Here is a 56,108-nt window from a genome sequence, read left to right as displayed (position 1 = left end):
CGATTCACGTCGAGTTGGAACTGCTCGAAAAGGAACGGAGGGACCACCCGACCGCGACCGGCGTCGTTCGATACGAAGCCGAAGTTCTGAACCAGCGCGAGGAAGTCGTGCTGTCGTGCGAACTCCTCTCGCTCGTGCGGTAACGACGCCCGTTCGTCCGGTAGCGAAGCGGGGACCGGCGCGGGCGACGCGACCTACTCCATGTGCTCGTCGTTCAGCCCCTCGAATATCTCGGGGTCGGTGCGGAACTTGAGCACGTTGTGCACCACCGAGTTGCGGATGTTGTCGATGACGTCCCCGTGTTCCTTGTAGAACTCGTGAATCCACTGTGACTCCGCCTGCCGGTTGGGGAACATCATTACCGTCTTCCACTGGTACTCGCCGTCAGAGAGGAAGTAAAACAGCGTGTTGGGGTCGTCGCGGATGTACTCCATCGCGGCGCGCCAACTGTCCGCGAAGTGTTCCGGGTTGAACTTGAACTCGAACAGGCCGAAGATGTAGTACTCCTCGTTGGGGATGATGGCCTCCCGGAACACACCCTCGTTACGCATCTCCCGAATCGACTCGCTCACGGTGACGTGCGACACCTCGATGTCGTACTCCTCCGCGAGAATGGTCGTGAGCTCGCGCGAGGACAGTTGCGGGTCCCGCGTCAACTCCCGCAGAATCGCTATGTCCCGCTCCTTGAACTTCCACTCCGGTGAATCCGTCTCGTCGGTCATAGTACTCCTTCCGGAGAGCGGGTTATCATAGTTCTCCTTCGAACGCCGCGAGAAAATCGAGAGTTGTGTTCGTTTCGGATAGCTGCGAATCGTGGTGGTCGGCGCGCGGAAGCGAGTGCAACGAGCGGCGCGCGAGGGACGAGTGACGTTCCCGTGCGAACGGGAACGAGCGAGGAGGCTGGGGAGGTCCGAGGGCGGAAGCGGTGCGGTTGCGGTCTCATTGACGTCTGTTACTGCTCGCGTTACCGTTGTACCCTCTTGTCGTGTCTCGACGGCTGTGAGGTAGTCATCATCGACGTCTGTTACTGCTCGCGTCAGAGACACAACTACTGTGATGAAGTCCTCGAAAGCCCCCGGACGTTCGCGGTCGCTGTGTGGGATATTTTGACCTCCCCGCGCCGGAAGAGCTCCGCTCTTCCGAGCCGCCTCTCGCTTCGCTCGCGGCGACAACGCCCGGCCCCTTTCAGTCCCAACCCCGCACTCGCACCGCGCCACGATGGATAGGTGAGTTGGCGTTTGTGACAGTTGGTCGGTCGAGCGTCGCCCCATCCTGTGAAATTCCCTCTCGAAGTCCTAGAGCAGGTCGTCGGAGATGATGTTCTTCTGGATTTCGCTGGTTCCCTCGTAGATTTTGGTGATGCGGGCGTCGCGGTAGTAGCGCTCGACGGGGTGGTCGGTGACGTAGCCCGCGCCGCCGTGGACCTGAATCGCCTCGTCTGCGACGTCCACGGCGTGCTCGCTAGCGAAGAGTTTCGCCATGCTGGCGAATCGAGTCGCCAACTGGTCGTCGCCCGAATCGACGTGGGAGGCGGCGCGGTAGGTCAGAGAGCGGGCGGCCTCCACGTCCGTCGCCATGTCCGCGACCTTGTGCCCGATGGCTTGGTACTCCTTGATGCGTCGGCCGCCCTGCTCGCGCTCGTTGGCGTAGTCGATGGATTCGTCCACGGCGGCCTGCGCGACGCCGACGGCCTGCGACGCGACGCTGACGCGACCCGAGGCGAAGAAATCCATCAGCTGATAGAACCCCTCGTTCTCCTCGCCGATGACGTTCTCGGTGGGGACGCGCACGTCGTCGAGGACGATTTCCGCGAGGTCCGAGGCGCGGATACCGAGTTTGTTGTCGATTTTCGTCGGCTCGAAGCCGTCCACGTCGGTGGGGACGAGGATGGCGCTGATACCGCGGTGGGGCGGTTCGGCCTCGGGGTCCGTCTTCGCCATGACGACGGCGACGTCCGCGACGGTGCCGTTGGTAATCCACATCTTGTTGCCGTCGATGACGTACTCGTCGCCATCGCGCCGGGCGACCGTCTCGATACCCGCGACGTTCGAACCGTGCCCCGGTTCGGAGATACAGCTACAGCAGGCGGACTCGCCGCTGGCGATGCGCGGGAGCCACTCCTCTTTCATCCACTCGTCGCCGTACTTCCGGATCATGTTCGAGCCGAACCCGCGGCTGCCGATTGCGCTCCCGATACCCGCGTCGGCCCGCCAGAGTTCCTCGGTGACGATGACCGACGAGAGGGTGTCCATCCCGGCACCGCCGTACTCGACCGGAATGCCCGGTGCCACGAGGTCCAGTTCCGCCGCCTTCCGAACGAGGTCGTCGGGGTACTTCTTCTCCTCGTCGTGTTCGCGGGCGACCGGCGTTATCTCCGCCTCGCCGAACTCCCGCACCGCCTCGCGTATCGCACGCTGTTCGTCTGACAGTCGAAATGCCATACCCCGTCTTCGGATTCCAATGAAAAGAATCTTCGGCATTTCAGTAACCTATGTTAACAGAAGTCGCCACATATCCGTACACACCGGCGTAGATTTATTTGCGAGAGAAACGAGGATGCGGACATGCGCGCTGCAGTGTTACGCGAGTACGGCGAACCCCTTCGAATCGAGGACGTGGAACGCCCGGAACCCGACCCGGACGGCATCGTGATAGAAACGGACGCCTGCGGCATCTGCCGAAGCGACTGGCACGCGTGGCAGGGAGATTGGGACTGGATAGGCGCGAAACCGCCAACGGGACATATTTTGGGCCACGAACCCGCCGGAACGGTCATCGAAGTGGGCGAGGACGTGACGCGCCTCAGCGAGGGCGATAGCGTCGCCGTCCCGTTCACCCTGAGCGACGGCACCTGTCCGGAGTGTCGAAACGGCCACTCGAACGTCTGTGAAAACCTCCTCCCGCTCGGCTTCGCCGACCCCGTTCCCGGCGCGTTCGCCGAGGAGGTTCACGTTCCCGCCGCCGACCAGAACGCGGTGACGCTCCCGGACGGCGTGTCGCCGGTGGCGATGGCCGGACTCGGCTGTCGGTTCGTCACCGCGTTCCACGGGGTGGTCCATCGGGCGGACATGGACGCGGGCGATTGGGTCGCGGTCCACGGGTGCGGAGGCGTCGGCCTCTCGGCGGTCCACATCGCCTCGGCCATCGGTGCGAACGTCGTCGCCGTCGATTTGGACGACGAGAAGTTGGCGAAGGCGGAGGAACTCGGGGCGCTCGAAACCGTGAACGCCGCCGAGACGGACAACGTGCCGAGGGCCATCATGGGCATCACGGACGGCGGCGCGTCGGTGTCGGTGGACGCGCTCGGCATCGCCGAAACCTGCCAGAACTCCGTCTCCAGCCTCCGACGCCGCGGCCAACACGTCCAAATCGGCCTCACGACGAAGGAGGAGCGGGGGAGCGTGGAACTGCCGACGGACGCGATGGTGATGAAGGAAATCGAGTTCGTCGGGTCGTTCGGAATGCAACCGCCGCGCTACGACGAAATCCTCCGCATGGTCGAGTCGGGGACCCTCGACCCGAGCGCCGTCGTCTCCGAAACCGTCACGCTGGACGACGTTCCGGACCGGCTGGCCGCGATGAGCGACTACGAGACGATGGGGATTCCCGTCGTAGACACGTTCTGAGCGGCGAGGGACTCGTCCGACGCACCGCTCGGAAAACGAGACCGTACGGGTGCCTCGACGACGCGCTTCGGACGGCGTTCAGAGCGACGCGAGACGGGCGATGTAGATGAGGCTGAGAACGTGGTCGCTCGTGTCGAGCGAAGCGGGACCAGCGGACCCGAACCGGTCCGTCTCCGAGAACCCGTACATGTACGAGCGAAGGGACTCGTAGGCCGATTCGCTCAGCCAGTCGATGTCCACGTAGTAGGAGAGCGCGTTGCCGGTGTTCTCGAATCCGGCCTTTTCGATGAGGAAATCGAGCCATTCGAAGACCACGACCTCCGCACCGTAGCGGGTCGGCAGTCCCGTCAAGTAGGGTTTTTCCGGAAGCGAACCGGTCGCCAGCAGTTTGGTTTGCAACTTCACCAGTTCCTCGCGCTGACCGATACGGAGGAGTTCCTCGGCCGTCCGCTCGTCGTCGTCCGCGTCGAGGTCGAGGGGTGGTTCGTCCTCGTCAGCCATCCTGCGGAGTTCGCGCAGGTCGTACTCGGCTGGCTTGATACTCATTCTGATACTTAGAAGAAGAGTATTTCAACCCACTTAACTCTTGGTACGAGGCGGTTCGGGAAAACGAAGTTCAGAAAAACGTCACGTCAGACTATTCGTTGTCGTTTCCGCCGCGGCGCTTTCGCGCGACGAGCACGACGCCGAGGAGACTGGCGAGGAGACCGAGTTTTCGGGTGAGTTTCCCGCTTCCGGCGGGTTCGGAACTGAAATCGTCCGCGCTGATTTCGTCGTCCTCGTCGTCCGTCCCGGAGCGGCGCTTGGCCACGAACAGGGCGGCACCGACGACGAAGAGGAGACCGAGGAGCGGTTTCAGCACCGACGACAGCGACGGGCAGGACGATTCCGATTTCGTGCTGGCGGTCGCGGGTGCGGAGTCCCTATCGGGGTACACTCGTTCCTCGACGAGCGCCGGCTTTTCGATGTTGATTTTGAGGAGTGACATCACCGTTCTATTCGTCACGGAACAAGGTTATAGCTTCTGTCTCCCGCCGACTTTCGATAGCAGTTCGAGGCGGAGAAATCAACGCGAAGAAGAATAAAAAACCCGTCAGACTTACGGTGGTCAACGAATACCGAAGGGTATGTCGATGCCGATCCGCGTGTTGCTGGTCGACGACGAACCGGACCTCGCGGAGATGGCGGCCCAATTCGTACGACGGGAAGGAGACGCCTTGGAGACGCACGCGGAGACGAATCCGGTGGACGCACTCGGCCGGTTGGAAGCCGAAGCGTTCGATTGCGTCGTCAGCGACTACGACATGCCGACGATGAACGGCCTCGAACTGCTCGCTGCCGTTCGGGAGTCGTTTCCCGAACTGCCGTTCATCCTGTTTACGGGGAAAGGAAGCGAGGAAATCGCCAGCGAGGCCATCTCCGCGGGCGTCACCGACTACCTCCAGAAAGAGACCGGCGTGGACCAGTACACCGTTCTCGCGCACGTCGTCGAAAACGCGGTGGAGAAACACCGCGCCGAGCGCGCGCTCCGCGAGAGCGAACGGCGGTTCGAAGCCGTGTTCGACGACCCCTTTTCCTTCATCGGCCTGCTCGAAACCGACGGGACGGTCATCACGATCAACCGAACCGCGCTCGACGCGATTCACGAGGACGCGGCGGCGGTCGAGGGAGAGCTATTCTGGGAGACGCCGTGGTGGACGATTTCGGACGAAGAACGGGAGGAGCTACGCCGACGAATCGCCGCCGCGGCGGACGGCGAATTCGTCCGGTTTCGCGCGGAAAACCTGACCGACGAACTGGGACCGGTCGTCCTCGACGTCATCGTCCGCCCCGTCCGCGGCGAAGCCGGAACCGTCGAAACGCTCATCGCCGAGGGGCGAAGCGTCGAAAATCACGACGGATGGTCGGAAGCCCTACGGTGAGGAAAACGACCCGCGGACCGCCTCGGTGAACGTGCGTCGAACGCCGGGACTGACGGCGAAGAGGATGCCGACGTAGACGACGCCTCCGAGCGAGACGAGCGAGAGGAGGTCGGTCCACGACGCTACGGGGACGGACGCGTGGGCGACGGAGACGACGACGAACATGACGAGACTCGCGCCGACTTGCGCTGCCATCGGACGCGAAACCGGTTCGACGCCGACGAGTTCACCCCGGAGGAATCGAAGCGCGCCGAGATACACGGCCGACTCGGCGACGATGGTCGCGGCGACGACCCCGACCGGACCGAACCGGAGCGTCAGGAAGACGCCGAGAAGGAGGTTGATGCCGACGGCGAGCGCCGAGAGCCGCATCGCCACGTCCGGCCTGTCGAACCCGTTGACCGCCTGCAAGAGCGGCCCGCTCTGTGCGCGGACGACGCGATACGCGGCGAGACCGACCAGTAGGACGGCGGCGTTTCTGTACGCCGGTCCGTACACCGTCACGACGAGGGCGTTCGAGAGCGCGAGCGAGCCGAAGAGAATGGGAAACGCGAGGATTCCCGCGTAGGCCAGCGTGTTCGAGATGTCGTGGGCGGCACCGCCGACCCGCTCGTTTCTGGCGCTGACCGTCGTCATCAGCCCCCGTCCGGCCATGTCGGCGACGAACACGGCCGGGAGGGTGAACTTCCACGCGACCTCGTACCACCCGACGGCCGACGTGCCGTCCACGAGCAGGAAGCCGAGCAGGAGCACGTCGAGGCGGTCGTAGGTCGTTCCCAACAGCGTTGACGGGATGCTGTACCGAGCGTAGTCGGCGAGGCTCCGAACGAACGCGCGGGACGGAATCGCGGGGCGGGCCGCGACGAGGACGACCGCGAGGGGGAGCACCAGCGCGGAGGCGAGCGCCAGCCCGTACACCATTCCGGCCGCCCCGACGACGGTCGCCGTGCTGAGGAGGGCGACGAACCCGATTTGGAGCGGGAGGGTGAACACCGACCTGAGCGTATCGACCCACGTCGCGGCGCTGATTCGACCCCTGCCCTGGACGAGGCTGTCTATCGTCTCGTACACCGATTCGGTGGCGAGCAGGCAGACGAGCAACAGCGGGGCCAGCGCGAGGCCCGTGTAGTCACGAAGGACGTCACCCGCGAGGAAGACGACCGTACCCGCGATGACGACCCATCCGGCGTCGAACAGGAGTTGCGCGCCGAACGCGGGGGGACGGAGCGCGTCGGATTCGGCGACGCGTTTTTTCGCCGCGAGCGACCAGCCGTTCATCGGTCGGTCGGCGAACTTCACCAGCGCGAAGAGGAGGTAGACGCCGCCGAACGCGCTCGGGCCGAGCCACCGCGCGAAGACGATGGTCCCGACGAAGCCGATGAGCGCCATCGAGAACTGGGCGACAGTCCCGCCGAGCGTCTCCTTGCTGAGGCTGGTTCCCGCCGCCTCGCTCATGCGTAGCCGAGGTCGCGGAGTTGCTCCTCGACGGCGGGCGAGAGGGCCGCGTCGTTCGACACCACCCGTCGATTCAGTTCGTTCACGAGCGTTTCCACTCGCTCCCGCGGCTTTTCCGTTTCGCCGGACTGGCGGAACCCGTCGGGCGTCTCCCACCCGTAGTAACCCGGCGCGACCAGCGCGTGGAGTTCCGTGTCCAGCGGTTCGACGTCGAACCCGTCGCGGGAGAGCGCGGCGCGGTGACGGTCCGTCAGACCGTGGTACTCGACCAGCCACTCGGGTCGGTCCGCGTCGTCGGGGTCGACGAGCAGGTTCCGCCCCCGCGAGTCCCCGTCGAGGTCGGCGATGTCGAGCACCGTCCGATGCACGTCGAGCAGGCTGACCGGTTCCTCGCGGCGGGCGGTCGCCCCGCCCGTTTCGTCCGCATTCCAGATACAGAGCGGCACCTTCGTCACCTCGGGATACAGGCCACAGAGGTGCTCCCACGCGCCGTACTCGCCGAGGGCTTCGCCGTGGTCCGCGAGCGTGATGACGTACTCGACCTCCTCGCGGAGTTCGGCGAAGATGGCGCGATAGCGGTCGGCGAGGTAGCGAACGCCGTCGTCATAGGCCCGCCGAATCCTGTCGGGGTCCGCGTCGGGCGACGAAAGCGTCGCCCGAAGGCCGTCGAGTTCCGGGGGGTCCACGGTTCGGAACTCCTCGGGCGGGGCGTAGGGCGTGTGGGCCTCCATCAGGTTGACGAACAGGAACTCGTCGTCGCCGAAGTCGGTCTCGCGGACGAACTGGAGCGCCTCCGTCGCGCCGTCGTCGCGGGTCGTCCGACCCATCCCCAAGTCGCGGAGTTTGAGGAACGCGCCGCGCTTGAGCGACGGCACGGTGTCGCAGTCGCCCAGTAGAATGTCGCGCAACGCGACGGCGTAGCGCTCCGGCCCCATCTCGCGCGTCTCGGCGATGAACCCGTCCCAGTCGAAGACGTCCTCCGAGAGGGCGTCGAGTCGCCAACTCCCCTCGAATCGGTCGAATCCGCGGTGGAAGTCGAACGGGCGCGAGATGTTGACGTTGGCGCTGAACGCGCGGGTAGTGTAGCCGTCCCCGTGGAACGACTCGGGAAGCACCGGTTCGGGGCAGTCGAGCAACTGTGCACCGGCGTAGACCCCCAACTCGCTCGGATACTTCCCCGCGAACAGGGAGGCGTGTGCCGGGACCGTCCAGTGTGAGGTCGAATAGGCGTTCTCGAAGCGCGTTCCCGGAAGCCAGTCGAAGTGCGCATCGAAGGCGTCCTTCCGTAGCGTGTCGAGGACGACGAGCGCGACGTTCATCGGTATCCCAGCGCGGACAGGCGCTCTTCGACCGACGCGTCCGCACCGTCGGAGGCGTCCGTTTCGCGCAACGTCTCCGCCGTTTTCATCCAGCGTTCGGGTTCGTAACTCCCCGTGTCGGTACCGCTGGTGACGACCCACGGGACGTCGCGGAGGGCGCTTATCGGCGTGCTGTCGGGGTGTCCGTAGACGTACCACTCGCCGAATCCGTTGCCGTGGTCGGCCGTGATGACGACGCGCTCGGCGCCGAGGTTGTCGAGCAGCACCCGTACCTCCGAGAGGACGTAGTGGAGATTCTCGCGGTAGGAACGCCACACCTGCTCTGTGGAGAGGTCGCCGCGGCGCAAGCGCTCCCAGACGCCGACGCGCTCGCCGAACTCGTCCCGACTCATCGCGTCGCCCGGAAGCGGAGCGGGAATCGACGGGAAGTGCGGTTGCATGTAGTGAACGACGAGTTTCGTCGGGTCGTCCGCCCGCCAGTCGATGTCCCGCCCCGCGAGGATGGCCCGGTCGGTGACGGCGCGGGCGGGAACCGTCCCGAGTTCGTCGTCCCACCCGTCGCGCCACACCTCCTCCAGTCGGCCGAAGTTCCCGGCGTCGAGGTGTTCCGCGGAGTTCGGATTCGCGGTGACGTGGACCGTATCCGAACAGTCCCGCTTCCCGAAGTTCTCGCGCATCCACTCGTCCGAGCGGGTGCCAGCGGATTCGAAGCGCCAGACGCGCTCGACGAAGGGAACCTCGGGCGCGACCTCGCACATGCAGTCAAACCGACAGCCGTCGAGGACGACGAGCGCGTCCCACGGATGGTCGTAGACGGACTCGCCGAACTCCCGACGTTCTCCGACGCGTCGAAGAAACCCCTTGTACAGTTCGTACGCCGACTTGTCCACGCCGCGCCAGCCGTCCTTCCGAACCCGCTCCCGACTCTCCTCGACCCAATCGCCGAACGTCATCGGACCCCTCCCACGTCTCGAACCCTATCGACCGCGTTCCAGAACCCCCGTCGCCACAGCCAGTCGTTGACCCTGCCGAGCCTCGTCTCGGGGACGATTCGCTCCTCGTAGCGAGTCGGGTACTCACGTTTCAGACGGGCCTCGATGTCGGAATCGATATTGGCGCGGGGGCGGTCGGGGTGCGACATCACCATCGCCGGGTCGTACCGACACGACCCGTAGGACTCCATCCGCCACCCGAATTCGGTGTCGTCGCGCCAGCCCGCGTACTCGCTCCGGAATCCGCCCGCGTCGAGCGCGACCTCGCGGTCGAAGGCGAGGTTACACCCCACGTACAGTCCCGTTCCGTCGTAGGTCCGTCCGCCGCTGACGCTCCCTTCGACGCAGACCGTTTCGCCGTCGAGGGCGTTCTCGATTACGGCGACCCAATCGGGTGGAGGGAGACAGTCGTCGTCGGTGAGCGCCACGACGTCCGCGCTCGCCGCCTCGATTCCGGCGTTTCGCGCCTCGCAGATGTCGAGGGACGCGTCCTCGACGACCAGCACCTCGAACTCGGTGGCGGTCTGGTTCCGCAAGGCGGCGACGACTCCCGCGTGGTCGTTCGATGGAACCGTCGGAATGACGACCGACACCCGCGGCTCATCGGATGCGTATGGGTTTCGTATCATCGGCATCGACTGCGGCGCGCTTTTCGGCCGCTTCCGCGTGCGTTCTGTTGACCAGTTCGAGCAACGACTCGGCGAACGTGGACCGGTCGTATCGACGCGCGAATCGCTGGATTTCCTCGGCGTCGAAGTCGTCGGGGTCGAACCGTTCGACTGCTTCGCGGAGCGACCCGACCGTCGGGTCGAAGCGAATCCCCGTCCGGCCTTCCACGACTTGGTGGCGAGTGTACCCCTCGTTCACGCCGATGAGGGGTTTGCCCGCCGTCAGCGCCTCCGCCCCGACCAGTCCGAAATCCTCGTTCTTGGGCGCGTAGACGACGGCGGTGGCGCGCGAGACGATGTTCTCCACGTTCGGGACGTATCCCCGCAGTTCGACGTTTTCGAGGCCGCGCGCCTTCCGTTCGAGCCGCTCCCGTTCCTCCCCGTCGCCGACGACGAGGAGGCGTTCCTCCAACCCGGCGAACGCGTCGACGATGAGGTCGATGCGTTTCTCCGGCGCGAGACGGGACCACGTGACGAAGTAGCCGTCGTCGCCCTCGTTTCTCCAGTCGCCGGTGACGGGCGGGTAGACGACGGCCGCCTCCCGGTCGTAGTACCGCTGGATTCGGTCGCGGACGAGTTCGCTGTTGGCGACGAACCTGTCGACGTACTCGTTGCCCTCCTTGTCGAGCGTCCGCCACGCCTTCGCGTAGCCCTTCAGCGCGAATCCGACGCCGGGATAGTCGAACTCCGAGAGCCGTTCGCGGAAGAGGTCGTACAGCCACCGCGGCGGACTGTGCGGGTAGTGGAGAACCGTCTGTTCGACCGGCGGCACGTAGGACTTCGAAAGCGGTGCGCTTTCGAAGAGCACGTCGTACGTCGCCAGTTCGTCGTGCGCGTCGGTCAAATCGACCGCCACCGACAGCGTTTCCAGCGGGTTCATCCCCTCGTTCTTCCATTCGAGCAGTCGCCCCGAGAGGCCCCGGGTGTACTTTTCCTGCCGTATCGGAACGATGGTTACGTCGTCCGGGACGGCAACATCGCCCGCCACGTACATCGTGTAAATCGGCGCATCGAGTACCCGAGCGGCCTCGATGGCGAACCGTTCGCCGCCCCCCATGGCGGGAAACCTATCGTGTAAAATCGCAACGTCGCGTGATTCCTGTCTCATTGGCCCACCCCTGAGCGTGACGATGCTACAGCGCGTTAGCAGATAAATTGTGTGCCACCTTTGAAAGTGTAGCGCGGAGAGATAATTCGGGACTGGTCAGGCGTCGGCATCCGATTCGAACGCCGGGTGTGCGTCGCGGATTTCCGCTATCAGTTCGCGGACCTCCTCGCTCGCTTCCTCGTCGGGGACGACCGGTTCCATCCCGTCGAACACCTCGTGGACCATCGCAACGCCGTCCGAGAGCGTGTCCAAACCGTAGCCGCCTTCTAGGACGAATCCGAGTGCCGCTCCCGCTTCGTCCGCCAGTTCTCGAACGCGGGCGGTGAGCATGCCGTAGCCCTCCGTCGAGACGCGCATCCGGGAGATGGGGTCGTGGCGGTGGGCGTCGAATCCGGCGCTCACCAATACGAGGTCGGGGTCGAAGTCGAGAAGCGACGGCGCGACGAGGTCGTCGAACGCCGAGCGGTATTCGGGGTCACCCGACCCCGCGGGGAGCGGAACGTTGAGCGTCGTTCCCTCCCCGTCACCCTCGCCCGACTCGTCTATTTCTCCCGTGCCGGGATACAGTCCGTCCTCGTGAATCGAGACGTAGAACACGTCGTCGTCGCCGTAAAAGATGTCCTGCGTCCCGTTGCCGTGGTGAACGTCCCAGTCGAGTATCGCGACCCGTTCCGCCTCGCCCTCGTCGATGACCGACCGGGCCGCGACCGCGGCATTATTGAAGAAGCAAAATCCCATCGCGTCGTCTTCCACCGCGTGGTGTCCCGGCGGGCGGCCCAGCGCGAACGGCGTCGAGCGGCCGTCTTCCCCCGAGAGCGCCGCCTTGGCAGCCCACTCCGCCAGCCCCGCGCTTTCGAGCGCGGCGTCCCACGTCGCCGCCACGGCAACGGTGTCCGGGTCCCAGTTTCCGCCGCCGTCCTCGCAAAACTCGCGGAACTCCGTTACGTATCCCCCGTCGTGGACCGCGGTCACTTCGGCCTCGGTTGCGGGAGGTGACTCGACGTATTCGACGCCGTGCTTTCGCGTGAGGGCCTGTCGAATCGCACGCAACCGGTCCGGGTTTTCCGGATGTCGCTTCCCGGTGTCGTGAGCTAAACAGGCCTCGCTGTAGCCGAAGTTCATTCGAACAGCCTGAAGTAGGTCTCGATGTCCTCGGCCTTAACCGTTCGCCGGTCCGCGTGATGGGCGAGGATCGACGCCGCGGCCGCGACGTTGTTGGCGTAATCTTCGAGGATGTCGGCAAGCGCCACGCGCGCGTCCATCGAAACCCGATAATCGTCGTCGATGTCGAGCCGCGCGATTCGGTCAACAGGCGCGACCGGAAGGACGAGTTCGTCCTTATCGATAACCTGTTGGACGCCGAAATCCTCCGCCATCAGCGTCTTCCGTCCGTCCTTCGTCGCCCGTTTTGCCGCGTCCACGGCCAACTCCGCTCCGTGAATTTGTATCCGGCGGGCGAGTTCTTCGGCGGCGTCCGCACTGACGCGGAGGTCACCTGCTTTCCGTCGGATTATCGTATCGACCGGCGCAAACGGAAGCTCAACGCTCATAATCCAACAGCGGAAGTCAGTCGCCCTTAATCTTTCCCTACCGTCGTTCGCGGCAAATCCGACGGGGAAACTGCCAGCACGAATAAAAAGGAAGACGATGAACTGCCGAACACGATGAGCGACCCACACGAACGCGACCGAACGATGGCAAAGGAAAAAGAAGAATCCGACGAGGCAAACGGGAAAGAGGAGGCCGAACAGGCCCGTGAGGAGGAACTCGAAGACGAAACCGACGTGGAACAGAACCAAGCCCGCGAAGACGCGGCGACCGACGAACAGAACAAGGACAATCACCGCGACGAAGAGCCGTTCCAGAGTTAAGATTCGAGGCGAAACGAAGGCGACGCGGCGTTAGAAAACGTCCTCGGCGTCAATTTTCCCGCCGCGACGTTCGCCGCGCGCGGTCACTTCTTGTCCGAGGTGAACGTCCGCGTCCGTCTCGACGCTCACCGTTTCTTCGCCGTCGTCCAGTACGACGGGATTACCCGCCTGAACGACCGTCCCGGTGAACTCCACGTATTCGCCGTCGGCGGCCGTCGCGGTTGTGGTCGTCGTCTCCGTCGTGGTCCCGGAGTCCGTCGCTCGTTCGGCGTCGTCTCCGCCACTATCGTCGCTTTCGCCGCTTCCGTCACTGCCACCGCTTCCGTCGCTACCGTTCCCGAACGCGTCGAGGCCGGTCTCCGACTGGGCCGTCTCGTCCGCATCGTCCGACCCGACGTCCGTCGGCGAATCGCTGTCGAGGACGGAGATAGTGGACTGCCACCCCGCGGAGGCTTCGATGTCGTCCGCCCAGCCGTCCTTTATCGAAACGTCGGCGAAGGCCGCTTTGTCGCCCGGCGCGAGTTCGCGGTCGGCCTTCTCGCCCCACAGCGCGACGCGGATGTCGCCGGTTTCGTCCTGCACGCGGACGTTTTTCACCTGTCCTTCCGACCCGTCGTCGCGGTCGAAGGTGCGCTTCGGGTCCGTCGAGCGAATCACGCCAACGATGTCGGCCGTGTCGCCGATTTCGAGGTCCGCAATCGACGTGCTCTCGGGAACGTATTCGATGTCGGCGTCGATCTCCTCGACGGCACCGCGGTTGCCGACGTGCAGTTCGAGGTTGCCGTCGCGCTCGCGGACGTACCCATCGACGATTTCGACGGCGATGCCCGGGTCGAGTTCTTCGGCCGCGTCCGCGCGCTCGTCCCAGAGCGTGATTCGGATTCGCCCCGTCTCGTCGCCCACCGTGAGGTTGGCGACCCTGCCTTCCGACCCGTCGTCGCGGTCGAAGGTTCGAACGGTCCCCGTATCGAGGAGTTTGCCCTGCAGGTTCACGTCAGAGAGGCCGAGCGAGAGGTCGGACACCGAATAGGAGTCCTGTACCTGCACATCGACCTCCGTGTCCTCGTCGGGTTCGACTTGATCGACGTTGACCTCGGTCCCGCTGTAGCCGTCCGTCGGACGGCCTTTGATGCGAAGCACCTGGCCAGTTTCGAGCTGCTCGTCGGCGGCCTGTGCCTGTTCGTCCCAGAGCGAGATGCGAATCGAACCCGTTTCGTCCGCGACGTCGACGTTCAGGACGTGGCCGTCCTCCGCGTCGTCCCCGTCGCGTTCGAAGGTCCGAACGTCGCCGATGCTCGTCACCTTGGCAACGAACTTCACTTCCTCGATGCCGGGTTCGATGTCGGCGACCCCGTTTACTTCGCTCTCGTCTAGTTCGTGGGCGATGAGCATTGCGGCGGTTTCCTCGTCCGCAAGGCCGCCCATCTGTTCGACTTTTTCCTCGACGGCGTCCCGGAACTCGTCCAGAGAGATGTCGGCGTCGAGGTCCCCGTGTACCTCGTCTATAACGCCCATAATCGTACTCGGTTGCAGGGTTGGCCGTCGCTTAAGCGTTGTCTTTGTGTCGGCAATCGGACGGAGTACGTCGATTCCGATGCGATTCGACTCATGCAGAACAGTGGTCCCCCCTTCACCCATAAACCTACGCTCCGTCTCTCGATGACGCTTTCGTCGAAATCAGCTTCCCGCGCTTTCGGTGGTGCTCCCGCGGTCAGCGTCCGCGACGACCTTCGATTCTCCCATGCTCTTGTGGGTGACTTTCACCGACTCCGGGAGCGACCCTTCGAACGTGAACGTCGCGCGGTACTTGATTTCGGTGAGACACTCCGAACAGCCGACGCTCCCGTCTTTCTTCTTCGTTCCCATCGTCACCGTGAACGCGCCCGATTTCGAATCGGACGTCGCGCTCTCGATTGTGGGACGCGCACAGGAGTCGCTCCCCGTCATCGACCCCGTGACGACGACTTGCTTTTTCGAGTCCTCGAACGCAACCGCGGCCTCGTTGCCGGGTTGTCCGCACTCCACGCTGATGACCTTCAGCGAGCGATTCTTCGCGGTCTCGTCCGTGCCGCTCGTCGGGGTCGTCCCCGTCTCCGTGGTTTCGGTGCCCGTCGTTGTCCCGTCTGTCGTGGTTTGGGTCGTCGTAGTCGTTGTCTCGGTTCCAGAACCGTCGGATTCCGAGTTGCCCGGACTCCCGCCGCCGTCGCTGAGACAGCCAGCGAGCAGTCCGACGGTCGTCGCTGCACCGGCGCGTTTCAGGATGTCTCGTCGTTGCATACCAATAGCTACTGGACCCATTCTAAAAACACTCCCGTAGACGAAAATAGCGATTTGAGTTACCCCCACGGCATCGCCACCGCACCCGGTTCGTGGGATTGGGTCTCTCCCTCACACCGCCGCCACATCGCAAGCGCTATTAAGCCGACCGCGAAATGAATGAATGAGTCCTGGTAGGGTAGTGGACTATCCTCTTGGCTTGCGGAGCCAGGGACCGGAGTTCAAATCTCCGTCAGGACGTTTCTGCCAACACAACACCGACGAGCGCAGCGAGTCGTACGTGTTGGCAGAAACGACTCGCGGAGATTTGAGCAGACGAGACGCAGCGCGCGAACGTATGTGAGCGTGACCGTCTCGGCGAGTTCAAATCTCCGTCAGGACGCTCATTTCATTCGCGACCTGACTTGCCTCACGCTCGCGTCTGCTCGCGTGAGACTCCGTCAGGACGTTTTCAGAGCGTAACGCGATGAGCGAAGCGAAGAGCCTTCGCTCGGAAAACGACTCGCGGAGATTTGAGCAGGGAAATCGCATGCCCGGGAGCGCAACGAAGTGAGCACCCCGGAACGGTTTCACGAGTTCAAATCTCCGTCAGGACGCTCATTTCATTCGCGACCTGACTTGCCTCACGCTCGCGTCTGCTCGCGTGGAACTCCGTCAGAGCGAAGCTCTGACTTGCCTCACATTCGCTACGCTCATGTGAGACTCCGTCAGGACGTTTCTGCCAACACATTATCGACGAGCGGAGCGAACCTCTCACTTCACCGCCCGAATCAACACCTTCTCGTTGCTGAATTCGGTCACGGTTCCATCCTCGATGGTTACGTCGTACACGGCCTCAGCTTCAGGCGTTCGGACGAGTTCGTCCAGTTCCTCGCGCGCGTCCTCTCCGGGATCGGTTCGTTCGGCCCACGACTTGTAATCGAGGGATTTTCGCATGGTCGTGAGTTCGTCAACCGACAATCCGACCTCGCCGATGCAGTCGCGCCACTGCGCGGCGGAGTAGGCTTCGCCGTGGGTCGAATCGCGGAGCCGTTCGAACCGGTTGTAGAACGCGGCCAACGCGTCGTCCTCGGGAACGATGTTGTCCTCGAAGGCGAGGACACCGCCGGGCGTGAGGACGCGGGCGACTTCGGCCACGAACAACTCAGGATTCGGGAAGTGGTGCGCGGCGATTCGGCAGGTCACGGCGTCGAAGATCTCGTCGGGGAAAGGAAGTCGCTCCGCGTCGGCGACCGCGCCGGAGACGGGAAAGGCGTCGGTGGCCGTTTCGACCATCGCGGGCGTGGCGTCGGCGGCGACCACGGTAGGGACGGTTTCGGCGAGCGCACCCGCCGTGTGTCCGGCACCGCAGGCGATGTCGAGCGCGCACGCGGCGTCGTCACACCACGACGCGAGCAGTTCGAGGTCCGCACCGGTTCGGTGAACGTCGCTGTCGAGATAGGCGTCCGCGACGCTCCCGAACGAATCCGTCGTCGCCCGCTTCCGTTCGATATCGTCCATGCAGAGCGTAGGTCGAACGACACGAAGACCGTTGCCGTTCGCGCAGTTTTCACCGAGCGCTCGTCTGCCATGGTGTGTCAGGCCAAATATACCGCGAACCGTGACACTTTTGAACCCGGCGTGAATATTTACTCGTGTATGAGTAAAATTGAGAACTACCGATTGTTCGTTCGCGACTTGAAGAAGTGGGCCGTGAAGAAAGCCGAGAAGTAACCGCTTTCAGACGGTTCGAAACTACTGACGGTGGCTCAGTCAGGTCGATGCATCATCCATTTTCGAGCCATTTTACGCGCGTGACCGGTGTCGGAGGAGTTTTTCGTCGGCGGCGAGCAAGAAGTCGTATGGACGCATCCCTCCGTGCCGGGGTCGCCATCTACAACGCCGGTGAGTTTCACGCCGCCCACGACGCGTGGGAGGACCACTGGCTAGACCTCGAACGGGATACCGACGACGAACGGTTCCTCCACGGACTGATCCAGTTCACGGCGGTCGTACACCACACCGCCGACGCGAACTGGACGGGAATCCGTGGCCTCGCCGAGAGCGCGGCCGAGTATCTCGCCGGACTCCCGGACGAGTACCGGGGAGTGAACGTCGAAACGGTTCGGTCCTACCTCCGAGGCGTGCGGGACGACCCCGAGCACGTCGAGCGAACCGCACCGCCGCAACTGACCAGCGACGGGACCGTTCTCCGCCCCGAGGACCTCGGATTCGACGCGTCCGCGGTGGCCGCCCTGGTCCTCGCCGAGGAGTTCGGCTACGACGAACCGACGTTCGAGCGAGCGGTCGAATTCGCACGGGCGGATTTGGACGCCGGGGACGAGGGAAGCCGGTTCATCACGTTCCTCATGGATTTCGTCCGGCAACCGGAAAACAGGGCGCTGATAGCACAGCGTCTGGGTCAGCACGTCGAAAAGCGGGAGTTCCGGGAGACGGACGTGAGCGACCTGTTCGAGTGACCTCACGAGCAGGTCCGGCACCCGTGAATCGAATCACCGTGGGATACGTTGTTGACGTTGGGAATGATTTATGTCCGTGACACCCGCTAGAGCCAGATGATGAGCGAGGTTTCCGCGAGCGTCGGGCGCTACCTCAGTACGATTCACCTCGTCAGCAAGAGCACGGGGCGTCCGGCCAAAACCGGGGAGTTGGCGAACGCCTTGGACGTGAGCGCAGCCAGCGTCACCGAGATGCTCACGACGCTCGAAGCGCGCGACCTTGCGACCTACGAGAAGTACAAGGGGGCGACGCTCACGAACGAGGGAGAGGAAACCGCGCGGGAAGTGATGTGGAAGCGATGTCTCGCGGAGAACTTCCTGACCGACGACCTCGAAATCGACGACCCGGACGAGGCGCGCGAGATGGGAAACGCCCTCTCGGACGAGGTTGCGAGTCGCATCCGCGAGCACATCAATCACCCCTGTAACGGCGAGTGCAGCGCGCCCCAGACCGAATACAACGAATGTTGTGACGACGTGCGCGACACCGAAGCGAACTAGGCGAAGCGAACGATTTCTTCGAAGCCGTCGAGCGAGAGCGCGTCCCCGGAGGTAATCCCTCGCGCGGCGGAGCGGCCGAACGCGTCGGTAACGAACTGACGAGCGACCAATCCCTTCCGCCTGTTCCCCGCCGCGAGTTCGCCGTCCGCCTCCGACAGCAACAGCGCGGCGGTGTACACGTCGAAGACGTACTCGGCCAGTTCCTTCGCGTGGAGTTGCGCGTACTCCTCTTCTTCCGTCGCAAGCGTCACGAGAGCCTCCTGTAGCCCGTCGAGTTCGTCGCGGGTGGTCGCCACCAAGTCGGCGAGGTCGTCGTGTTCGATACCGTCCAGTCGGTCACGGGTCAGTGCCAGCGCGGGTTCGTGTGCGTCCTCGCGCGCCAGCGCGCGAAGCACGTCGAGCGAGAGGATGTTCGAGGTCCCCTCCCAGATGGGAAGCACCTGCGCGTCGCGCAGGAGGCGGTTCGTGACGAAATCGTTCACGTAGCCGTTGCCGCCGTGAATCTCCATCGCGTACGACGCGACGTCGACCGCCATCCGCCCCGTTCTCGACTTCGCGATGGGAACGAGCAGGCGCATCAGCGCGAACGCGTCCTCGTCGCCGCGGTGGTAGCGGTCGAACGCCCGCCCGGCGTCGAACGTGAACGCGGTCGCCGCCTCGTGAGCGACGGCCATCTCCACCAAATCGCGGCGCATGAGCGGATATCGGTCGATGGTGCTGCCGAACGCCTCGCGGTTCGCGGCTCGAACTTTGCTCTCCAACAGCGCCCGCCCGATGAGACCGCACGACGCGAAGGCGTTGGCGATGCGTTCGAGGTTGAGCATCTCGGACATGTATCGAAAGCCGGATTCGAGTTCACCGACGAGATGCGCCTCCGCCCCGCGGAACTCGACCTCACCGGTCGGAACGCTTACCGTCCCCAGTTTGTCCTTCAGCCGACGGACGAACGCGCCGTCGCGCTCGCCGTTGGACGTCGTTCCCGGGACCAGAAAGAGCGAAAGCCCCTCGGTTCCGTCGGGCGCGTCCGGCGTCCGCGCGAGCGTGAGGATGGCCCCCGAATCGACGTTCGAGCAGAACCACTTCTCGCCGGTCAGTTCCCAGCCGTCGTCGGTGCGTTCGGCGACGGTTTCGGTCGCACCGACGTCGCTCCCGCCCTGTCGCTCCGTGAGGAACATCGCGCCCTGAAGCAGGTCGTCGTACTCGCGGGCGGTGAGTCGGTCGAAGAACTCCGAGAGGGACCCGTCGGAACCGTGGTCGAACCGCTCCAGCACCAACGCGACGCCCGCGGTCATGGCGACGGGGCACGTCAATCCCACGTCCGCGTACGCGAGGAGGTAATCCATCGTCAGGTGGTGGAGCATGGACGCCGGGTCGTCGCGGTCCGGCGGTGCCCGAAACGAGTCGGCGACGATGCCCGCGCCGTACACGAGTTCCTCGTTTTCCAACTGGGCCGGATGGTACTCGATGTCGTTTACGAGCCGCCCGTGTCGGTCGTACTGGCGGAGTTCCGGGCCGTGTTCGTCGATGGTATCCGAATTCGGGGCGACGGTCGTTCCGACGATGGCACCGAACTCGTCGAACCGCTCCTCGGCCCAGCCTCGGTCTCCGGGATAGGTTCGCTCGACTTCGTGTTGCAAAACGGGGTCGTACTGCCAGTAGTTCATCCCGCGGCCGCGGTCGAACCGCCCGTAGTCGATACTCATACTGACCGACACATCGCGGCCGAACTAATTAAACGATGTCCCGGTACACTCGTCCGAAAGCGATGCGCTGGAGGGTCGCAATCGCCGCGTCCTCCTTTTGCTGGTAGGTCGCCGCGACGACCGCCTCCGCCGACGGCGCGACGTGCCACGCGACGTTATCGACGTTTTCGCTCCCCTCGACGTGCACCTCGAATCCGTCGGGAACGTCGGCCTCGAACTCGTCGCGTGTGCCGGTTTTGATTTCGAGCAGCGAGGCGAACAGGGCGTCCCGCGCCGTCGCAATCACGTCGCCGGTCACGCGTTCGCCGTACTCCTCGCGGTCGAAGTCCATCGCTTTGGCCGTCTCCTTGACGACGGTCTGTGCGACCGGCCCGACGTCTTCGTACTGTTCGTGCGCAGCCCCCTCCGTCTCCGGGGCGAAGATTCCGTGCGTCTCCATGGCGGGTACTTTTCGGGGAAGAAACTATTCGTTTTCGTCCTTCGATTCGTCGTCCGCCTTGGCGTCGTTCCGGTCCGCCTTGGCGTCGTTGCCCTCGCCGAGCATCTGTTCGGTCATCTGCCGCGCCTCGGCCATAACCCGCTGGGCGTCAGCGCCCATGGTCGCGTCCCGACCGTAGCCACCGGCCTGTTGGAGTTCGTCCTCCAATCCGCCGTGGTCGTGATGTCCGTGACCGTGATGGCCGTGGTCGTGAACCGTGTCCTCGAACACCTGCGGGTACTCCTCCTCCTCCGCGTACTCCGTGATTCGCGGCGCGAGTTCGTCGGGTCCCTCCTCGTCCCATCCGGGCGCGTGTTCGTCCAGCCACGACTCGTGGTCCGCGTCGCCGAGAATGGCAGCGAAGGCGAGATGGTTGGCGAGGTGTTCCCCATCGGACTGTGGCGTTTCGCACACCGGACACGCATATCCCATGCACGTGGGTATGGCGTCCGCACTGAAAAACGGTTCAGTCGGCGACGGTCAGTCGAGTTCGACGATCATCACGAGTGCGTCCTCGCCGTCCCCGTAGTACCGCGGTATCGTCCGCAAGTAGCGGAAGCCAAAGTCGCGATACAGCGAAATCGCGGGTTCGTTGCTCGCCCGGACCTCCAGTTTGACACTGTGCGTCCCCCGCGCTCGAAGGCCCGAAAGCGCCTGTTTCAGAAGCTCTCGTCCGATTCCCTCACCGCGACGCGAGGGGTGAACCGCGATGTCCTTGACGTGCCCGAGCGCCCGACCGTGATTCGGAATCATGTCGGCGACGATGTAGCCGACTATCTTCGCACCGTCCGTGGCGACGAGAAACGTGGGTTCGTCGATGTACCGTTCGAACGCCGCGAACGGCCACGGCTGGCTAAACGAGGCCTTCTCGATGCGGAAGATGGCGAGCAAATCGGTATCCTCCGCGGAACGAATCGAAATCGACCCGTTCTCGGTCGCGGTGGTAGTCACGAGCGACCATTCGACGCGGAGGACTAAAGCCTTGACCACCACCTTTTTCTGCGGTCGGGAGCCAGCGGTCGGGGCGAGTCGCCCCGACCGCTGGCAGTCTTCTTCACGGCTTCGCCGTTCGCGTTTCGAGGCGCTTCGCGCCTCGCCTCGTTCGCGGAAGAAAAACTCGTGCGACAGCAGGAGGCCTCAGCCTATCGCTCTCTCCGGTCGCTGGATTCAAGCGAGCGACCGGAGGGAGCGAGGAGTGCTTTTGGTCCAGCTTTTACAGGGAATGCGAGGGAGCGGAGCTCCCTCGTTCCTCCACGGCGAAGCCGTGAAGAAGCCAGCAAGAGCGATGGCTGTCGCCATCGCTCTTGCTTGTGACCGTCGTAAAAGGTGGGTGCTGAAAGGTCGTTAGTCGTCCGCGGAGGCCGCGGTGTCGCCGCCCTCTGCCTGCTTCTTCGTGTGGGACAGCTTGCCACCGTCGGCGAGAATCTGGCGCTCGCGTTCGGAGGCGTCGAGGGTCGCGGTGAGTTCCCAGTCGTCGTTCACGCGGACCGTGAACTCTTCCTGACCGGAGCGGACCGCTTCCGCAACGTCGTCGACGATTTCGATGTCATCGCCCTGTTCGAATTTCTCGTAGTCCTCCTCGCTGATTTCGAGGGGGAGCAGACCGAAGTTGAACAGGTTGGCCTTGTGGATGCGGGCGAAGCTCTGTGCGAGGACGCCTTCCACGCCGAGGTACATCGGGCACAGGGCCGCGTGTTCGCGCGAGCTACCCTGACCGTAGTTCTCGCCGGCGACGAGGAAGCCGCCGTCGGCGTCGAGTGCGCGCTGTGCGAACGAGTCGTCGACGCGCGAGAGCGTGAACTCGGAGAGTTTCGGGATGTTCGACCGGTACATCAGGATGTCCTGCGTGGCGGGGATGATGTGGTCGGTCGTGATGTTGTCCTGCATCTTGAGCAGGGCCGGGCCTTCGAGGTCGGATTCGAGTTCGTCCTTCAGCGGGACGTCGCCGATGTTCGGGCCTTTGATGAGTTCGTCGTCGACCGCTTCGTCGGGGGAGATGAGGTCGGGGTCGTCGGCGGTGGTGCCGTAGTTGTCGCCCATCTCGAACTCGGGCGCTTCGAGGTCGCCGAGTTCGTCGGCGAGGTCGCGCGGGTCGATGATTTCGCCTTTGATGGCCGCCGCCGTGGCGACTTCGGGCGAGCAGAGGTACACCGAGTCGTCCTCGATACCGGAGCGACCCTCGAAGTTGCGGTTGAAGGTACGGAGCGAGACGGAATCGGACGCCGGAACGTGACCGATACCGATACACGCACCACAGGTCGCCTCGGAGAAGTTGACGCCTGCCGCCATCAGTTCCGCGACCCAGCCCTCACGGGCGAGCATCTCGGAGGCCTGCTTGGACGCCGGAGCGACGATGAGGTCCGTCTTCCGGTTGACCGTGCGGCCTTCGAGCATCTTCGCGGCGGGGAGGATGTCCTCGTAGCCACCGTTCGTACAGGAACCGATCATAACCTGGTCGACCGACTGTCCGGCGACTTCGCGGACCGGAACGACCTTGTCGGGCATGGACGGCTGTGCGATGAGCGGTTCGAGGTCGGAGAGGTCGATGACGATTTCGTCGTCGTACTCCGCGTCGTCGTCGGGCTGGAGGTCGACGTACTCGTCCTCGCGGCCGAGGCGCGAGAGCCACTCCTCGGTGTTCTCGTCCGTCGGGAAGATGGACGTCGTTGCGCCGAGTTCCGTTCCCATGTTCGTGATGGTCGTTCGCTCGGGGACCGAGAGCGTCTCGACACCGGGACCGGTGTACTCGAAGATTTTGCCGACGCCGCCCTTCACGGAGAAGCGACGGAGCATCTCGAGGATGACGTCCTTCGCGGTCGCCCACTCGGGGAGTTCGCCTTCGAGGCGGACGTTGACGATTTCGGGCATCTCGATGTAGTACGGGCCGCCACCCATGGCGACCGCGACGTCGAGACCGCCGGAACCGATTGCGAGTTCACCCAGACCGCCGGGGGTCGGGGTGTGGGAGTCGGACCCGAGCATCGTCTTGCCGGGTGCGGCGAAGTTCTCCTTGTGGACGTTGTGACAGATACCGTTGCCGGGACGGGAGTAGTGTGCACCGAACGTGCCCGCCGCCGAGCGGAGGAAGCGGTGGTCGTCCGTGTTCTTGAAGTCGAACTGGTAGGTCTGGTGGTCACAGTACTGCGCGGCGATCTCGGTCTGGACCTCGTCCATGTCGAGCGCCTCGAACTGGAGCCACACGAGGGTCCCAGTCGTGTCCTGTGTGAGAACCTGGTCGATCTCGATTCCGATTTCCTCACCGGTTTCGAGTTCGCCCTCGACGAGGTGGTCGTCGAGAATCTTTTCCGTCAGTGTTTGTCCCATATCGGACGAATATCGACCCTCCGAAGGTATAAATCCCGCGTGTTTACGTTTTCATCGTTCGTGGTAAATTCGGCCCTCGTCCGGCAATCATTGCGAAAATAGGGGCGAGAAAATCACAATGTTTTGCGGGGGGTTGTCAAACCGAACGGCGGCGATTTCGACTTCGGTCACGGTCGGCGTTCCGTCGTCGGCACGACTCCACGAAAGGGGCGGAACGACGTCGTACGCTTCGAACCCGTTTTGCAGTTCGAGCGAGCGAACTCGATGCGGCGGACGGCGCGACCGTCGGGTCGTTCGAACGGCGCGAGTAGGCGAAGAAACGCGCGGGCGAACGAGTCAACGGGTGAGAGAGCGAGTGTGAGAGTCACGCACACCAGTCGGGAACGGTAACGGCTTTACTATCTCGGACACGCCGTCCGTCTATGTTCGAGAGCGGAACGTTCGTCGCGGAGCACGTCTCGGAGGTCAGACGGCAACAGGTACAGCCGAACGGTGTCGATTTGACGCTGGAAACGGTGTACGAACAGCGGGACTCGGGCCGAATCGGGCGCAATGGCAAGGAGATCGGCGACCGCCAGCAGGTCGAGTCCGAGCAGATAACCGAGAAGTCCCCGGAGAACTACTACCTGCCGCAAGGAGGATACATCGTCCAGTACGCGGAGACAATCGAAATCCCGGACGGACACGTCGGCTTCGTCTACCCCCGTTCGTCGCTCATGCGGAACTCCTGTATGCTCAACACCGCGGTCTGGGACGCGGGCTACGAGGGCAAAGGAGAAGGGTTGTTGCAGGTTCACCACGACATCGAACTCGAACGCGGCGCACGTATCGCACAACTCGTCCTCGCCGAGGCGGACCACGACGGCACCTACGACGGCGACTATCAGGGCGAGAATCTGGACTAAACGGAACCGCAAACACTAGACAAACCGATACGACTATTTCTATCGGGTTTCGATTGCGTCGTGAGCGAACGTGGTAGAGAAGGACGTACTAAAGCGATGTGTCGAATGTGGCGAGAAATTGCTCGAAATCTACGTCGAAGACGAGCGGTGTCCGGACTGTCGAGACGAGTAACGATTCGCACTGGCCCGAACTATCGTCGTCGCTGGCGGGAGCGGCGGATAGGTTTCGAAACGAAAGGACTTTGCGGGGAAGTTCACAGGTTGTATCGTGCAAAAAAATCGCGCCCAGTTCTACGCGCTCTATCTCACGCGGTTCGCCAGCGGCTTCGGTTTTATCACGCTGGCAGCGCTGCTGCCGACGTATCTCAACGTTCTCGACCCGCAGTCGGGAATCGTCGTCGGCCTGTTCGTCTCAGGGTTGACCGCCGCGCAGTCGGTGGCCGTCATTCCGCTGGCGTGGAGCGGCGACCGCTACGACAAACGGACCGTTCTCCTCTTCAGTCTCGTCGTGTCTATCGTCGCCTACGCCAGTTTTCCGCTGGTCGAGAGCAGTTGGGGATTCATCGCGGCGCGTGCGTTACAGGGCGTGGCCATCACCGGAACCGGTCTCATCACGCTCGCGCTCGTCGGTGAACTCTCGACGGCCGACACGCGGGCGAACCACATCGGCAAGGCGAACGCGGCCCGCTTCGCGGCGTCCATCCTCGGGACGATTTCCGCCACCGCGCTGTACGAACGATACGGCTTCGACGTCGTGTTCGGCGTCATCGTCGCGCTCCTGATTCCGGCGTTGGTCGGCGTTCTCCTCTTCGTCGAACGCGACGACACGCGAATCGAGGGCTTCCCCTTCGCCGACATGGCGCTCAATCGCAAACTGCTGACGCTCACGAGTTTCCGCGCCCAGTACGCGGTGGCGGTGACGATGGTCCGAACGTGGATCGTGGTCTACGCGGGCGTCGAAGCCGCGAAAGGTGGTCTCGCGTACGCTCCCATCGCGGTCGGCGTCGTCCTCATCGCGGAGAAGTTCACGAACATGCTCTGTCAGCCATTCACCGGGCGACTGTCGGACGACTACGGACGGGCGCTGTTCGTCTTCGTCGGCGGCGGCATCTACGGACTCGTGGCGTTGGTCGTCCCCTCCGCACCCGCAATCGGACAGGCGCTGTCGCTTCCCGCCGCGTTTCCCGTCCTCGGCGCACTCTCACCGGCCTTCCTTCCACTGGTCGGACTCAATGCCCTGCTCGGAATCGCCGACAGTTTCCGTGAACCGGCCAGTATGGCGCTGTTCGCCGACGAAGGCGTCGATGGCGCGGGCGTGGCGAGCAGTTTCGGCGTCCGGGAGTTGGTTTGGCGACCCGGGAGCATCCTCGCGCCGATTCTCGCCGGAATCCTGATGACGGGGCCGGGCATCCAATGGGTGTTCTACGTCGGCGGTATCGCGTCGATTTCGGGCGTACTGACGTTCTTCGGCGTCCTGTCGTACTCGTACGGGTCCGAGGCGCTGACCCAGTGGTGAGACGGACGGCGTCGTGTTTCGATAGCCCGGGCGAAAGGGTAAAATTCAGCACATGTCCGTCCACCACATATATTTGAATCCATAGAGACCATTATTCTATCAATATCACATAGATACGATTAATTTGGAAGAGTCGTTCGAATACGATGAATGCGACGCGCGACAGCACTCGTCCTGCTCGTCTGCATCGTCAGTGCGGGGGCGATTCCCGCGCTCGGTGTGGGCGCTGGCGGGCACCAATCCGATACAGGGTCAGCCGACGTGACCGCGAACAGTTCGACGAACGTAACCATCCTCTCTTACAACGACATTCAGACCGCCGCGGCGAAGGACGGCAACCTGCCGCGGCTCGTCCATCGAATCGACGAGCGGCGGGCCGCCCACGACAACCCGACGTTCGTGATGGGCGGCGGTGACGAGTTGTCGCCGCACGCGCTCTCGCCCGTCTCGAAGTGGCGCGCGCCGGTCGACGTGTTGAACCTCATCGGGCCGGACGCGGACACCATCGGCAACCACGACCTCGATTACGGCGTCGATGCGTTCACGAACGCGTCCCGCGCCTCCGAGTTCCCGTGGGTCGTCTCGAACCTCGTCAACGAGACGACCGGGAAGACGGTCGAGGGAACGAAACGCTACGAAGTGGTCGAGCGCGGCGGCGTCAAAGTCGGCATCGTCGGTGCCGTCTACCCCGGTGTCGATGGCTCGGTCTCCGAGAACCTCTCGGCTCGGAACATCACCGCGAAGCCGGTCGTGCCGTCGATTCGGAAGTACGAACGAGTTCTCCGCGAGAGAGAGGACGTGGACGTAACGGTCGTCCTGCTCCACGAGGGGACGAACGAAGCCGAGACGGTCGCGAACCGAACAGACACCGACGTCGTGCTGACGGGACACGACGAAGTGGTCTACCGTCCGCGCGTCGTGAACGGAACCATCATCAGCGAGACGCAGGCGCGGGCCGAGTACCTGAGCGAAATCAACCTCACCGTCGAGAACGGCGAGGTCGTCGCCGCGAACGGGCACCTCCTCAACGTCACCGACGCGACGCCGAAGAACGAAACCGCCTCGGACATCATCGACGACTACCGCTCGGAGGTGGACCTCGACTCGACTATCGCGTACACCGAGACGCCCCTCGACGCTCGGTTCGCCACCAACTACCACCGCGAGAGCAACTACGGCGACCTCGTGACCGACGCGATGCGCGCGAAGACGGGTGCCGACGTGGCCATCACCAACGCGGGTGGCATCCGTTCGAACAGCGTCTACGGTCCCGGAAACGTCACCGGCGGCGACGTGTTCAACACGCTCCCGTTCGGGAACGAGGTCGTGACGGTCGAACTGACCGGCCGCGAACTGGAGGAGACGCTCGCCAGCCAAGTGACGCCGTTGGAGAGCGAGGCCGGACAGCAGTACGGCGCGGAGATGGCCATGCAAGTCAGCGGCGTCCGGTTCGAGTGGGTCGGCCACGAGGGTCGTGACCAAATCCGAGACGTGTACGTGAACGGCGAGCGACTCGACCCGAACGCGACCTACGAAGTCGCCGTCAACGACTTCATGGCGGGCGGCGGAAGCGGCTATCCGCTCGCCGACGAACCGGTCGTAAACCGGACGAACGAACTCCTTTCGACCACCGTGGTCGACTATCTGAAGGAGAAGAAACGAATCGCGCCGACGACGGACGGCCGGATTCGACGGGTTGACACCACCCTCGACGACGCCTCGGTCAGCCTCGACGAACGCGGCAAGGTCGTCATGCACTTCGACGCGCCAGCGGACTACGACGGAACCGTCGCGGGCACGTTCGTCGTCTCGACACCCGGTAACCGCACCGTCGAAGCGGAGAAGGTCACGTACGACGCCGAGGAGGGACGCCTCGCGGTTCGCTTCGACGACGCCGAACTCGCGGCGCTCCTCGGATGCGAGCGGACGGCGGACCTCGACCTGTACGGAAGTTACAACTCCTCGAAGTACGACCAAGTGTACTTCGACCACTCGCGGGTGAACGCCGACGTGACCGCGACGCTCGCGGCAAACGGTGGGCACGCGAAAGAGACCAACGAGACGGACGACACCGACGAGACGAGCGAGCGCACCGCATCGCCGACACCGACGGCGGCGACCGCGTAAGCGGCCTCGCAATCGCGGTTCGAAAAGCGATTTTTCTCAGTTGCCGAGGTCGAACAGCTCGGCGGCCTGTTCCATGTCCTTGTCGCCCCGACCGCTCAGGTTGACCAGAATCACGTCGTCCTCGTCTCGCTCCTCGGCGAGTTGCTTCGCCAGCGCGACGGCGTGGCTGGATTCGAGCGCGGGGATGATGCCTTCCAACTCGCTCAGTTCTCGGAACGCGGCGAGCGCCTCGTCGTCGGTGACGCCGGTGTACTCACAGCGGCCGGTTTCGCGGAACTGGGCGTGTTCCGGGCCGACGCCGGGGTAGTCGAGTCCCGCCGAGACTGAGTGGACCTCCACGTCGTCGTTCAGGATGCGGGTCCGCATCCCGTGGAGGATGTCGGTCTTCCCGCTCGCGAGGGGTGCCGCGTGGCGGGTCGAATCCGACCCCTCGCCGCCGCCCTCCGCGCCGTAGAGTTCCACGGGGTCGTCGCGGAACGCGTGGAAGAGACCGATGGCGTTCGACCCGCCGCCGACGCACGCCACCGCGGCGTCCGGTAGGCTTCCGGTCTCCTCCTGAATCTGACGTCGCGCTTCCACGCCGATGACGGACTGGAAATCGCGGACCATCCGCGGGAACGGGTCGGGACCGACGACGCTCCCGACGAGGTAGTGAGTGTCGTCCACATTGCGGGCGAAATCCTCCAGCGCGGCATCGACGGCATCCGCCAGTCCGGCGTCACCGCGCGTGACCTCGTTCACCTCAGCGCCCATCAGGCGCATGCGGAAGACGTTCATCTTCTGGCGCTCCACGTCCTTTTTCCCCATGTAAATCTCGGTCGGAATGTCGAGCAGCGCGCCGACCATCGCGGTTGCGGTACCGTGTTGACCCGCGCCGGTTTCGGCGATGAGTCGGTCCTTCCCCGCCTGCTTCGCCAGCAACGCCTGCCCGAGGCAGTTGTTGATCTTGTGTGCGCCGCCGTGGAGCAGGTCCTCGCGCTTCAGGTAAATCTGTGCGCCGTACGCCTCGGAGAGTCGTTCCGCGTGATAGAGCGGCGTCGGTCGCCCGGCGAACTTTTCGAGGTACTGCTGGAACTCGCGCTGAAACGCCTCCGTCTCGGAAATCTCGTCGTAGGTTTGCGCCAACCGTTCGAGCGGTTCTTCGAGCGGTTCGGGAACGTGGCGGCCGCCGAACGTCCCGAACTCGGTTGCGGTCTCTTGAGACATGGACGGAAGGTTGCATCCCGACGTATATAAAATTACTCTACAGTACAAATGTGGTGTGGAGTGTACAAAATTGTTGATAGCGCCACCGACGGCATCTCACGTGAGAGCCACCGACAGCCGACACATACGTTTATGGACTGTATAAGGTAGATATGAAACCCGAGGAGAGACGAAACGGGGAGTGAAGAACGGGGAACGACCGGTGAAGAAAGCGAACGACAGGTCGGAGAACCGTCGAGACGACGGAGAGAGTCGCGGAGCAAAACCGACGAGGTGAGGAGTCGAAGTCGGCCTACTGCATGTAGCCGAGGTCGGCCAACCGCTCTTCGACGTCCGCGTCGTCCATCGAAACCGAGTCGTCCTCGTCGTAGGCGGGATACGACTGCGCTCCGGCGTCCTCGACGATTGGAATGACGCCGCCGTCCATCCGGTCGCTGTACGGGATTCCGAGCGCGGACATGACAGTGGGCGCGATGTCGAAGAGGTGGGCTTTGGTCGGCATCGCATCCGCGTCGATTCCCTCCCCTTTCGCGGCGACGACGCCTTCGATTTTGTGGTTCCACGGTTCGGTCGGCGGCGCGAAGTAGTCGCCGAGGAGTTGCGCCGAGAGGAACTGCCCCATCTCGTTCGGGATGGTCACGATGTCCGGCGCGTTGTCCGCGTTCTTTCCGTGGAAGTACGTCTCGCGCGGCGCGACTTCGCCGAAGACGGGTTCGCCATCGGGGGTTTCGACCGCACTGAGTTTCTCTATCAGGTCGTCACGAACCTCGTCGTACTGCTCCGGCGGGACGATGCCGTTCGGTTCGCGTCCCTGCAAGTTGATTCGAACGCCCAGTTCGGTTCGAGCGCGCATGTACGCGGCGGATTTCGGGAAATCGACCTGCTCGTTCGCCGTCCGCGCGACGTTCTTCGGCGCGTACTGCTTTACGATTTCGGCGAGTCCCACCTTCTCCAACCCGGTTCGAATCCGATGAGCGGTGAAACCGAACTGGGCCATCTTCGCGGCCATGCGTTCGATGGTGTTCGGCTCCCACGTCTTCGTGTCCTTTCCCTCCCGAAGCTCGTCCTGAATCGGGTTCCACGACGGCATCCCGCGGCCGCCCTTCCGGGCCTTCACGTAGCCTTCGTCGCGAAGGAACTCGTTGACGCGGAACTCGTACTTCTCGTACGGTCCCATCCCGTGGTCGCTCGCGATGAAGACGGTGTTCGGGTCACACTCTTCGAGGAGCTTGCCGACTTGCCTGTCCGTCTCCTCGTAGACCGTCGTCACCTTGTCCCAGTCGCCGTCGAACTCGTGGAAGACGGTATCGGGCTTCTGGAACTGCACGAACCCGAAGTCGGGGTCGTGTTTGTCGGCGAGATAGCGGAACGCTTCCCCGCGCATCCGGACGAGACTCGTGTACTCGTCCATCTTCTGTGCGTCCGTGTAATTCGACTCCTCGCGGGAGTAGGTCGGGTACACGCGGTACTCGCCGATGGCGTCGCGCACCTCGTCCAACAGTCCTTCGGGGTGACAGCGCGGGTCCTCGGGGCCGATGAACCCCGGAATGAGCGCCCCGTTGATTTCGTCCGGAGGGTGGGTTACGGGGACGTTCACGACGACACTCGTCAGGTCGTGTTTGTCCAATAGCGTCCAGATGGCGTGTTCCTCGACGTCGCTCCCGCTGACGACGCGGAAATCGTATCCGTCGTAGGCGACGAACCCGCAAACGCCGTGTTTGCCGGGGTTAACGCCGGTGTACAGCGACGGCCACGCGCTCGGCGTCCACGGCGGCATTTGTGATTCGAGCGGTGCAGAAGCCCCACCATCGCAGATAGAACGGATGTTCGGGATAACGTCGTCTTCGTATAGGCGTTCGAAAACGGGCAAGCATCCGGCGTCGATTCCGATGAGAAGAACGTCTACGTTACTCATTGTCTGTCACCCAAACCGCAATTTCGGCCAGCGTATCTCGTTTCGTTCGCGGAGCAAGGAGTGTCATCTTGCAATGCGACGGTCGCCAGACTCATTGGAGACGCCTACGCTCTCTAATCATTTTATTATGTTACTCTTAAACGGGACAGCGAATCGTTATTCGCCGTCGCCGTCGGCGACCGCGACGCCCGGTTCGTCGATAACCGTGCGCTTCCACGTCCCTCGAGTAAACCAGAGCGCGGCGACGATAGCGCCGATGATGTTGCCGAATGCCATGCCGATCCAGACGCCGGTCGGTCCCATGTCGCGGACGAACGCGAGGAAGTACACGGTCGGCACCCGGCCGAGCCAGAGCGTTATCATGGAGAAGGCCATCGCCAGTTTCGTGTTCCCCGCACCGCGGTACGCGCCGAGGAGAACCTGCAACACCGCCATGAACACGAATTCGACGGAGCGAATCCGGAGGTACTGACTTCCGAGTCGAATGGTGGCGTCCGCCTGCTTCGTTCCCGTCGCCATGAAAACGCCGACAATCGGGCCGGGGAACAACACCGCGACGATTGCAACGGCGAACATCACCCCTGCACCGACCTTCGCCGCGAGCCACACCGCCCGCTCCGCGCGGTCGGGCTTCCGCGCCCCGAGGTTTTGGCCGACCATGGTGTTCGTCGCCCGACCCAACCCCATTGCGGGGAGGAAAACGAGCGACGCGAGGCGGTTTCCGAGGCCGTAGGCGCTGACGACGGGAGGTGCGAACTGGACGACCATCGCGGTCAGCGAAATCATCGCCAGCGAACTGGTCGATTGTTCGAGCGCACTCGGCGTCCCGATACGGACGATCTTCCAGATGAATCCGAGGTCGGGGAGCAAGTCGTCCAGTCCGACGGTCGGCCCTGCACTCGTGAAAAACAGGACGTACAGGCCGAGCACGCTCGCCACGGCGCGTGCGGAGATGGTCGCGAGCGCCGCCCCTTGAACGCCCATGCCGTCGAGCGACCCCCATCCGAAGATGAGCAGCGGGTCGAGGACGACGTTGACGGCCACGCTGACCATCATGATTCGCATCGGCGTGCGCGTGTTGCCGTACCCGCGCATCAGCGACGTGAAGACGAAAAAGCCGAACAGGAACGGCAATCCGAGGAAGTACGTCTCCATGTATCGCCGCGCGAGCGGAACGACCTGCTCGGTCGTCGCCCCCTGCGACGGCATCACCGCGAGCATCGGGTCGGTGAGGAAATACCCGGCAATCGCGAGGAGAATAGCGAGGATGGACACGAACGAGAGAACCTGGCCCGCGACCTTCCCCGCCGAGCCTTCGCTGTCCGCACCGGTAAACTGGGCGACGAGGATGCTCCCGGCCGTCGTAAATCCGCCCGCGACGGAGATGAGGAAGAAAATGAGCGGAAACGCGATACTCATCGCGCCGACCGCATCGGACGACAGTCGACCCAACCAGAAGGTGTCCGCAACGTTGTACATCACCTGTAGCAGTTGGATAACGACAATCGGCCACGCGAGTTCGAACATCGGTCGCACCAGCCCACCGTCGGTGATAGAACTACTGGGCTGTGTGCTAGTCATCGTACTTTCGAAACGAAATAGGTCGATTTGAATATTTCGAATCGCAAACGGTTCGGTAAGATATGCCGCAATCCGTGCGGCGCGCTGCTCGTCGTTCGCTCGTCTCGATACCGGACAAGGGACCACGGGCGGCCGAAACCGACGAGAAGCACGAAACTGACCATCAGTGAGTTAAACGGTTGCTAAGCGAGTTTAATACGTCGTTTCCAGCATCGTGATGCCCTGCTCTCCGAACGGATGTCCCGATAGCGAGCGGTTTCGCACGGCGTCGCGGGAGATTACCGTTTCAACCGTGCGATGGCGCTGGCGGGCGTCGAACCGGAGGCGAAGCGCCCCTCCTCGGTTCGGGCCACCCATTCGTGGCGGGAAACCTGACGAACGACGGGACACTCGGAGGGATTGCGGACCGCGTATTCTGGAAAGCACTCGAAGGGCATACGCCAACCACAGCGGCCGAAAAATTAAGTAATTGGCAGCTACGAACCGGGTAGCGCCTCCCTGAAGCGCGATATCGACGAGTAGGAACGGCGTTATTCGGGTCCATCTGGGGTTCACAGAGCTCACAAAATGAGCGGACGCGACGGGATTTGAACCACACCAAGACATTCCTGCTCGCTTCGCTGTGCGGGCTGTGACTTGTCGCCTCCAGAATCCGTCCCGGAATTCGATTTCGACTCACCGACGTTCGTCGAAACCGATACGGGCGCGACGGGATTTGAACCACGCCCAGACGTTCCGGGTCACTCACATTCGTTCGTTTCCCGGGCATGCGACTGGTCTGGTAAAAGTCCCTCGTCCGGTTCGCTCGCTGTACGGGCGCGACGGGATTTGAACCCGCGACATCTTGGTCCGGAACCAAGAACTCTGTCCACTGAGCTACGCGCCCTCAGTCTTCCGTTTGCCCACGAGGGCTTTAGTTTTGTGTCTGCGTCAACCGTCACCGTCGCTACTCGATGGTGGGCGGTCATCGTCGGAACACGAATTTCACGAGAGCCATACCGCTCGCTGGGATATGAACGACGTGAATAAGGGAGAAAGTCGGCTCTCCGGGTGAAATCGTGGAGAAACGAATGGGATGGTGTTTACGGCGTTTCGTTCGTCTCGACGCTGAGGTCCGCCTGCGGGTAGGCGGTACAGGAGAGGAAGTATCCGTTGTCGAGTTCCTCGTCGCTGAGCGTGTCGTTGTTGCTGTGAACGATGTCGTCGGGGTCGCCCTCCGCGATGCGCGCACCACAGGACAGACACTGACCTTCCCGGCAGGAGTACGGTAGGTCCCAGCCTTCGTCCTCACCCGCTTCGAGGATGGTTTCGTTGCTGGCGACTTCGATGGTTTCGCCTTCGTTGACGTACTCGACTTCGAAGTACTCGACTTCGTCCTCCGGGATTGCGGACGGGTCGAAGCCTTCGTCCTCCTCCTCGGCACCTTCATCGGCGAGTTCGCCCTCCGCACCGCCGCCGATAGCGACAGCACCGCCACCGCCGATGGACCGGTTCATCGGTTCGGGGAAGTTGGTTTCGGGAACGCTCGCCGCTCGTCGGTCGAGCACTTCTTGGGAGATGTCGTCTGCGATTCGCCACTCGGTACCCTTCGTGTAGTGCAGAGCCACCACGACGAGGGCGAGTAGTAGCCCGAGTCCCAGACCCAGTTCGTTTACCATATGGCGGTGGCTACGGAACGGTGGTTTAACAGCATTGTGATTGACGCGGGTGCGTGACGTCACCGGAGGGCGTGCGTGGGAGAGACGGACGAGTTGGACGTGGCATCGTCCGAAGACGAATCACCTCCCGAACACGCACAATTATATTCGACACGGATGGTTCTGTACATATGCCGGATGCCATCGCAGACGCGGTATCGAAACTTCCGCGGCCGGTCATCACCGCGTTACAGAACACGCCCATCGACGACCTCTATCAGTACAGCCGATACCTGACGGTCGACGTGCGAGAGATTCGATTGACGAAAGGGTCCACAACGGAGTCGCTCTACGCTCCGAAACGGTCCCACCTGTATCGGATACTCGGTCGTGGTGACGAGTACGAACCGCAGTTGACGGCCGCCATTTCCGACGAATTCGATGCCGATGACACGTTTTACGACGTCGGGAGCCAGTTCGGTTACTTCACCACGTTGGCCAAGGCGTGCGGCGTTCCGGACGACCGGATACACGGATTCGAAGCGAACGACTACCACTATCGCGTCCTGAACAGGACGCACGCGACAGACGGCGCATCCATCACACACGCCTACGTCGGGGAGCGAACGACGGCAGAGATGTTGGCGCTCGAAGCGTACGACGGTGACGCCCCGAGCGTGGTCAAAATCGACGTCGAAGGATACGAGTACAACGTTCTTCGGGGAATGGGCGAGAAACTGGACGACGTTCGCTGTCTGTTCGTCGAAATCCATCCGAAATTTTTGGCGCGAGCGAACGACACGCCACGGGACGTGTTCGAGTTGCTGCAAGACGAAGGGTTCGAACTGACCGCGACGGAGCATCGGGAGGAGAACACGTGGGAATCCCTTTCGGACGCGAAACTCCCGCAAGACCACGCGTACTTGCTCCGAGCAAAGCGGTAGCGACGCGAAAGAACCGGCGAGAAAAATCTATCCGAGGTTGAGAGTGAACCCGCTCAGTCCCGTTTGACTTCGTGGCGACCGAAGCCGTACCGGAGTCGGTTCGCCAGTCGCCGCGAGAAACGGCCGTCCTCGGGCGCGCGACTGCCGAACCGCTCGGAGAGCGCCTCGTAGATGAGCGGCACCGGAACTTCCTGTTCGAGCGCCTCCTGTACCGTCCACGTCCCTGTCGAGCCGCCCGCGATGTGGTCGGCGACGTCACCCAAGTCGGTGCCCTCCTCGCGGAACGCCTCCTCGCAGAGTTCGAGGAGCCACGAGCGGATGACCGCGCCGTTGTTCCACGTCCGGGCGACAGCCTCCAAATCGAGGTCGTATCGTCCCTCGTGGAGCAGTTCGAAGCCCTCGCCGTAGGTCTGCATCAGCGCGTACTCGACGCCGTTGTGAACCATCTTGACGTAGTGGCCCGACCCGGATTCGCCCATCCGGTCGTGGCCGTCCGGGCCGGTCGCCACGGCGTCGAATACGGGGGTCAGTTCGTCGTAGGCCCACTCTGGGCCGCCGACCATGAGCGAGAAGCCGAGTTCGGCACCCGCTGGGCCGCCGCTCGTCCCGCAGTCGAGGTACGCCGCCGAGGTGGTTTCCCCGCGGCGGACGGAATCCTCGAAGTAGGAGTTCCCGCCATCGACCACCACGTCGTCACCGTCGAGGTACGGTTCCAAGTCTTCGAGCGCGGCGTCCACCGGTTCCCCGGCGGGCACCATCAGCCAGATTCGTTTCTCCTCGCCCAGTTTCTCGGCGAGGTCGGCGACCGAATCGGCCGGTTCCGCACCCGCTTTCGCCGCGGATTCAACCGCCTCCTCGGCCACGTCGTAGGCAACGATGTCGTGTCCGGCATCCAGCGTTCTGTCCACTACGATTCGACCCATTCGCCCCAATCCGATGACGCCCAGTTGCATGGGAGTAGGTGCAGGTGGGGGAGAGGTAGGGATTGCGGTTCCCGTCGCGGGTCAGGTCACGGAAGAGTTTCGCACCGTCTTCCAAGTTGTTGGATTCGCGTACAGAGTTGAAACCAACGAAAAGAAGTATAGGACTTTTTGGAGAGAATCGTTAGTTACCGATAGTAGACAGGTGGTTGGGTTCGTGGAAACGGAGCGGAGACTGTCGGAATCGATATTTTTCCAACGCCTTATCCACCTCGGTGGCGACGATACCGATTCCTTCGTTGCGCCACTCGGGTGTGTGGACGTTTTCGCGGTGGGAAACGAACCGGGCGGCGCGGCGAATCGGACGGCGGGACAGATATCACGCGTGAGGATGTCGTGCTCCATTTTTCATCCGGGGCAAACAAATAACAAGGCGGAAGGTGAGTAGGTGGTATGGACGAGGACAGAATCGTTTGGCGACTAAATCTGATTATCGTTCTCCTTTGTGGTATCACTGTTTTCGTGGCGATACCGTATCTCCAGTTCCTCCTCACCCACTTCCCGAACTTCCTCTTCGCGGTCATCACCGCGCTCGCAACCATGGGCGGGCTCGTTCTCCTCCGGACGTATCAGACCGTACGGAGTTGATTTACGCGAGAAATGGACGGGAACCTTTATCAGCGACCACACGCAGAGTCACAAGTATGAGCGCGATGGTGTCGGTAGTACGTCTCTAGCGCAGACGGCGAGCCGATCGTGTTTCTCACCGATTCACCATTCAGCGACAGCAATTTGCAGCCATGACTGACGTTCCAAGCGATTACGAACCAGAGCGTATCGAGCAAAAGTGGCAGGAGGAGTGGCAAGACTCCGACGTGTACACCCCGGACGGTGATCTGGAGTACGTCATCGACACGCCACCGCCATATCCCACTGGAAGACTCCACATCGGACACGGACTCCAGTGGAGCTACATCGACTTCGCAGCGCGCTACCACCGCCTGCGGGGCGAGGAAGTCCTGTTCCCGCAGGGATGGGACTGCCACGGCCTGCCGACGGAAGTGAAAGTCGAGGAGAACCACGGCATCCACCGGACGGAGGTCTCCCGCGAGGAGTTCCGCCGCCTCTGCATCGAGCACACCGAAGAGCAGATAGACTCGATGAAGGAGACGATGAACGAACTGGGCTTTTCCATCGACTGGAACGCCGAGTTCCGCACGATGGACCCCGAGTACTGGGGGAAGACCCAGCGCTCGTTCGTCGAGATGGAAGAGTCCGTCTACCGCGACGAACACCCCGTCAACTGGTGTCCGCGCTGTGAGACGGCCATCGCGGACGCGGAGGTCGAAAACGAGGACCGGACGGGGACGCTCTACTACGTCACATTCGAGGGCGTGGGCAACGACGATATCGAGATTGCCACGACCCGTCCCGAACTCCTCGCGGCGTGTGTCGGCATGGCCGTGGACCCCGAGGACGAACGCTACGCCGACCGAATCGGCGAGACGTTCGAGGTTCCGCTGTTCGGACAGGAGATCGAACTCGTCGGCGACGACGACGTTGACGGCGAGTTCGGAACCGGCGCGGTGATGATCTGTACGTTCGGGGACAAACAGGACGTGGACTGGTGGGCCAGACACGACCTCGACCTCCGCCCCGTCTTCACGGAAGACGGCCGCCTGAACGAACTCGCCGACGAGTTCGAGGGCCTGACCATCGACGAGGCGAAGACGGAAGTCGCCGAGACACTGGACGAGGAGGGGTACCTGAACGACTCGGAAACCACCGAACAGTCGGTCGGCACCTGCTGGCGGTGTGACACCCCCATCGAAATCCTCTCGAAGGAACAGTGGTTCGTCGAGGTCGAACCGGACAAAATCGTCGAGAAGGCGAAGGAAGTCAAGTGGATTCCAGAGCACATGTACACCCGCCTCGAAGAGTGGGCGGACGGCATGAGTTGGGACTGGGTTATCTCCCGCCAGCGCGTGTTCGCCACGCCGATTCCCGCGTGGGAGTGCGAGGAGTGCGGTCACTGGCACATCGCCGACATCGAGGAACTGCCCGTCGACCCGACGGAAACTGGCCCCGCAGTCGGCGACTGTCCCGAGTGCGGCGGGGATTCGTGGGTCGGTGAAACCGACGTGATGGACACGTGGATGGACTCGTCCATCACGCCGCTTCACATCAGCGGATGGCCCGAGGACATCGAACTGGACGAGTTCGAACCGGTGGCGCTCCGCCCGCAGGGGCACGACATCATCCGAACGTGGGCGTTCTACACGCTCCTCCGCGTCGGCGAACTCACCGGCGAGCGGCCGTGGGATGAAATCCTCATCAACGGCATGGTGTTCGGTCCGGACGGCAACAAGATGAGCAAGTCGCGGGGGAACGTCGTCACGCCGACGGACGCCGTGGACGAGTACGGTGCCGACTCGGTTCGACAGGCGCTGGTCCTCGGCGGCCAGCCCGGAAGCGACGTGCAGTTCCAGCCGAAGGAAGCGACGTCCGCCTCGCGGTTCCTCACCAAAATCTGGAACATCCTCCAGTTCTCGGAGAACCACTTCGACGAGAACACGCCGGAGATCAGCGACCCGGCCTACCGCGACGCGGACCGCTGGATTCTCTCCCGACTGTCGCACACCGCCGAAAGCGTGAGCGACGATATGAAGCGGTATCGCTACGATAGGGCGCTTCGAACGCTCCGAGAGTTCGTCTGGGAGGACCTCGCGGACGACTACCTCGAACTGGTGAAGGGTCGCCTCTACGAGGGACGGCCGGGCGAGCGAAACGCCGCGCGCCACGCGCTGTACACGTGTGTTTCCTCCGTCGTTCGCATGCTGTCCCCCTTCTCGCCCTTCTTCAGCGAGGAGGTCTACAGCTACCTCCCCGGAACCGAAGAAAGCGTCAATCTGGCCACGTGGCCGGACGTCGAGATGCGCGACGACGAGGCCGAACTCGCGGGCGAAATCATCGCCGAGGTTGCGAGCGAGGTCCGGGCGTGGAAATCCGACGAGGGAATGGCCCTCAACGGCGAACTCGACCGCATCGAACTGTACGCCGACGCGGAGCGTCACCCCGACACCTACGACCTGAGCGAAGCGGTGAACGGCCCGGTTTACCTCGAAGAGGGACGGCCGAACGTCGAACTCGCGCCGGTCGGCGTCAGCCCCGACCACTCGTCCATCGGGCCGAAGTTCCGCGACAAGGCGGGTGCGGTCGTCGGCGCGCTCGAATCGACGGACCCCGCCGAACTCAAAGCGCAGTTGGACACCCACGGCGAAATCACGTTGGACGCCGCGGGCGAAGAGGTCACCCTCGACGGCGACTGGGTGGAAATCGAAGAGGAGTATCGCGCCGAGAGCGGCGAAGAAGTCGAAGTGCTCGAAACGGAGCACGCGACGGTTCTCGTCTTCCCGTAGACGGGCGCATCCGACGAGCCGTCGTCTTTACGTTCCGACCCGTCGTGTCCCCATTGGGGGGAGAACCATGCCAATTAGTGACATTGCTTCGATGGAAGTCATCACCGCCAAGGAAGAGACCAACCTCGTGGACATCGCGTCGATGATGAGCGAGGAGAACGTCGGGTGTGTTCCCATCGTCGACGGGAGACGTCCGGTCGGTATCGTGACGGACCGCAAAATAGCGCTTTCGCTCGCCGACGAGGCCGACGCATCGGGCCGAACGGTCGGCGACGTGATGACGAGAGACCCAATCACGATAGACGCCGACGCCAGCGTTCACGACGCCATCGAGCGGATGGAGGACGCGGACATCCGCCGAATACCGGTCGTGGAAGACGAAGAGTTGGTGGGAATCGTCACGCTCGACGACGTGCTCGTCATGCTCGCGGACGAGATGGACGACGCCGCCGACGTCATCGAGGAGCAGACGCCGCGCTTTTGAATCACCGGAACTTTTCTTTCGCTCCTCGACTGTCGTGGTATGGACGACCGAATTCACGAACACGCGGAGGTACTGGTCGACTGGAGCGCGCGAATCGAGGAGGGCGACGATGTCGTCGTCATCACGGACGAGGGAGCACACGACCTCGCCGTCGCGGTCGGCGAGGCGGTCGGAAAGCGAAACGCGAACCTGCTGACGGTGTACAACTCCGGGGAGGTCGAGCGCGCGTACCTTCGCGCACACGACGGGGAGTTCGACGAGAACCCGGCACCCGAACTGGCGATGTACGAGAACGCCGACGTGGTGCTTCGCCTCGCGGGGAGTACGAACACGACGGCACAAGCGGACGTACCGGGGGAGACGAAGCAGGCGTACAACAAGGCGCGGATGGATATCCGAAAAGCCCGACTCGACGCGGACTGGGTTTCGACGCTCCACCCGACCCGCGCCTACGCACAGCAGGCCGGGATGGCCTACGAGGAGTACCAGGACTTCGTGTACAGTGCCGTCCTCCGCGACTGGAAGTCACTGGCCGACGAGATGGCGACGATGAAGACGCTGCTGGACGAGGGCAGCGAGGTCAGAATCGTCAAGGAGGACACCGACCTCACGATGTCCGTCGAGGAGCGAACCGCGGTCAACAGCTGTGCGACGGTGGGCTACGACTCGCACAACCTCCCGAGCGGCGAGGTGTTCACGGCACCGTACGCGACCGAAGGCGAGGTGTTCTTCGACGTGCCGATGACCCTGCAAGGGAATCGCATCCAAAACGTCCACCTCACGTTCGAGGGCGGCGAAGTCGTCGATTTCAGCGCCGAAACCGGCGAGGACGAGTTGGCTGACATCCTCGACACGGACGAAGGCGCACGCAAACTGGGCGAACTCGGCATCGGAATGAACCGCGGCATCGACCGCTTTACCGACAGCATCCTCTTCGACGAGAAGATGGGCGATACGGTTCACCTCGCGGTCGGACGAGCCTACGACGCCTGCCTTCCCGAAGGAGAGACGGGCAACGAGAGCGCCGTCCACATCGACATGATAACCGACATGAGCGAAGAGTCGCGGATGGAAGTGGACGGCGAAGTGGTCCAACGAAACGGTACGTTCCGGTGGGAAGACGGGTTCGAGGAGTAGATTCGAGCAGTCGTGCCGTGAGCGAGTGAAACGAGCGAGCGGGCAGTTTTTGGCGCGGACTTACTTCCACCAGTCGCTCCGTCGGTCGCGTGCGGACGCGTGCTGGAACGGGGGTGCGAGTTCCGACTCTTCGAGCCCGAACCCGTAGCCCAGCCAGTAGCCGACGTACCAGCCGACGGCATCGGTATCGACGCCGGAAATAGAAATCGTCAGCCGGTCGTACTGCTCCAGCGCGTTGTCGTGGTCCGGGTCGGTTCCGCGGACGCCGCCGCAGGAACCGCTCGACCCCGGATTGCACGGGAGCGTATCGGGGAAGCGAATCAGAACGTCGGCGGCCGAGCGGTCGTCCGTGAAGGTAAACGAGACGTTCGACGGGACGGTTCCGTCCGCGCCGTCGGCATAGTAGTCGAGCGCGTGGCGAACCTGCTCTTTCACGGCCGGTCTGTCGTCCGTCTGGCCGAGGTAGACGGTGAACGACGCGTCCGCCCACGGGAGGTCACGCTCGCTCGCGTCCGGCAGCGGGCGGGACGCGAGCGCGGCCTCGGCGGCCATGATGGATTGCGGGGCCGAGCTGTGGTTCAGACCGAGGGTGTGGCCGAGCTCGTGTTTCAGGATGAGAATCGTCGATTCGTTCGAGAACGAATCGTCCACGTCTATCTGCATGGGCCGGGATATCTGTGCGGCCTCGGTGATGTACGGCGCACAGCCGACGGCGTGGTCCACCCGGGGACAGCTCTCGACGGAATCGACGAAGTTGATAACGAGGTCCGGATTCTCGGCGTCCGGGACGAGTTCGTACTGAATCGAGTACCCCGCGTATTTCGCGCTGTGGCGCTCCCAGTAGTCGAGCGCGCGTCGAACGTCGTCGGTATACCCACGCGTGCCGTCACTCGTATTGATAGCGACCGTCACCGGACCACCCCACGGATTCGAGCGATCCGCGACCGTCCCCGTTTCCGTCGCGGTCCGCGTTCCCTGCATCGTTGGGCGGTCAGTCGCGGTGTGCGTCGTCGTTCGGTCGAACTGTGCACCGGCACAGCCCGCGAGAACGAGACAGACGACGAGCATGAGCGCGCGCCAGTTCATTGGTACAGTTTCGGTTCGTCGTACTATCAAACCTTCCGCCTTCGGAAACCGCGGGCGAAACAAACGATCCGCGCGAGAGATACTTAGACGGACCCTAATCGCGTATTTTTCACGCGACTATCGAGCGGTAATCACGGATTGAACGAGTATGAGAGACATTTCCAATCATTCCATAGAACCTTTCAAACCGACTGTCAATCGTTTAGAACCGTTCAATCCGTTATTTTGCTGTTGAAACGAGAAACTGTGCATAACCATCGTTCTTACTTATTGGTGGTGGAATCATTGTCCGAATTGGGCAGCATGACGTACATCAAAGCAAGCGCCGCCTTGGCGGTCGTGGCAATAGAAATACTCGCTGGGGTCGCATTACTGGCAGTCGCGTTCGGAATATGAATGATGGCTGAGGGGAGTAAGCCCCCTTCTGTTCGACCCAGTATTCGGCTCAGCGTCCGAACCATCTCCGGACGAGGTCCGGAGGCGCGTCGGAGTGTATCCGACGGCGCGTCCGGGCTACCAATATGGCACGGACTTGCACCGGCAAGGATTCACCGTTCCATCCATTCTTCGCGGTCACCGCACTGACAGCGCCAGCGCGGTCGCGTGATGGCATCGCCATCACGCTTCCCTCGGTGGGTTAACTTCCTCCCCTTACGGGTCGGTTCGCACACCTCATCGGTCGCGCGAAGCGGTCTCGTTTCTGTTCCAGAGCCAGTGGTCTCCCACTCCGGACTTGCGTCCGGTTGCCTACCCGGCTGGTGGGGGGACTTTCCTCACGTAGGTACCGGAAATCGATACCGTCCGCACGCGACGAGCGCCGCGTGCACCGCGGAAACCGGGCTCCCTCTGCCGAAGAAAACTAGCCGTTGCACGCGTTTAAGCCGTTCGATACTGGTAGTCACGTCCCCTTAAAGCTGGCCAGATTGAAGGGAAGCGTTGAAGATGTTTCTGTGCATAAGCTACCTGTATGTCTGAGGCACAGGCAGTAACCCTCACCTACGAGGATGGCACGCGCGCGGTCGAACTCGCACGGGAGGCCGTCAATTCCTACGTTATCAACGGACAACGAGAACAACCGGGAAGCATGCGAGAGGCGTTCTACGCACGCACCGGCGTCTTCGTCCGGCTCGAATCCACCCGTGGTCGTGGAAGCCTACGCGGGTGCGCAGGTGCCTACGACACGAGCGAACAGTTAGGGCACGCAATCGTCGATTCGGCCATCGCGGCCGCGAGCGGAGATTCGTGCGGGTCGGAGATCGAACCCGCCGAGTTGTCGAATCTCAACATCTCCGTGTTCATCGTCGAGGACACCACGTTGTCGAACGACCCGGCGAACGACATTCGGCTCGGACGACACGGAGTCGCCGTCGAAGGTCGCGGCGGCGAAGCGTGGATGTATCCGACGCTTCCGGTCGAGCACAACTGGAGCAAATTCGAGTATCTCGACCGAACCTGTCGAAAGGCGGGTCTCCCCCACGGCGCGTGGGAGGACGACGACGTGATGGTAACGATCGTCGACGGACCGGTGTTCCGAGAGCGAGAGCCGGAAGGGAGTATCGAGCGAATTTAAAATTCGACCGCTGTCGCGTCGTCGATAGCCCGCCGAGCAGCGGCATCGATATCGAACTCCCGTACCAGTTCACCGTCGCGGATGAGCGGCTGTAGCAACTGCTCGCCCGATGCCTCGTGTCGCGCAAGACCGACGTGATGGCCGCCATCGGCGGTTCGATAGACTTGTTTTCGACCGGAGAGTTTGCCGCGCTTCGAGACCGGTTCGCCGTCCACTTCCACGATGTCGAGCGCGAAATCGATCGGTTCCGCGTTGCTGACGTAGCTCCCGACGCCGAACCCGTCGGCGATGCCATCGAGTTGCCGGAGCTCGTCCGGTCCGAGACCGCCGCTGGCGAAGATGTCCACGTCCGCGAAGCCGTGCGAATCGAGTTCCCAGCGGAGTTCCCGAAGGATGTGCTCGAAGTCGCCGCGCCGCGACCCCGTGGTATCGATACGAACGCTGTCCAAATCGTCGCCGAGCGCGTTCACCGCGCGGAACACCTCGTCCTTTTCGTCCGAGAAGGTATCACAGAGCGCGACCCGCGGCACGTCCTCGCCGACCGCGGCGTCGAACGCGCGCCACGCGTCCTCCTGATTGCCCGCACCGAAACAGAGCATCAGCGCGTGGGGCATGGTTCCGCCGGGTTCCCGTCCGAGCACCTCGCCCGCGGCGACGTGTGAAAAGCCGTCCAGACCCGCGACGAGGGCGGACCGTTCGACGACGGCCGCGATGGACGGGTGGACGTGGCGCGCGCCGAAGCTCAGGACGGTCGAATCGGGGGCCGCGAGTCGTGCTTCGAGCGCGTTCGTCGCCATTCCGGACGCGTGCGAGAGGAACCCCAACAGCGAGGTTTCGTACCGCGCGAAGTCGAGGTAGTTCCCCTCGATGGACATGACCGGCCCGCCGTCGAACAGCCGTCCCTCGGCCATCGAATCCACGTCTATCGGAAGTCCTTCGAGGAGGTGCGCCGCGTCTTTCACGCCGGAGAGGAGTTCGAACTCGCCGGTCGGGAACTGGTCGGCGGTCACTTCGGCGACGACGTGCGGGTTCTTTCCGGCGGCTTCGAGCGTCGTCTCGGTGCGAAGGAAGTAGGCATCCGTCGCGGTTCCGTCTCGAATCGACTCCTCGGGAACCACGTCGAATCGGTCGCTCACGCGAACCACCTGTCTTGCATATCGGGGGTATTCCCCGCGAGAGAGAAAAAGAACCGGATTCGTCGGTCGAGGGAAACGCGGAATCTACGACGCCGCGTTACTGTGGACGTTCGAGAGGTCGGAAACCGTCGGCGCGTTCACGATGACGACGGTGTTGCCGTTCTGTCGAACCGAGAAGGCGTCACCGAAGCCGGTGCTGTCGGGCACCGTCCACGTGTTCTGCTTTCCGTCGACCTGCTTTGCGTGGTGGTAGTTGAGCAACTTCTCGTACGCGTCCACGAACTCGCTGGCGTCCTTCTTCGAGTCCCACTTCGTCTTGAAGACGTAGCCGGTCTCGTTGTTGCCCGCGTTGTCGTTCGTGTAGACGACTATCTTGTCGCCATCCCACCCGTTCGTGGGTTTGCTCTGATAGTTGAGCGGGTCCACTTTTTGCATCTGACCGTCCGCGTTCCGGTTGAAGAAGTTCCGTGACGGGATTATCTGCGTTTTCCCCTGGCTCTCGAAGTAGGGATACATGAACATGGCGAAGAGGCCGGTTTCGCCGACCTCGCCGTAGTTCGGTCGCCCCTCCGGTTGGAGGCGCGTCCAACCGTCGCTCGTCGAGTCCTGCACGGAAATCGTGGACGGTTCGTCCTTCTGGTACTTGTCCGGGTGGATAATCTGCTCCGTGCTGGCGGGCGGGTTGGAGTAAACGTCGTTGACGCCCTCCCAACCCGACTGGTTGCGGACGTGGCGCACGAAGACGGGACCGTCGCTGTAGGGCTGGTATTTGATGAGGTACGGCCCGTAGTTAGCGAGTCCGCCACCGCTTCCGCCCTGCTTGGTGTCGGAGAAACACGTTCCTTTCCACTCGTTTTGACACCGCTCGTCGTAGAGATATTGGACGTTGTTGGCTTCACCTTCGAGCAGGCCATCCACGGCGTTGTGCCGTTCGCGGGTGGTCTGGTCGAACGAAGAGAGGTTGAAGTGCTGGTCCTGAAGCGCGTGCGTGAGTTCGTGGGCGAGCGTGCTCTCGCTCACGTGCAGGTTCTCGTTGTTGTTCGAGACCAGCACGATGGACTTCTTCGACGGACTGTAGAAGCCGCCGATGGACGACCCCGAGTTCTGGTTCTGCACGCCGATGGAGTCCGTCGATTCGCCGATCATGAACAGCGATTCGTACTTCACGTTGTCGAACAACCGTCGGTTCGCGGGCGTGCTGCGGTTGTTCTGATCCTGTCGGAACTGTTCGCGGGAGATAACTTTCACGGGAACCGTGCTCGTGAACTCCAAGTCCCGTATCCGCTCGTCGCGGGCCATCGACCGATTGACGATGGCAGCGATTTCCGACTTGTTCAGCCCGTCACTCTGGTCTATCGAGAGGGTTTCGTTGTACCAATAGCCGTTCTCCCAGCCGAGAACGTCCGATTTGGGGTCCGGTGGATGGACGGCTTTCTCGGTATCCGGACCGGAAACCTCGGTACTGGGACCTTGAGTCGTTTGGGTTACGTTCGGGCCGCTCGTCTGCGTGCTCGTACTCGTTCCGGGGGCTTGCGAACAGCCAGCGAGGACGAGCATGAGAGCGACCGCCGCTACGGTAATCGTTCGCATTATCGTGCGTGTAAACTAGGGCTACTATGTAAAAAAGCTCTTGAAAAAGAAACGAAATAAATCGGCCACCCCGGCGGACGAAACCGTTTCGTAAAAACCGACCGTAGTGACGAACATGAACGTCGATTCCGATTCGACCGCCGTCGTCGTCGTCGATATGCAAAACGGGTTCTGTGACCCCGACGGGAGTCTGTACGCACCGGCCAGCGAGGACGTCATCGAACCGATTCAGGAACTCCTCCAGCGTTCCCGCGAGGCGGGGGCGTCGGTCGTCTTCACCCGCGACGTGCACACGCGGGAACAGTTCGAGGACAACCACTACTACGACGAGTTCGACCGCTGGGGCGAGCACGTCATGGAGGGGTCGTGGGAAGCCGACATCGTGGACGATTTCGACGTCCGCGAGGACGACCACGTGGTGACGAAGTACACCTACGACGCCTTCTACCAGACCGACCTCGAAGGGTATCTGAACGCCCACGACATCCACGACCTGCTCATCTGCGGAACGCTGGCGAACGTCTGCGTGCTTCACACCGCCGGAAGCGCCGGACTGCGCGACTTCAAACCGATGCTCGTGGAGGACGCCATCGGCTACATCGAGGAAGACCACCGCGACTACGCCCTCGAACACGCGGCGTGGCTGTTCGGCGAGGGCGTCGAACTGGACGACATCGAATTCGAATAAGAAAACGGCAATCGACAGAGAAGGCCACGAAGTTCCCCAAGCGGCGAAGATTTTTAAACGAGGACGCGGCCAGAACCGCCACGATGATCGATACCGGAGACTGAAATCGGAGTACCGAACCAGTGCGGAGAAAGCCAAGCGACCTCAGCGGACGCTCACGGAAATCGAGTCACCGACCGAGAAATCGTGTCCCGGGTAGACGAGTTTCGCGCCGAACTGCTCCAGCGAGACGAACAGCGAGAGTCCGGTAATCGGCTCCCCGTTCGCGCGGATGTCCACGTCGTCCCACGTCACGGTGCGGCCGTTCACCTGTCCGACGCCCGCACCGAGAAGCGAAACGGAGGTCGGTTCGCCGCCTCGTGAGTCCGACGCTCGAAGCGCCCCACCGTCTCGCGGCGATGCCGTTCGACGTTCCAATGTGCGGAGAACCCCGCCGCCCTCGTAATGCGGAAGGCCACCGTCCAGCACCACCGCCTCGCCATCCGCACCGACAACGGCCTCGATACCCGCGAACCGTTCGCCGGGCGCGGGGTGGGTCGGCGAGTCGAGGACGACGAACGTCTCACCCGTCTCGACGACGCGCCCAGAACCGTCCCACGCGATGGGTTCGATTTCGACCGGAACGTCGAGCGGGAGCGACCCCGACGCGCGAACCGGGTTCGTTCCGTGCTCCCGAAAGCCGAGATGGATGTGGTTTGCGACCCACGGCGCGAAAAAGCCAGAGCGGACCAGTTCACCCAGCGAGTCGCCGACTTCGACCGTCTCGCCGGGTTCGACGGTCGGGGCGACGTGTAGCATCCGGGCGAGATAGTCGCCGGTATCGACTACGATGAGGTGGTCGTGCGCGACGGCGTAGGGTTTCGCCGGGGCCGTCACCGTCCGGGTTTTGACCACTTTGCCAGCGACGGGACTCGGCGCGAGCGGCGTCCGTGATTCCTCGTTGTCGGGATACAGGTCAATGGCACAACCGTCGTCGTGTGCGACGTACGGCGAGTTGTAGACCGAAAAGCGGGGATAGCTCGACAACACGTCCGTGGTAAGCCCGACCATGGAGTGAGTTACGACCGGGAGCGTTTACATACATCGGGTCACAATGGAATACTATGCGCGTGCTTCGTGGTCGGGCGGAGACTCGGGACGATGACCGACAGGTCACTGCCGCGATGCTCACGGAGACGGCGGAAACGGGCGAGGCGGCGGTTCGCGTTTGGACGCCACATCGACAGATAGCGTTCGGGCGGCGGGACGCCCGCGCCGAGAAGTACGACGTGGCGAAATCGGTCGCCCGTTCGTGTGACTTCGAACCGCTCGAACGAAGCGTCGGGGGGCGTGCGGTCGCCTACACCGGAACCACGGTAGCGTTCGCCACGACGGTCCCGCTGGAGGACATGCGAACTGGGATGGAGGAACGCTACGCGGAGACGACGGAAACGCTCCAGCGTGCGTTCTGGCGACTCGGGGTCCCGGCACAGCGCGGGGAACCGTCACGGTCGTTCTGTCCGGGCGATTATTCGCTCCAGTGGAAGGGGAAAATCGCGGGTATCGCACAGCGGGTCCGAACCGGCGCGGCGCTCGTTTCGGGGGTCGTCGTCGTGGACGACCACGAGGAAATCGCCGCGGTCTTGGACCCCATCTACGCCGCGCTCGACGTGCCGTTCAACCCGGATTCCGTCGGGAGTGTCGCAAAGGCCGGGGGGAACGGCGATCCGAAGGTGGTCGCCGAAACCATCGAGGCGATGTTGGTCGGCGACGCGGACGCGACGGTCGAACACGTTGGCGACCGGGACACTTAGGACGGTTGCCGGAACAGTGGCGAGTATATGCTCACCATCCGGAACGCGACGCTTCCCGACGGCAGCAAACGCGACGTTCGCATCGAAACCGACGCGGGGAGAATTTCGGCTATCGGATCCTCGCTAACGGAGTCCGGCGAGGTCGTCGACGCGACGGGAAAACTGCTGTTGCCCGGTGCTATCGACGCACACGTTCACTTCCGCCAGCCCGGGTTTTCGCACAAAGAGACGTGGGAGACGGGAAGCAAGAGCGCCGCCGCGGGCGGCGTGACGACGGTCGTTGACCAACCGAACACTAACCCGCCGACGGTGGATGGACCGTCGTTCGACGAGAAGGCGGAACTCGCGGCGAGGTCGTACGTCGATTACGGTATCAACGGCGGCGTCACGCCCGACTGGAACCCCGACGAGCTGCTCGACGAGCCGATTCTCGCGCTCGGCGAGGTGTTTCTGGCCGACTCGACGGGGAAGATGGGCATCGAAGCGGACCTGTTCCGGTCGGCGGTCGAACGGGCCACGGACAAGTATCTCGTCGTGACGGTGCACGCGGAGAACGCGGACCTGTTCGATTCGGATGCGAAGTCCCGCGACGACGCGGACGCGTGGAGCGCCTACCGCACGGCCGAGGCGGAGTCGGATGCCGTCGAACGGGCCTGTGAAATCGGCACCGAACTCGGCGCGCGACTGCACATCGCACACACCAGCACGCCGGAGGGAATCGACGCGGCGACCGAGGCGGGTGCGACCTGCGAAGTGACGCCCCATCATATGTTCCTCTCGCGCGACGACCTCGACGAACTCGGGACGTTCGGGCGCATGAACCCGCCGCTTCGGAGCGAGGAACGGCGCGAAGAAGTCTTCGCGCGCGTAGCGGACGGGACGGTCGATATGATTGCGACCGACCACGCACCGCACACCCGCGAGGAGAAGGACGCCGGAATCTGGGACGCCCCGAGCGGAGTGCCGGGCGTCGAGACGATGCTTCCCCTGTTGTTGGAGGAGGCCCGCAAGGACAATCTCAGCTACGAGCGCGTCGCCGACCTCACCGCCCGAACCCCATCGAAGGTGTTCGGCTTGCCGCGGAAGGGTCGCATCGAGGAGGGACGGATGGCCGACCTCGTTCTCGTGGACCCCGACGCGACGCGCGAGATTCGGGCGGAAGACCTCCACACGAAGTGCGACTGGACGCCGTTCGAAGGCTGGACGGGTGTATTCCCGGAGGTGACGATGGTCCGCGGCAACGTCGTCTTCGAGGACGGCGAGTTCGGCGAGCAAATCGGGGAAAACGTTCGAGCGTAGGTCCCCGTAAAATTATCAGGCGTGCTGCGGTAGCGACCGTATGCAAGCAGTCGTCCTCGCCGCCGGAAAGGGAACTCGTCTCCGTCCGCTGACCGACGACAAGCCGAAAGCGTTGGTCGAAGTCGCGGGAAAGCCGATTCTCACGCGCTGTTTCGAAACCGTGGCCGAACTGAACGCGGAGGAAGTGATCGTCGTCATCGGCTACGAAGGAACACAGATTCGGGACCGGTACGGGGACTCGTTTTCCGGCATTCCGATAACGTATGCCCGGCAGGGCGAGCAGTTGGGGATGGCACACGCGCTGTTGCAGGCCGAACCGTACGTCGAGGGGGAGTTCATGTGTCTCGACGGGGATTGTGTGATTCGGTGTGACCTCGAACCACTGGTCGAACGCCAGCAGGAGGCGGGCGTGGATGGGGTTCAGTTGGTCGAACGGGTCTCGACCGAGGAGGCTCGCGTGAAAGCCATTTGCGATGTGACCGACGAAGGGGAACTACGCGGTATCGAAAAGGAACCAAACGACCCGCCAGAACCGAGCCTCGTCGCCGCGGGATTCGCCGTGTACGGTCCGGCGATGTTCGACGCGTGTGCGGCGACGGAACTGTCGGTTCGCGGCGAGTACGAACTCTCGGAGTCGATTCGACGATTCGTCACCGACAACACTATGTTGACGATGCGAACCGAGGGCTGGACGGCGAACGTCAATACACCGGCGGAGCGGGACGCGGCGGAACGACGGCTTCGGGAGTGAGTGGGAACTCGGTGGAAAGTCGAAGGGTGGAGTGGAGTGGAGTGGAGTGGAGTGGAGTGGAGTGGGACGGGCCGTCACGATTAGGCACCGACGCGTCGATAGAGGATACGATATGACGGGAGAAGATACGGTCGAGATTCCGGTCGATTCGGTTCGACTGGAGGGGAATCTCCACGTCCCGAGCGACGCGGACGGAATCGTGCTGTTCGCACACGGAAGCGGGAGCAGTCGGAAGAGTCCGCGAAACAACTTCGTCGCGGAGCGGCTCCACGAGTTCGGTCTCGGGACGCTCCTGTTCGACCTGCTCACGGAAGCGGAGGACGAGACGTACGCGAACCGCTTCGACATCGAACTGTTGACCGACCGCCTCGTCGCGGTGACGGAGTGGGTGGAACAGCGACCGGAGACGGAAGAACGCGACGTCGGCTACTTCGGGTCGAGTACCGGTGCCGCCGCCGCGCTTCGTGGGGCGGCGCGTCGTCCAGAGGTAGGTGCGACCGTTTCACGCGGCGGCCGGGTTGACCTCGCGACGGAGGTGCTCGCGGACGTGACGGCACCGACGTTGTTCATCGTCGGCGGCCGGGACACGCAAGTGCTCGAACTGAACCGCGAGGCGTACGACCGATTACGCTGTGAGAAAGAACTCGAAGTCGTCGAGGGAGCGGGTCACCTGTTCGAAGAACCGGGGACGTTGGAATCGGTTGCGACGCTCGCGGGCGAATGGTTCTCCTCGCACCTGTGACGGGCCGAACCGACCCCGGTGAAACGGCGTCGTGTCAGAGAAGGAAGAATGGAATGAGGACGAGCAATAGCCCGAGCAGGACGCAAAGCAACCCGTAGGTTTGATACCGAGCGACGCCGAGCTCGCCGAGTTCTCCGGTCGATGCGACGGCGACCGATTGTCTGATAAGAAATATTTCTCGCGGTTTCGCCGTCACGAGAACACCGATACCGGCGAAGATGATGCCCACAAGTAACGATTCGAAAACCACCATATGAGCCATAAGAGTGATAGGTCGGCATAACATTTACGGCTCAGTATGCCGCACGTAAGACGAGCGTCATAACGGTCACGCCGACCATGCCGCCAGCGCCGAGACTGCCGATGACCGTCATCGCTTTTCGAGAGTCCGCCTCGGTCCACCCCGTGTTCGAATCGAGGTACTTCTGTGCGTTTTCGACCGCGCTCCCCGCGAACACCGACCCCGACCAGCCGAGGATGGCGAAGCCGAACGCGAGCGCCGCGACGGCGAAAACCTTCCGACTGGCGAACGAAACCGTCTCGCCCGCGGCGACGACGAGCAAAACGCCCGCGCCGCCCAGCGCGAGTCCGACACCGCCGAACCGGGAGACGAGACGAACGCGGGGACGGAGATACCCGACGAAATCCATCAGTCCACGGCTTCGCGCATCCGCGGGTCGAGCGCGTCGCGCATCCCGTCACCGAGCAAGTTGAATCCCAGCACCGTCACGGCGAGGAACAGACCGGGGAAGAACGACCACCACCATGCGCTCGGAACGCTGAACAGGCCGTGTTTGACGCCGTTCGAGAGCATCAGTCCCCACGAAGGGGTTCCCGGGTCGGCACCGAAGCCGAGGAACGACAGCGCCGCGAGGTCGAGGATGGCGAGGCCGAAGTTGAGCGTGCTCTGAACCGTAATCGGCGCGAGACAGTTCGGCAGGACGTGGCGGGCCAGCACGCGCGGGTTCTTCGCACCCAGCGCCACCGTCGCGTCGATGTACTCGTCTTCGAGGACTTTCAGCGCCGCGCCGCGGACGACGCGGGCGAACCGCGGCGTGTAGACGAGCGTCAGCGCGGCGACCGCGCGCCACAACCCCCACTCGTCGGGGAAGACGGCGACCAGCGCGAGCGAGAGCAGGAGCGCCGGGAACGCCAGCAGTACGTCCATCGTCCGCATGATGACGTTATCCGTCAGGTCGCCGTAGTAGGCCGCGATGATGCCGAGGCCGACCCCGAGCGTCGTCGAGGCGGCGACCGTCACCGTTCCGAACAGCATGGCGTACCACGCGCCGTAGAGAACGCGCGGGAAGATGTTCTGTGCCTGCAGATTGGTCCCGAAGGGGTACGCCTCGCTCGGCGCGGCGAGACTCGGCTGGAGGCCGATTCGAGACTGTTTGATGGCCGCGAGGTCGATGGTCAGTCTCGCGTACACCGCCACCACAATCATGAAGAGGATGATGGTGAGACCGGTGACGGCGAGGCGATTCGACAGGAGTTCGGAGAGGAACGGCGAGGCCCGCAGGCGACTGAAGAACCCGCGGGAGACCGTTTCGCTGTTTTCTGTTTGCGTGCTCATTGTTGGATCCTCGGGTCGAGGTAGGAGTAGGTGATGTCCACGAACAGGTTGACGAGCGTGAACAGGAGCGCGAACGTCAACACGGTGCCCTGTACCACCGGGAAGTCACCGACTTCGATGGCGTCCACGAGCATCGTCCCGATGCCCGGAATGCCGAAGACGGTTTCCGTCAGCACCGCGCCGCCGAGGAGGGTACCGAACTGGATGCCGATGACGGTCACGACGGGAATCAGCGCGTTGCGGAAGCCGTGTTTCAGCATCGTGATTTTCGTTCCCTGTCCCTTCGCGCGGGCGGTGCGGATGTAGTCCTGCCGCACGACTTCGAGCATGGACGACCGCATCATCCGCGAGATGAGCGCCATCGAGTAGATGCCGATGACGAGCGCGGGCAGGAACAGGTGCATCACCGCCGACTGGAACGCCGCGAAGTTGCCGTTCAACAGCGTATCGACCGTGATGAGTCCCGTCACGAGGTTGATGCTGTACTCCGAGGCGATGCGACCGCTCGGCGGGAACAGGTGGAGGTACTGGGCGAACAGGAGAATGAGCAGCGGTCCGCTCCAGTAAATCGGGATGCTGATTCCGGTCAGTGCGCCGATTCGGGTGAGGTGGTCGGTCGCGGAGTCCTGCTTGATGGCGGAAATCACGCCGAGCGGGATGCCGAACAGGATACCGAAAATCTGGCCGTACAGCGCCATCTCGACGGTGACGGGGAGCCTGTGCGTGAGAATCTGCGTGACCGGCACGCCTTTTCGAATCTGGTAGGACTGTCCGAGGTCGAGGTGGAGCGCGTTCCACAGGAAATCCCCGTACTGGACCCAGATCGGTTGGTCCAATCCCATCTCGTGGCGAACCTGCTGGACGAACGCTTCCGAGGCCCGCTGGCCCGCGACCACCCGTGCGGGGTCGCCCGGTGAGAGTTGGAGAATGGCGAAAACGAACGTCGCCACCCCGAACAGCACGGGAATAAGTAGCAACAGTCGTTTGATAACGAACCGCTTGGATATCATCTACCCCAATCTCAAACGTCGGGGGTCAAAAAAGGCTCGTTACCGTGGTTTATCAGTTGAGCTTCACCAGGCGCAGGTACGGACCGCTGATGGGAGCGAGTTTGAACCCGCTGACGCTGTTGTGGACGCCGCGGAGGTCCTTCGCGTGGTCCATGAACACCCACGGGGCCTCGTCGTGTGCGATTTTCCCGGCCTTCTTGTACTTCTTCTTGCGCGCCTCGTTGTCGTAGGTCACTTGCGCGTCCTCGACGAGTTTCATGAAGTCGGTGTTCGCCCAGCCCGCGACGTTGAGCGTGTTGAAGCCGTCCGTGTCGAAGCTGATCCAATCCTGTCCGTCCGGCACGTCGTCGATGGAGACGCCGGGGTGGAGCAGCGCGTAGTGGAAGTTGTCCGGGTCGGCGTTGTCCGTCATCCAGCCGAGGAAACACGCGTCGTGCTTCCCGGTTTCCGTGTAGTTGAGGAACGGGTCGAACGCCTGCTGGTTGATGGTCACGTCGATGCCGACCTCTTTCAGGTTGGACTTGACCGTCTGGGCCGCCTGAATCGGGCTCGGGTTGTACGTCCGCGGGTTCTTGAACGTCGCCAGTTCGAACGAGAAGCCGTCGCCGTAGCCCGCTTCGTTCAGCAGCTTCTGTGCCTTCTCCTTGTCGTATGCGTACGGGCTGAGGCTGTCGTTGTAGCCCATCACGCTGCTCGGAATCGGCTGGTTGGCCTCCTTGGCGATACCCTTGAAGATGGTATCGACGATGGCTTTCGTGTTGATGGCGTGGCTGATGGCCTGTCGGACCTTCTTTTTCTGGAAGGCTTCGACCTTCGCCATGTTGAACGCCATGTAACCGATGTTGATACCGGCGTCCGAGACGAGTTCCGCGTTGCCGGATTTCTTGACCTGCTGTGAGGACTGCGCACCGAGTCCGTCGATGATCTGTGCGTCGCCCGAGTCGAGCGTCTGGGCGCGTGAGGTGTTGTTACCGACGACGGTGAACACGACCTCGTCCACGTAGGGGCCGTCGCCCCAGTAGTCCTCGTTCTTTTCGAGGCGGACGCGGTTGTTGCTCTGGTCCCAGTTCTTCAGCTTGAACGGGCCGGTGCCGTCCGGGTCGGACTTGAGCCCTTTGCCCTTCTCCTCGATTGCCTTCTTCGAGTGGACCGCGGAGACGAACATCGCGAGGTTCGGGAGGATGGGCGCGTACTTCTTCTCCAAGTTGATCGTGAGTTTGTGGTCGCCGTCCGCTTTGACGTCCTTGACGACGCCGAGCGTGTACGGACCGTAGGAGGAGGCGTACTTCTTGCCGGGGTAGTACTCGTAATCCTCGTCCACGAAGCGGCGGTAG

General features: G+C 63.0%; 54 protein-coding genes, 2 tRNA genes and 1 other RNA gene (2 of these 57 cut by a window edge). 21 read left to right on the top strand and 36 right to left on the bottom strand.

The features are described 5' to 3' along the window. Positions 1-143, top strand: partial view of a MaoC/PaaZ C-terminal domain-containing protein gene (locus tag B208_RS0112445; RefSeq protein WP_026177829.1) — the final stretch only. The gene continues 295 nt to the left of window position 1, outside the view; the window shows 143 of its 438 coding nt (coding positions 296-438); the start codon falls outside the window, past its left edge; its stop codon occupies positions 141-143. Positions 144-194: 51 nt separating this feature from the next. Here B208_RS0112445 and B208_RS0112440 read toward each other — a convergent pair whose 3' ends face one another. Then, positions 195-722: an Lrp/AsnC family transcriptional regulator gene (locus B208_RS0112440; RefSeq protein WP_007980002.1), complete on the bottom strand. Its 528-nt coding sequence runs from the start codon at positions 720-722 to the stop codon at positions 195-197. Positions 723-1,295: 573 nt separating this feature from the next. Beyond that, positions 1,296-2,441: an acyl-CoA dehydrogenase family protein gene (locus tag B208_RS0112435; RefSeq protein WP_007980004.1), complete on the bottom strand. Its 1,146-nt coding sequence runs from the start codon at positions 2,439-2,441 to the stop codon at positions 1,296-1,298. Positions 2,442-2,564: 123 nt separating this feature from the next. Here B208_RS0112435 and B208_RS0112430 point away from each other — a divergent pair, with 123 nt between their 5' ends. Then, positions 2,565-3,626: a zinc-dependent alcohol dehydrogenase family protein gene (locus tag B208_RS0112430; protein WP_007980005.1), complete on the top strand. Its 1,062-nt coding sequence runs from the start codon at positions 2,565-2,567 to the stop codon at positions 3,624-3,626. A gap of 78 nt (positions 3,627-3,704) precedes the next feature. Here B208_RS0112430 and B208_RS0112425 read toward each other — a convergent pair whose 3' ends face one another. Continuing rightward, entirely contained in the window at positions 3,705-4,172 is a 468-nt protein-coding gene (locus B208_RS0112425) for a FlaD/FlaE family flagellar protein (protein ID WP_026177828.1), read from the bottom strand. A gap of 91 nt (positions 4,173-4,263) precedes the next feature. Beyond that, on the bottom strand, positions 4,264-4,614 hold the full coding sequence (locus tag B208_RS0112420) for a hypothetical protein (protein ID WP_007980010.1): 351 nt from the start codon (positions 4,612-4,614) through the stop codon (positions 4,264-4,266). A gap of 139 nt (positions 4,615-4,753) precedes the next feature. Here B208_RS0112420 and B208_RS0112415 point away from each other — a divergent pair, with 139 nt between their 5' ends. Further along, positions 4,754-5,548, top strand: a complete 795-nt coding sequence (locus B208_RS0112415; RefSeq protein WP_007980013.1) for a response regulator — start codon at positions 4,754-4,756, stop codon at positions 5,546-5,548. On the opposite strand, the gene B208_RS0112410 is transcribed toward B208_RS0112415, so the two are convergent. The 7 genes from B208_RS0112410 to B208_RS0112380 form a co-directional block, all read right to left on the bottom strand. After that, complete coding sequence (locus B208_RS0112410; RefSeq protein WP_007980016.1) at positions 5,540-7,003, bottom strand: oligosaccharide flippase family protein; 1,464 nt, start codon at positions 7,001-7,003, stop codon at positions 5,540-5,542. The genes B208_RS0112415 and B208_RS0112410 overlap by 9 nt on opposite strands. Beyond that, positions 7,000-8,322, bottom strand: coding sequence for a sulfatase-like hydrolase/transferase (locus B208_RS0112405; protein WP_018128900.1), 1,323 nt, complete (start codon positions 8,320-8,322; stop codon positions 7,000-7,002). The genes B208_RS0112410 and B208_RS0112405 overlap by 4 nt, the downstream gene beginning before the upstream one ends. After that, the gene (locus B208_RS0112400) at positions 8,319-9,275 is read right to left on the bottom strand and encodes an alkaline phosphatase family protein (RefSeq protein ID WP_007980019.1); all 957 of its coding nucleotides are present in this window, start codon (positions 9,273-9,275) and stop codon (positions 8,319-8,321) included. Before B208_RS0112400 ends, B208_RS0112405 begins: the two co-directional genes overlap by 4 nt. After that, complete coding sequence (locus B208_RS0112395; RefSeq protein WP_232423789.1) at positions 9,272-9,943, bottom strand: glycosyltransferase family 2 protein; 672 nt, start codon at positions 9,941-9,943, stop codon at positions 9,272-9,274. Before B208_RS0112395 ends, B208_RS0112400 begins: the two co-directional genes overlap by 4 nt. Further along, the gene (locus B208_RS0112390) at positions 9,915-11,090 is read right to left on the bottom strand and encodes a glycosyltransferase (RefSeq protein WP_232423788.1); all 1,176 of its coding nucleotides are present in this window, start codon (positions 11,088-11,090) and stop codon (positions 9,915-9,917) included. The genes B208_RS0112395 and B208_RS0112390 overlap by 29 nt, the downstream gene beginning before the upstream one ends. Positions 11,091-11,186: 96 nt before the next feature. Continuing rightward, a complete protein-coding gene (locus B208_RS0112385; protein WP_007980028.1) occupies positions 11,187-12,212 on the bottom strand; it encodes a histone deacetylase family protein in 1,026 nt (341 codons plus the stop codon). Beyond that, a complete protein-coding gene (locus B208_RS0112380) occupies positions 12,209-12,640 on the bottom strand; it encodes a histone (RefSeq protein WP_007980029.1) in 432 nt (143 codons plus the stop codon). The genes B208_RS0112385 and B208_RS0112380 overlap by 4 nt, the downstream gene beginning before the upstream one ends. Positions 12,641-12,754: 114 nt before the next feature. On the opposite strand from B208_RS0112380, the gene B208_RS0112375 reads away from it, so the two are divergent. Continuing rightward, positions 12,755-12,961: a hypothetical protein gene (locus B208_RS0112375; RefSeq protein ID WP_007980031.1), complete on the top strand. Its 207-nt coding sequence runs from the start codon at positions 12,755-12,757 to the stop codon at positions 12,959-12,961. Between the two features lie 30 nt (positions 12,962-12,991). Here the strand turns inward: B208_RS0112375 and B208_RS0112370 are convergent, their stop codons facing one another. Then, the gene (locus B208_RS0112370) at positions 12,992-14,476 is read right to left on the bottom strand and encodes a single-stranded DNA binding protein (protein ID WP_007980032.1); all 1,485 of its coding nucleotides are present in this window, start codon (positions 14,474-14,476) and stop codon (positions 12,992-12,994) included. Positions 14,477-14,638: 162 nt separating this feature from the next. After that, positions 14,639-15,238 (bottom strand): hypothetical protein, encoded by a 600-nt coding sequence (locus B208_RS0112365; RefSeq protein WP_007980034.1) that lies wholly within the window; start codon positions 15,236-15,238, stop codon positions 14,639-14,641. Between the two features lie 167 nt (positions 15,239-15,405). On the opposite strand from B208_RS0112365, the gene B208_RS0112360 reads away from it, so the two are divergent. After that, positions 15,406-15,478 (top strand) — tRNA-Arg (locus B208_RS0112360). Positions 15,479-15,991: 513 nt separating this feature from the next. Here B208_RS0112360 and B208_RS0112355 read toward each other — a convergent pair. Then, positions 15,992-16,738, bottom strand: a complete 747-nt coding sequence (locus B208_RS0112355) for a class I SAM-dependent methyltransferase (RefSeq protein ID WP_007980037.1) — start codon at positions 16,736-16,738, stop codon at positions 15,992-15,994. Between the two features lie 341 nt (positions 16,739-17,079). Here B208_RS0112355 and B208_RS0112345 point away from each other — a divergent pair, with 341 nt between their 5' ends. Continuing rightward, positions 17,080-17,697, top strand: coding sequence for a DUF309 domain-containing protein (locus B208_RS0112345; protein WP_007980040.1), 618 nt, complete (start codon positions 17,080-17,082; stop codon positions 17,695-17,697). Positions 17,698-17,796: 99 nt separating this feature from the next. Beyond that, positions 17,797-18,237, top strand: a complete 441-nt coding sequence (locus B208_RS0112340) for a metal-dependent transcriptional regulator (protein WP_232423787.1) — start codon at positions 17,797-17,799, stop codon at positions 18,235-18,237. On the opposite strand, the gene B208_RS0112335 is transcribed toward B208_RS0112340, so the two are convergent. The 5 genes from B208_RS0112335 to B208_RS0112315 all read right to left on the bottom strand — a co-directional run bounded on the left by B208_RS0112335 (position 18,234) and on the right by B208_RS0112315 (position 23,742). Continuing rightward, the gene (locus B208_RS0112335; RefSeq protein ID WP_007980044.1) at positions 18,234-19,940 is read right to left on the bottom strand and encodes an acyl-CoA dehydrogenase family protein; all 1,707 of its coding nucleotides are present in this window, start codon (positions 19,938-19,940) and stop codon (positions 18,234-18,236) included. The two genes, B208_RS0112340 and B208_RS0112335, sit on opposite strands and share 4 nt — an antisense overlap. Positions 19,941-19,968: 28 nt before the next feature. After that, a complete protein-coding gene (locus tag B208_RS0112330; protein WP_007980045.1) occupies positions 19,969-20,379 on the bottom strand; it encodes a DUF5809 family protein in 411 nt (136 codons plus the stop codon). A 24-nt stretch (positions 20,380-20,403) separates the two neighbouring features. After that, complete coding sequence (locus tag B208_RS0112325) at positions 20,404-20,850, bottom strand: DUF5810 domain-containing protein (RefSeq protein WP_007980048.1); 447 nt, start codon at positions 20,848-20,850, stop codon at positions 20,404-20,406. 48 nt (positions 20,851-20,898) lie between these two features. Beyond that, positions 20,899-21,369 (bottom strand): ribosomal protein S18-alanine N-acetyltransferase, encoded by a 471-nt coding sequence (gene rimI, locus B208_RS0112320; protein ID WP_026177827.1) that lies wholly within the window; start codon positions 21,367-21,369, stop codon positions 20,899-20,901. Between the two features lie 393 nt (positions 21,370-21,762). Next, on the bottom strand, positions 21,763-23,742 hold the full coding sequence (locus tag B208_RS0112315; protein WP_007980051.1) for an aconitate hydratase: 1,980 nt from the start codon (positions 23,740-23,742) through the stop codon (positions 21,763-21,765). 422 nt (positions 23,743-24,164) lie between these two features. Here B208_RS0112315 and B208_RS0112305 point away from each other — a divergent pair, with 422 nt between their 5' ends. The 3 genes from B208_RS0112305 (at position 24,165) to B208_RS0112290 (ending at position 28,290) form a co-directional block, all read left to right on the top strand. Continuing rightward, positions 24,165-24,647 (top strand): deoxyuridine 5'-triphosphate nucleotidohydrolase, encoded by a 483-nt coding sequence (locus B208_RS0112305; protein WP_007980054.1) that lies wholly within the window; start codon positions 24,165-24,167, stop codon positions 24,645-24,647. Between the two features lie 268 nt (positions 24,648-24,915). Further along, the gene (locus B208_RS0112295) at positions 24,916-26,163 is read left to right on the top strand and encodes an MFS transporter (protein WP_007980058.1); all 1,248 of its coding nucleotides are present in this window, start codon (positions 24,916-24,918) and stop codon (positions 26,161-26,163) included. Between the two features lie 150 nt (positions 26,164-26,313). Then, positions 26,314-28,290: a bifunctional metallophosphatase/5'-nucleotidase gene (locus tag B208_RS0112290; RefSeq protein ID WP_007980059.1), complete on the top strand. Its 1,977-nt coding sequence runs from the start codon at positions 26,314-26,316 to the stop codon at positions 28,288-28,290. Positions 28,291-28,326: 36 nt separating this feature from the next. On the opposite strand, the gene trpB is transcribed toward B208_RS0112290, so the two are convergent. The 6 genes from trpB to B208_RS0112255 all read right to left on the bottom strand — a co-directional run bounded on the left by trpB (position 28,327) and on the right by B208_RS0112255 (position 34,650). Continuing rightward, positions 28,327-29,496: a tryptophan synthase subunit beta gene (gene trpB, locus B208_RS0112285; protein ID WP_007980061.1), complete on the bottom strand. Its 1,170-nt coding sequence runs from the start codon at positions 29,494-29,496 to the stop codon at positions 28,327-28,329. Positions 29,497-29,788: 292 nt separating this feature from the next. Then, positions 29,789-31,411, bottom strand: coding sequence for an alkaline phosphatase family protein (locus B208_RS0112280; RefSeq protein WP_049805641.1), 1,623 nt, complete (start codon positions 31,409-31,411; stop codon positions 29,789-29,791). A 156-nt stretch (positions 31,412-31,567) separates the two neighbouring features. After that, entirely contained in the window at positions 31,568-32,992 is a 1,425-nt protein-coding gene (locus B208_RS0112275; RefSeq protein WP_303645060.1) for an MATE family efflux transporter, read from the bottom strand. Between the two features lie 278 nt (positions 32,993-33,270). Next, positions 33,271-33,429: a hypothetical protein gene (locus B208_RS24375; RefSeq protein ID WP_171970523.1), complete on the bottom strand. Its 159-nt coding sequence runs from the start codon at positions 33,427-33,429 to the stop codon at positions 33,271-33,273. A gap of 376 nt (positions 33,430-33,805) precedes the next feature. After that, positions 33,806-33,878: transfer RNA gene (locus tag B208_RS0112260), tRNA-Arg, on the bottom strand. Positions 33,879-34,074: 196 nt separating this feature from the next. Next, complete coding sequence (locus B208_RS0112255; protein ID WP_007980071.1) at positions 34,075-34,650, bottom strand: 2Fe-2S iron-sulfur cluster-binding protein; 576 nt, start codon at positions 34,648-34,650, stop codon at positions 34,075-34,077. A gap of 170 nt (positions 34,651-34,820) precedes the next feature. On the opposite strand from B208_RS0112255, the gene B208_RS0112250 reads away from it, so the two are divergent. Beyond that, complete coding sequence (locus tag B208_RS0112250; RefSeq protein WP_007980072.1) at positions 34,821-35,573, top strand: FkbM family methyltransferase; 753 nt, start codon at positions 34,821-34,823, stop codon at positions 35,571-35,573. A 53-nt stretch (positions 35,574-35,626) separates the two neighbouring features. On the opposite strand, the gene gnd is transcribed toward B208_RS0112250, so the two are convergent. Then, positions 35,627-36,526, bottom strand: a complete 900-nt coding sequence (gnd, locus tag B208_RS0112245) for a phosphogluconate dehydrogenase (NAD(+)-dependent, decarboxylating) (protein ID WP_007980075.1) — start codon at positions 36,524-36,526, stop codon at positions 35,627-35,629. 420 nt (positions 36,527-36,946) lie between these two features. Here gnd and B208_RS23865 point away from each other — a divergent pair, with 420 nt between their 5' ends. The 4 genes from B208_RS23865 (at position 36,947) to B208_RS0112220 (ending at position 41,533) form a co-directional block, all read left to right on the top strand. Next, entirely contained in the window at positions 36,947-37,141 is a 195-nt protein-coding gene (locus B208_RS23865; RefSeq protein WP_007980078.1) for a hypothetical protein, read from the top strand. A 152-nt stretch (positions 37,142-37,293) separates the two neighbouring features. Beyond that, the gene (locus B208_RS0112230; protein WP_007980080.1) at positions 37,294-39,912 is read left to right on the top strand and encodes a valine--tRNA ligase; all 2,619 of its coding nucleotides are present in this window, start codon (positions 37,294-37,296) and stop codon (positions 39,910-39,912) included. 67 nt (positions 39,913-39,979) lie between these two features. After that, the gene (locus tag B208_RS0112225) at positions 39,980-40,396 is read left to right on the top strand and encodes a CBS domain-containing protein (RefSeq protein WP_026177826.1); all 417 of its coding nucleotides are present in this window, start codon (positions 39,980-39,982) and stop codon (positions 40,394-40,396) included. 39 nt (positions 40,397-40,435) lie between these two features. After that, entirely contained in the window at positions 40,436-41,533 is a 1,098-nt protein-coding gene (locus tag B208_RS0112220) for an aminopeptidase (RefSeq protein WP_007980085.1), read from the top strand. Positions 41,534-41,593: 60 nt separating this feature from the next. On the opposite strand, the gene B208_RS0112215 is transcribed toward B208_RS0112220, so the two are convergent. Together B208_RS0112215 and rnpB are read right to left on the bottom strand one after the other, a co-directional pair. Beyond that, on the bottom strand, positions 41,594-42,619 hold the full coding sequence (locus B208_RS0112215) for a matrixin family metalloprotease (RefSeq protein WP_007980087.1): 1,026 nt from the start codon (positions 42,617-42,619) through the stop codon (positions 41,594-41,596). Between the two features lie 401 nt (positions 42,620-43,020). Further along, positions 43,021-43,470: RNase P RNA component (gene rnpB, locus B208_RS23045), an RNA gene on the bottom strand. Positions 43,471-43,586: 116 nt separating this feature from the next. Between rnpB and B208_RS0112205 the strand changes: the two genes are divergently transcribed. Next, the gene (locus tag B208_RS0112205) at positions 43,587-44,189 is read left to right on the top strand and encodes a TIGR00296 family protein (RefSeq protein WP_007980090.1); all 603 of its coding nucleotides are present in this window, start codon (positions 43,587-43,589) and stop codon (positions 44,187-44,189) included. Here the strand turns inward: B208_RS0112205 and B208_RS0112200 are convergent. Together B208_RS0112200 and B208_RS0112195 are read right to left on the bottom strand one after the other, a co-directional pair. Then, on the bottom strand, positions 44,186-45,325 hold the full coding sequence (locus B208_RS0112200) for a nicotinate phosphoribosyltransferase (protein ID WP_026177825.1): 1,140 nt from the start codon (positions 45,323-45,325) through the stop codon (positions 44,186-44,188). The genes B208_RS0112205 and B208_RS0112200 overlap by 4 nt on opposite strands. 84 nt (positions 45,326-45,409) lie before the next feature. Beyond that, the gene (locus B208_RS0112195; protein ID WP_007980094.1) at positions 45,410-46,915 is read right to left on the bottom strand and encodes an Hvo_1808 family surface protein; all 1,506 of its coding nucleotides are present in this window, start codon (positions 46,913-46,915) and stop codon (positions 45,410-45,412) included. Positions 46,916-47,030: 115 nt separating this feature from the next. Between B208_RS0112195 and B208_RS0112190 the strand changes: the two genes are divergently transcribed. Next, positions 47,031-47,603 carry a cysteine hydrolase family protein gene (locus B208_RS0112190; protein ID WP_007980099.1) on the top strand — a complete coding sequence of 191 codons (573 nt, stop codon included), beginning with the start codon at positions 47,031-47,033 and terminating at the stop codon, positions 47,601-47,603. A gap of 144 nt (positions 47,604-47,747) precedes the next feature. Here the strand turns inward: B208_RS0112190 and B208_RS0112185 are convergent, their stop codons facing one another. After that, positions 47,748-48,653 carry a hypothetical protein gene (locus B208_RS0112185; RefSeq protein WP_007980100.1) on the bottom strand — a complete coding sequence of 302 codons (906 nt, stop codon included), beginning with the start codon at positions 48,651-48,653 and terminating at the stop codon, positions 47,748-47,750. Positions 48,654-48,706: 53 nt separating this feature from the next. On the opposite strand from B208_RS0112185, the gene B208_RS0112180 reads away from it, so the two are divergent. From B208_RS0112180 to B208_RS0112165, 4 genes are all read left to right on the top strand, one after another. Beyond that, positions 48,707-49,396, top strand: coding sequence for a lipoyl protein ligase domain-containing protein (locus B208_RS0112180; RefSeq protein ID WP_007980102.1), 690 nt, complete (start codon positions 48,707-48,709; stop codon positions 49,394-49,396). Between the two features lie 27 nt (positions 49,397-49,423). Beyond that, a complete protein-coding gene (locus tag B208_RS0112175) occupies positions 49,424-50,695 on the top strand; it encodes a dihydroorotase (protein ID WP_007980104.1) in 1,272 nt (423 codons plus the stop codon). A 40-nt stretch (positions 50,696-50,735) separates the two neighbouring features. After that, the gene (locus B208_RS0112170) at positions 50,736-51,446 is read left to right on the top strand and encodes a sugar phosphate nucleotidyltransferase (protein WP_007980105.1); all 711 of its coding nucleotides are present in this window, start codon (positions 50,736-50,738) and stop codon (positions 51,444-51,446) included. 112 nt (positions 51,447-51,558) lie between these two features. Then, entirely contained in the window at positions 51,559-52,188 is a 630-nt protein-coding gene (locus tag B208_RS0112165; RefSeq protein ID WP_007980107.1) for a dienelactone hydrolase family protein, read from the top strand. 34 nt (positions 52,189-52,222) lie between these two features. Here B208_RS0112165 and B208_RS0112160 read toward each other — a convergent pair whose 3' ends face one another. The 5 genes in view from B208_RS0112160 to B208_RS0112140 are tightly spaced (at most 52 nt apart) and all read right to left on the bottom strand, a layout consistent with a single transcriptional unit that may run on beyond the window. Beyond that, positions 52,223-52,441, bottom strand: a complete 219-nt coding sequence (locus B208_RS0112160; RefSeq protein WP_232423786.1) for a hypothetical protein — start codon at positions 52,439-52,441, stop codon at positions 52,223-52,225. Between the two features lie 40 nt (positions 52,442-52,481). After that, positions 52,482-52,838 (bottom strand): DUF7268 family protein, encoded by a 357-nt coding sequence (locus tag B208_RS0112155; RefSeq protein WP_007980111.1) that lies wholly within the window; start codon positions 52,836-52,838, stop codon positions 52,482-52,484. Next, positions 52,838-53,764: an ABC transporter permease gene (locus B208_RS0112150; RefSeq protein ID WP_007980114.1), complete on the bottom strand. Its 927-nt coding sequence runs from the start codon at positions 53,762-53,764 to the stop codon at positions 52,838-52,840. The genes B208_RS0112155 and B208_RS0112150 overlap by 1 nt, the downstream gene beginning before the upstream one ends. Next, entirely contained in the window at positions 53,761-54,774 is a 1,014-nt protein-coding gene (locus B208_RS0112145; RefSeq protein WP_007980116.1) for an ABC transporter permease, read from the bottom strand. Before B208_RS0112145 ends, B208_RS0112150 begins: the two co-directional genes overlap by 4 nt. A gap of 52 nt (positions 54,775-54,826) precedes the next feature. Beyond that, positions 54,827-56,108, bottom strand: the 3' portion of a protein-coding gene (locus B208_RS0112140) for an ABC transporter substrate-binding protein (RefSeq protein ID WP_007980118.1). 410 nt of this gene lie beyond the right edge of the window; 1,282 of the gene's 1,692 nt are visible here — the last part of the coding sequence; its start codon lies beyond the right edge, outside the window — the gene reads right to left on this strand; it ends in the stop codon at positions 54,827-54,829.

The organism is Haladaptatus paucihalophilus DX253 (assembly GCF_000376445.1).
Classification (GTDB): Archaea; Halobacteriota; Halobacteria; order Halobacteriales; family Haladaptataceae; genus Haladaptatus; species Haladaptatus paucihalophilus.
Note: the sequence above shows the minus strand (reverse complement) of the source record. Positions and strands in the feature narration are given on the sequence as shown.

Excerpts from the sequence above, each read along its gene's own strand:
- B208_RS0112440 (WP_007980002.1), bottom strand. The coding sequence starts at position 722 with ATGACCGACGAGACGGATTCACCGGAGTGGAAGTTCAAGGAGCGGGAC.
- B208_RS0112435 (WP_007980004.1), bottom strand. The coding sequence starts at position 2,441 with ATGGCATTTCGACTGTCAGACGAACAGCGTGCGATACGCGAGGCGGTG.
- B208_RS0112430 (WP_007980005.1), top strand. The coding sequence starts at position 2,565 with ATGCGCGCTGCAGTGTTACGCGAGTACGGCGAACCCCTTCGAATCGAG.
- B208_RS0112425 (WP_026177828.1), bottom strand. The coding sequence starts at position 4,172 with ATGAGTATCAAGCCAGCCGAGTACGACCTGCGCGAACTCCGCAGGATG.
- B208_RS0112420 (WP_007980010.1), bottom strand. The coding sequence starts at position 4,614 with ATGTCACTCCTCAAAATCAACATCGAAAAGCCGGCGCTCGTCGAGGAA.
- B208_RS0112415 (WP_007980013.1), top strand. The coding sequence starts at position 4,754 with ATGTCGATGCCGATCCGCGTGTTGCTGGTCGACGACGAACCGGACCTC.
- B208_RS0112410 (WP_007980016.1), bottom strand. The coding sequence starts at position 7,003 with ATGAGCGAGGCGGCGGGAACCAGCCTCAGCAAGGAGACGCTCGGCGGG.
- B208_RS0112405 (WP_018128900.1), bottom strand. The coding sequence starts at position 8,322 with ATGAACGTCGCGCTCGTCGTCCTCGACACGCTACGGAAGGACGCCTTC.
- B208_RS0112400 (WP_007980019.1), bottom strand. The coding sequence starts at position 9,275 with ATGACGTTCGGCGATTGGGTCGAGGAGAGTCGGGAGCGGGTTCGGAAG.
- B208_RS0112395 (WP_232423789.1), bottom strand. The coding sequence starts at position 9,943 with ATGATACGAAACCCATACGCATCCGATGAGCCGCGGGTGTCGGTCGTC.
- B208_RS0112390 (WP_232423788.1), bottom strand. The coding sequence starts at position 11,090 with ATGAGACAGGAATCACGCGACGTTGCGATTTTACACGATAGGTTTCCC.
- B208_RS0112385 (WP_007980028.1), bottom strand. The coding sequence starts at position 12,212 with ATGAACTTCGGCTACAGCGAGGCCTGTTTAGCTCACGACACCGGGAAG.
- B208_RS0112380 (WP_007980029.1), bottom strand. The coding sequence starts at position 12,640 with ATGAGCGTTGAGCTTCCGTTTGCGCCGGTCGATACGATAATCCGACGG.
- B208_RS0112375 (WP_007980031.1), top strand. The coding sequence starts at position 12,755 with ATGAGCGACCCACACGAACGCGACCGAACGATGGCAAAGGAAAAAGAA.
- B208_RS0112370 (WP_007980032.1), bottom strand. The coding sequence starts at position 14,476 with ATGGGCGTTATAGACGAGGTACACGGGGACCTCGACGCCGACATCTCT.
- B208_RS0112365 (WP_007980034.1), bottom strand. The coding sequence starts at position 15,238 with ATGCAACGACGAGACATCCTGAAACGCGCCGGTGCAGCGACGACCGTC.
- B208_RS0112355 (WP_007980037.1), bottom strand. The coding sequence starts at position 16,738 with ATGGACGATATCGAACGGAAGCGGGCGACGACGGATTCGTTCGGGAGC.
- B208_RS0112345 (WP_007980040.1), top strand. The coding sequence starts at position 17,080 with ATGGACGCATCCCTCCGTGCCGGGGTCGCCATCTACAACGCCGGTGAG.
- B208_RS0112340 (WP_232423787.1), top strand. The coding sequence starts at position 17,797 with ATGAGCGAGGTTTCCGCGAGCGTCGGGCGCTACCTCAGTACGATTCAC.
- B208_RS0112335 (WP_007980044.1), bottom strand. The coding sequence starts at position 19,940 with ATGAGTATCGACTACGGGCGGTTCGACCGCGGCCGCGGGATGAACTAC.
- B208_RS0112330 (WP_007980045.1), bottom strand. The coding sequence starts at position 20,379 with ATGGAGACGCACGGAATCTTCGCCCCGGAGACGGAGGGGGCTGCGCAC.
- B208_RS0112325 (WP_007980048.1), bottom strand. The coding sequence starts at position 20,850 with ATGGGATATGCGTGTCCGGTGTGCGAAACGCCACAGTCCGATGGGGAA.
- B208_RS0112315 (WP_007980051.1), bottom strand. The coding sequence starts at position 23,742 with ATGGGACAAACACTGACGGAAAAGATTCTCGACGACCACCTCGTCGAG.
- B208_RS0112305 (WP_007980054.1), top strand. The coding sequence starts at position 24,165 with ATGTTCGAGAGCGGAACGTTCGTCGCGGAGCACGTCTCGGAGGTCAGA.
- B208_RS0112290 (WP_007980059.1), top strand. The coding sequence starts at position 26,314 with ATGCGACGCGCGACAGCACTCGTCCTGCTCGTCTGCATCGTCAGTGCG.
- trpB (WP_007980061.1), bottom strand. The coding sequence starts at position 29,496 with ATGTCTCAAGAGACCGCAACCGAGTTCGGGACGTTCGGCGGCCGCCAC.
- B208_RS0112280 (WP_049805641.1), bottom strand. The coding sequence starts at position 31,411 with ATGAGTAACGTAGACGTTCTTCTCATCGGAATCGACGCCGGATGCTTG.
- B208_RS0112275 (WP_303645060.1), bottom strand. The coding sequence starts at position 32,992 with ATGACTAGCACACAGCCCAGTAGTTCTATCACCGACGGTGGGCTGGTG.
- B208_RS24375 (WP_171970523.1), bottom strand. The coding sequence starts at position 33,429 with ATGCCCTTCGAGTGCTTTCCAGAATACGCGGTCCGCAATCCCTCCGAG.
- B208_RS0112255 (WP_007980071.1), bottom strand. The coding sequence starts at position 34,650 with ATGGTAAACGAACTGGGTCTGGGACTCGGGCTACTACTCGCCCTCGTC.
- B208_RS0112250 (WP_007980072.1), top strand. The coding sequence starts at position 34,821 with ATGCCGGATGCCATCGCAGACGCGGTATCGAAACTTCCGCGGCCGGTC.
- gnd (WP_007980075.1), bottom strand. The coding sequence starts at position 36,526 with ATGCAACTGGGCGTCATCGGATTGGGGCGAATGGGTCGAATCGTAGTG.
- B208_RS23865 (WP_007980078.1), top strand. The coding sequence starts at position 36,947 with ATGGACGAGGACAGAATCGTTTGGCGACTAAATCTGATTATCGTTCTC.
- B208_RS0112230 (WP_007980080.1), top strand. The coding sequence starts at position 37,294 with ATGACTGACGTTCCAAGCGATTACGAACCAGAGCGTATCGAGCAAAAG.
- B208_RS0112225 (WP_026177826.1), top strand. The coding sequence starts at position 39,980 with ATGCCAATTAGTGACATTGCTTCGATGGAAGTCATCACCGCCAAGGAA.
- B208_RS0112220 (WP_007980085.1), top strand. The coding sequence starts at position 40,436 with ATGGACGACCGAATTCACGAACACGCGGAGGTACTGGTCGACTGGAGC.
- B208_RS0112215 (WP_007980087.1), bottom strand. The coding sequence starts at position 42,619 with ATGAACTGGCGCGCGCTCATGCTCGTCGTCTGTCTCGTTCTCGCGGGC.
- B208_RS0112205 (WP_007980090.1), top strand. The coding sequence starts at position 43,587 with ATGTCTGAGGCACAGGCAGTAACCCTCACCTACGAGGATGGCACGCGC.
- B208_RS0112195 (WP_007980094.1), bottom strand. The coding sequence starts at position 46,915 with ATGCGAACGATTACCGTAGCGGCGGTCGCTCTCATGCTCGTCCTCGCT.
- B208_RS0112190 (WP_007980099.1), top strand. The coding sequence starts at position 47,031 with ATGAACGTCGATTCCGATTCGACCGCCGTCGTCGTCGTCGATATGCAA.
- B208_RS0112185 (WP_007980100.1), bottom strand. The coding sequence starts at position 48,653 with ATGGTCGGGCTTACCACGGACGTGTTGTCGAGCTATCCCCGCTTTTCG.
- B208_RS0112180 (WP_007980102.1), top strand. The coding sequence starts at position 48,707 with ATGCGCGTGCTTCGTGGTCGGGCGGAGACTCGGGACGATGACCGACAG.
- B208_RS0112175 (WP_007980104.1), top strand. The coding sequence starts at position 49,424 with ATGCTCACCATCCGGAACGCGACGCTTCCCGACGGCAGCAAACGCGAC.
- B208_RS0112170 (WP_007980105.1), top strand. The coding sequence starts at position 50,736 with ATGCAAGCAGTCGTCCTCGCCGCCGGAAAGGGAACTCGTCTCCGTCCG.
- B208_RS0112165 (WP_007980107.1), top strand. The coding sequence starts at position 51,559 with ATGACGGGAGAAGATACGGTCGAGATTCCGGTCGATTCGGTTCGACTG.
- B208_RS0112160 (WP_232423786.1), bottom strand. The coding sequence starts at position 52,441 with ATGGTGGTTTTCGAATCGTTACTTGTGGGCATCATCTTCGCCGGTATC.
- B208_RS0112155 (WP_007980111.1), bottom strand. The coding sequence starts at position 52,838 with ATGGATTTCGTCGGGTATCTCCGTCCCCGCGTTCGTCTCGTCTCCCGG.
- B208_RS0112150 (WP_007980114.1), bottom strand. The coding sequence starts at position 53,764 with ATGAGCACGCAAACAGAAAACAGCGAAACGGTCTCCCGCGGGTTCTTC.
- B208_RS0112145 (WP_007980116.1), bottom strand. The coding sequence starts at position 54,774 with ATGATATCCAAGCGGTTCGTTATCAAACGACTGTTGCTACTTATTCCC.